The organism is Pseudoalteromonas sp. SCSIO_11900 (assembly GCF_000576475.1).
GTDB classification, from domain to species: Bacteria; Pseudomonadota; Gammaproteobacteria; order Enterobacterales; family Alteromonadaceae; genus Pseudoalteromonas; species Pseudoalteromonas tetraodonis.
In genome coordinates this window covers 572317-625251 of sequence record NZ_KK070025.1, presented here as the reverse complement: position 1 = coordinate 625251, position 52935 = coordinate 572317, and the positions used below count along the sequence as shown (strand labels likewise).

49 protein-coding genes and 2 pseudogenes (1 of these 51 only partly in view) are annotated in these 52935 nt (G+C 38.7%); 13 read left to right on the top strand and 38 right to left on the bottom strand.

The features are described from left to right. Positions 1–111: 111 nt before the first annotated feature. The gene (gene ppsR / locus BG00_RS17030; protein ID WP_036984053.1) at positions 112–921 is read right to left on the bottom strand and encodes a posphoenolpyruvate synthetase regulatory kinase/phosphorylase PpsR; all 810 of its coding nucleotides are present in this window, start codon (positions 919–921) and stop codon (positions 112–114) included. 154 nt (positions 922–1075) lie between these two features. Between ppsR and ppsA the strand changes: the two genes are divergently transcribed. Continuing rightward, positions 1076–3451 (top strand): phosphoenolpyruvate synthase, encoded by a 2376-nt coding sequence (ppsA, locus tag BG00_RS17025; protein WP_036984052.1) that lies wholly within the window; start codon positions 1076–1078, stop codon positions 3449–3451. 49 nt (positions 3452–3500) lie between these two features. Here the strand turns inward: ppsA and BG00_RS18370 are convergent. After that, a pseudogene (locus BG00_RS18370) lies at positions 3501–3720 on the bottom strand (hypothetical protein). Between the two features lie 144 nt (positions 3721–3864). Here BG00_RS18370 and ydiJ point away from each other — a divergent pair. Beyond that, positions 3865–6912 (top strand): D-2-hydroxyglutarate dehydrogenase YdiJ, encoded by a 3048-nt coding sequence (gene ydiJ, locus BG00_RS17015; RefSeq protein WP_036984050.1) that lies wholly within the window; start codon positions 3865–3867, stop codon positions 6910–6912. Between the two features lie 74 nt (positions 6913–6986). Here ydiJ and BG00_RS17010 read toward each other — a convergent pair whose 3' ends face one another. Both BG00_RS17010 and BG00_RS17005 read right to left on the bottom strand, forming a co-directional pair. Continuing rightward, positions 6987–8183, bottom strand: a complete 1197-nt coding sequence (locus tag BG00_RS17010) for a cation:proton antiporter (RefSeq protein WP_036984049.1) — start codon at positions 8181–8183, stop codon at positions 6987–6989. After that, on the bottom strand, positions 8183–9394 hold the full coding sequence (locus tag BG00_RS17005) for a tyrosine-type recombinase/integrase (protein WP_036984048.1): 1212 nt from the start codon (positions 9392–9394) through the stop codon (positions 8183–8185). The genes BG00_RS17010 and BG00_RS17005 overlap by 1 nt, the downstream gene beginning before the upstream one ends. 137 nt (positions 9395–9531) lie before the next feature. Here BG00_RS17005 and BG00_RS17000 point away from each other — a divergent pair, with 137 nt between their 5' ends. Both BG00_RS17000 and BG00_RS16995 read left to right on the top strand, forming a co-directional pair. Beyond that, positions 9532–10095, top strand: a complete 564-nt coding sequence (locus tag BG00_RS17000) for a lipid-binding SYLF domain-containing protein (RefSeq protein WP_036984047.1) — start codon at positions 9532–9534, stop codon at positions 10093–10095. A 300-nt stretch (positions 10096–10395) separates the two neighbouring features. Then, positions 10396–11097, top strand: a complete 702-nt coding sequence (locus BG00_RS16995) for a hypothetical protein (protein WP_036954723.1) — start codon at positions 10396–10398, stop codon at positions 11095–11097. Positions 11098–11157: 60 nt separating this feature from the next. On the opposite strand, the gene BG00_RS16990 is transcribed toward BG00_RS16995, so the two are convergent. The 6 genes and pseudogenes from BG00_RS16990 to BG00_RS16970 form a co-directional block, all read right to left on the bottom strand. Then, positions 11158–12207 (bottom strand): patatin-like phospholipase family protein, encoded by a 1050-nt coding sequence (locus tag BG00_RS16990; RefSeq protein WP_036984046.1) that lies wholly within the window; start codon positions 12205–12207, stop codon positions 11158–11160. 32 nt (positions 12208–12239) lie between these two features. Continuing rightward, complete coding sequence (locus BG00_RS16985) at positions 12240–13622, bottom strand: gluzincin family metallopeptidase (RefSeq protein WP_036984045.1); 1383 nt, start codon at positions 13620–13622, stop codon at positions 12240–12242. A 135-nt stretch (positions 13623–13757) separates the two neighbouring features. Further along, a pseudogene (locus BG00_RS17745) lies at positions 13758–13874 on the bottom strand (patatin-like phospholipase family protein); the annotation flags it as partial. A 94-nt stretch (positions 13875–13968) separates the two neighbouring features. Next, positions 13969–15375, bottom strand: a complete 1407-nt coding sequence (locus BG00_RS16980) for an alanine/glycine:cation symporter family protein (RefSeq protein ID WP_036984044.1) — start codon at positions 15373–15375, stop codon at positions 13969–13971. Between the two features lie 126 nt (positions 15376–15501). Further along, positions 15502–16413, bottom strand: a complete 912-nt coding sequence (ctlX, locus tag BG00_RS16975; protein ID WP_036984043.1) for a citrulline utilization hydrolase CtlX — start codon at positions 16411–16413, stop codon at positions 15502–15504. Beyond that, entirely contained in the window at positions 16410–17492 is a 1083-nt protein-coding gene (locus BG00_RS16970; protein WP_036984042.1) for an ornithine cyclodeaminase, read from the bottom strand. Before BG00_RS16970 ends, ctlX begins: the two co-directional genes overlap by 4 nt. 164 nt (positions 17493–17656) lie before the next feature. Here BG00_RS16970 and BG00_RS16965 point away from each other — a divergent pair, with 164 nt between their 5' ends. From BG00_RS16965 to BG00_RS16955, 3 genes are all read left to right on the top strand, one after another. After that, a complete protein-coding gene (locus tag BG00_RS16965; protein ID WP_036984041.1) occupies positions 17657–18088 on the top strand; it encodes an Lrp/AsnC family transcriptional regulator in 432 nt (143 codons plus the stop codon). Positions 18089–18162: 74 nt separating this feature from the next. Further along, a complete protein-coding gene (locus tag BG00_RS16960; RefSeq protein WP_036984040.1) occupies positions 18163–18873 on the top strand; it encodes an AraC family transcriptional regulator in 711 nt (236 codons plus the stop codon). 150 nt (positions 18874–19023) lie between these two features. Next, entirely contained in the window at positions 19024–19881 is an 858-nt protein-coding gene (locus tag BG00_RS16955) for a DMT family transporter (protein WP_036984039.1), read from the top strand. 74 nt (positions 19882–19955) lie between these two features. On the opposite strand, the gene BG00_RS16950 is transcribed toward BG00_RS16955, so the two are convergent. The 3 genes from BG00_RS16950 to BG00_RS16940 form a co-directional block, all read right to left on the bottom strand. Then, positions 19956–20951, bottom strand: a complete 996-nt coding sequence (locus BG00_RS16950) for a patatin-like phospholipase family protein (RefSeq protein ID WP_036984038.1) — start codon at positions 20949–20951, stop codon at positions 19956–19958. Positions 20952–21175: 224 nt separating this feature from the next. Next, the gene (locus BG00_RS16945) at positions 21176–22168 is read right to left on the bottom strand and encodes an LLM class flavin-dependent oxidoreductase (protein ID WP_036984037.1); all 993 of its coding nucleotides are present in this window, start codon (positions 22166–22168) and stop codon (positions 21176–21178) included. Positions 22169–22314: 146 nt separating this feature from the next. Beyond that, on the bottom strand, positions 22315–23061 hold the full coding sequence (locus BG00_RS16940; RefSeq protein WP_036984036.1) for a siderophore-interacting protein: 747 nt from the start codon (positions 23059–23061) through the stop codon (positions 22315–22317). Positions 23062–23163: 102 nt separating this feature from the next. Here BG00_RS16940 and BG00_RS16935 point away from each other — a divergent pair, with 102 nt between their 5' ends. The 3 genes from BG00_RS16935 to BG00_RS16925 all read left to right on the top strand — a co-directional run bounded on the left by BG00_RS16935 (position 23164) and on the right by BG00_RS16925 (position 25322). Beyond that, positions 23164–23583, top strand: coding sequence for a MarR family winged helix-turn-helix transcriptional regulator (locus BG00_RS16935; protein ID WP_036984035.1), 420 nt, complete (start codon positions 23164–23166; stop codon positions 23581–23583). A gap of 81 nt (positions 23584–23664) precedes the next feature. Next, positions 23665–24078 carry a LexA family protein gene (locus BG00_RS16930; protein WP_013463339.1) on the top strand — a complete coding sequence of 138 codons (414 nt, stop codon included), beginning with the start codon at positions 23665–23667 and terminating at the stop codon, positions 24076–24078. Continuing rightward, positions 24066–25322, top strand: a complete 1257-nt coding sequence (locus BG00_RS16925) for a Y-family DNA polymerase (protein ID WP_036984034.1) — start codon at positions 24066–24068, stop codon at positions 25320–25322. Before BG00_RS16930 ends, BG00_RS16925 begins: the two co-directional genes overlap by 13 nt. On the opposite strand, the gene BG00_RS16920 is transcribed toward BG00_RS16925, so the two are convergent. From BG00_RS16920 to BG00_RS16900, 5 genes are all read right to left on the bottom strand, one after another. After that, positions 25319–25774 carry a hypothetical protein gene (locus BG00_RS16920; RefSeq protein WP_036984033.1) on the bottom strand — a complete coding sequence of 152 codons (456 nt, stop codon included), beginning with the start codon at positions 25772–25774 and terminating at the stop codon, positions 25319–25321. The genes BG00_RS16925 and BG00_RS16920 overlap by 4 nt on opposite strands. 292 nt (positions 25775–26066) lie before the next feature. Further along, positions 26067–26585, bottom strand: a complete 519-nt coding sequence (locus BG00_RS16915; RefSeq protein ID WP_024601008.1) for a DUF4240 domain-containing protein — start codon at positions 26583–26585, stop codon at positions 26067–26069. Next, complete coding sequence (locus BG00_RS16910) at positions 26582–26776, bottom strand: YwbE family protein (RefSeq protein ID WP_008468098.1); 195 nt, start codon at positions 26774–26776, stop codon at positions 26582–26584. The genes BG00_RS16915 and BG00_RS16910 overlap by 4 nt, the downstream gene beginning before the upstream one ends. Before the next feature lie 281 nt (positions 26777–27057). Beyond that, entirely contained in the window at positions 27058–27198 is a 141-nt protein-coding gene (locus tag BG00_RS18575) for a hypothetical protein (protein WP_445322882.1), read from the bottom strand. 3 nt (positions 27199–27201) lie between these two features. Then, complete coding sequence (locus BG00_RS16900; RefSeq protein WP_036984032.1) at positions 27202–27411, bottom strand: hypothetical protein; 210 nt, start codon at positions 27409–27411, stop codon at positions 27202–27204. 100 nt (positions 27412–27511) lie between these two features. Between BG00_RS16900 and BG00_RS16895 the strand changes: the two genes are divergently transcribed. Then, a complete protein-coding gene (locus BG00_RS16895; protein WP_171034682.1) occupies positions 27512–28315 on the top strand; it encodes an ion transporter in 804 nt (267 codons plus the stop codon). A gap of 32 nt (positions 28316–28347) precedes the next feature. Here the strand turns inward: BG00_RS16895 and BG00_RS16890 are convergent, their stop codons facing one another. The 19 genes from BG00_RS16890 to BG00_RS16815 all read right to left on the bottom strand — a co-directional run bounded on the left by BG00_RS16890 (position 28348) and on the right by BG00_RS16815 (position 47829). Next, on the bottom strand, positions 28348–28641 hold the full coding sequence (locus BG00_RS16890; RefSeq protein ID WP_036984030.1) for a hypothetical protein: 294 nt from the start codon (positions 28639–28641) through the stop codon (positions 28348–28350). Positions 28642–28910: 269 nt separating this feature from the next. Then, complete coding sequence (asd, locus tag BG00_RS16885; protein ID WP_036984029.1) at positions 28911–30050, bottom strand: aspartate-semialdehyde dehydrogenase; 1140 nt, start codon at positions 30048–30050, stop codon at positions 28911–28913. A 202-nt stretch (positions 30051–30252) separates the two neighbouring features. Continuing rightward, positions 30253–32976, bottom strand: coding sequence for a TonB-dependent receptor domain-containing protein (locus tag BG00_RS16880; protein ID WP_036984028.1), 2724 nt, complete (start codon positions 32974–32976; stop codon positions 30253–30255). 72 nt (positions 32977–33048) lie between these two features. Beyond that, a complete protein-coding gene (locus BG00_RS16875; RefSeq protein WP_036984027.1) occupies positions 33049–34656 on the bottom strand; it encodes a hypothetical protein in 1608 nt (535 codons plus the stop codon). A 314-nt stretch (positions 34657–34970) separates the two neighbouring features. Beyond that, positions 34971–36299: a tetratricopeptide repeat protein gene (locus tag BG00_RS16870; RefSeq protein ID WP_036984026.1), complete on the bottom strand. Its 1329-nt coding sequence runs from the start codon at positions 36297–36299 to the stop codon at positions 34971–34973. Positions 36300–36336: 37 nt separating this feature from the next. Continuing rightward, on the bottom strand, positions 36337–36942 hold the full coding sequence (locus BG00_RS16865) for an energy transducer TonB (RefSeq protein WP_008111498.1): 606 nt from the start codon (positions 36940–36942) through the stop codon (positions 36337–36339). Positions 36943–36948: 6 nt separating this feature from the next. Beyond that, the gene (locus tag BG00_RS16860; protein WP_036984025.1) at positions 36949–37359 is read right to left on the bottom strand and encodes an ExbD/TolR family protein; all 411 of its coding nucleotides are present in this window, start codon (positions 37357–37359) and stop codon (positions 36949–36951) included. A 53-nt stretch (positions 37360–37412) separates the two neighbouring features. After that, positions 37413–37940, bottom strand: coding sequence for a MotA/TolQ/ExbB proton channel family protein (locus tag BG00_RS16855; protein WP_036984024.1), 528 nt, complete (start codon positions 37938–37940; stop codon positions 37413–37415). A 3-nt stretch (positions 37941–37943) separates the two neighbouring features. Then, complete coding sequence (locus BG00_RS16850) at positions 37944–39311, bottom strand: MotA/TolQ/ExbB proton channel family protein (RefSeq protein ID WP_036984023.1); 1368 nt, start codon at positions 39309–39311, stop codon at positions 37944–37946. 10 nt (positions 39312–39321) lie between these two features. After that, a complete protein-coding gene (locus BG00_RS16845) occupies positions 39322–40074 on the bottom strand; it encodes a DUF3450 domain-containing protein (RefSeq protein ID WP_036984022.1) in 753 nt (250 codons plus the stop codon). A 242-nt stretch (positions 40075–40316) separates the two neighbouring features. Further along, entirely contained in the window at positions 40317–40661 is a 345-nt protein-coding gene (locus BG00_RS18570) for a hypothetical protein (RefSeq protein WP_253861429.1), read from the bottom strand. Continuing rightward, entirely contained in the window at positions 40654–40893 is a 240-nt protein-coding gene (locus tag BG00_RS18565; protein ID WP_253861428.1) for a hypothetical protein, read from the bottom strand. The genes BG00_RS18570 and BG00_RS18565 overlap by 8 nt, the downstream gene beginning before the upstream one ends. Before the next feature lie 101 nt (positions 40894–40994). Continuing rightward, complete coding sequence (locus tag BG00_RS16835) at positions 40995–42884, bottom strand: methyl-accepting chemotaxis protein (RefSeq protein ID WP_036984021.1); 1890 nt, start codon at positions 42882–42884, stop codon at positions 40995–40997. 237 nt (positions 42885–43121) lie between these two features. Beyond that, positions 43122–43388: a hypothetical protein gene (locus BG00_RS18355; RefSeq protein WP_253861427.1), complete on the bottom strand. Its 267-nt coding sequence runs from the start codon at positions 43386–43388 to the stop codon at positions 43122–43124. Beyond that, positions 43379–44185 carry a M1 family aminopeptidase gene (locus BG00_RS18350; RefSeq protein WP_253861426.1) on the bottom strand — a complete coding sequence of 269 codons (807 nt, stop codon included), beginning with the start codon at positions 44183–44185 and terminating at the stop codon, positions 43379–43381. Before BG00_RS18350 ends, BG00_RS18355 begins: the two co-directional genes overlap by 10 nt. A 74-nt stretch (positions 44186–44259) precedes the next feature. Further along, positions 44260–44610 carry a hypothetical protein gene (locus BG00_RS18345; protein WP_249929822.1) on the bottom strand — a complete coding sequence of 117 codons (351 nt, stop codon included), beginning with the start codon at positions 44608–44610 and terminating at the stop codon, positions 44260–44262. A gap of 277 nt (positions 44611–44887) precedes the next feature. Beyond that, positions 44888–45403, bottom strand: a complete 516-nt coding sequence (locus BG00_RS16825) for an RNA methyltransferase (RefSeq protein ID WP_036984020.1) — start codon at positions 45401–45403, stop codon at positions 44888–44890. Beyond that, positions 45403–45915 (bottom strand): YcgN family cysteine cluster protein, encoded by a 513-nt coding sequence (locus BG00_RS16820; RefSeq protein ID WP_016900173.1) that lies wholly within the window; start codon positions 45913–45915, stop codon positions 45403–45405. Before BG00_RS16820 ends, BG00_RS16825 begins: the two co-directional genes overlap by 1 nt. A 96-nt stretch (positions 45916–46011) precedes the next feature. Continuing rightward, positions 46012–47829: a DUF885 domain-containing protein gene (locus BG00_RS16815; protein WP_036984019.1), complete on the bottom strand. Its 1818-nt coding sequence runs from the start codon at positions 47827–47829 to the stop codon at positions 46012–46014. A 167-nt stretch (positions 47830–47996) separates the two neighbouring features. Between BG00_RS16815 and BG00_RS16810 the strand changes: the two genes are divergently transcribed. Together BG00_RS16810 and BG00_RS16805 are read left to right on the top strand one after the other, a co-directional pair. Continuing rightward, positions 47997–49268: a Xaa-Pro dipeptidase gene (locus BG00_RS16810; RefSeq protein WP_190276286.1), complete on the top strand. Its 1272-nt coding sequence runs from the start codon at positions 47997–47999 to the stop codon at positions 49266–49268. A 292-nt stretch (positions 49269–49560) separates the two neighbouring features. After that, positions 49561–51981: a TonB-dependent receptor gene (locus tag BG00_RS16805; RefSeq protein ID WP_036984017.1), complete on the top strand. Its 2421-nt coding sequence runs from the start codon at positions 49561–49563 to the stop codon at positions 51979–51981. A gap of 60 nt (positions 51982–52041) precedes the next feature. On the opposite strand, the gene adhP is transcribed toward BG00_RS16805, so the two are convergent. Next, on the bottom strand, positions 52042–52935 hold the 3' portion of the coding sequence (gene adhP, locus BG00_RS16800; protein WP_036984016.1) for an alcohol dehydrogenase AdhP. 117 nt of this gene lie beyond the right edge of the window; only the last 894 of its 1011 coding nucleotides appear in the window; the start codon falls outside the window, past its right edge — the gene reads right to left on this strand; the stop codon is at positions 52042–52044.

The following is a 52935-nucleotide window of genomic DNA, read 5'->3' as shown; positions in this document are numbered from 1 at the left end:
ATGAAGCCTCTGAAAGATCGTTCAATTAACTTAAACGGTCCGCATTACTATTATTTAGCGGCTTTTTTGTGTGTTGAGTGTAATTACATGCTTAAATCATATGTTAGTTTGTTAGTACTTACGACGCTCAAGACCCGTATCAGAAATAATTTTAGCTGAGATCTCTTCAACCGAATGGTGGGTAGAATTTAAATATGCGATTTTATGCTTTTTATAAAGCATTTCTACTTCGCGTACTTCAATACGACACTGCCTAATTGATGCATATTTTGAATTTGCCATACGCCTATCTCTGATTGCAGCCAACCTCTCAGGGTCTATAGTTAAACCAAACAATTTATGTTTATAAGGCACTAGGCACTTGGGTAACCCTTCGCTTTCTAAATCGTCTTCTGTAATTGGATAGTTAGCTGCTTTAATACCGTATTGTAGGGCTAAATAGAGGCTTGTAGGTGTTTTACCACTTCGACTAACGCCAACCAAAATAATATCAGCCTCAGCAAAATTTTTAATATTGCCGCCGTCATCATTCATTAAAGCATAGTTAACTGCATCAATTCTAAAGTCATAACTTTTTTCGTGTATTGAATGGGTTCTATGTACTTTTGGTACTGGGGCTACTTTTAATTCGCTTTCAATTTTTTCACTATACGTTGTTAAAAAGTCATACGAGACAGCATCTGCAGAGCGAATAATTTCAGATAGTTTATGGTTCACAAAAGTAAAAAACACTAGAGGCTTCTCGCCTTGCTTTGACGATGTGGCGTTAATAAGCGCTTTGATTTCATGCGCTTTTTCTTCGGTTTCTACAAAAGGAATTGTTTTATGATTAAATTCGACAGGAAATAAAGATAAGGTCGCATGACCAAACACTTCAGATGTGATTGCCGTGCCATCTGAAATATAAAACGCAGTTCTCATAAAGCCTCTTTTTTATTACATTTAATTTTAAAATAAGTGTATCACGGTTTACGTGAGGACGTTTGCCAGTGTAGAATGGGGGCGACCTTTATGAAAGGTTTTCTTTCTTAACTCTCACAGTTAGTACTACAATTTGTTTTTTGGAGAAAGATCCGTGCAAGAATACGTTCTCTGGTATCAAGAGCTTGGTATGCAAGATGTTCCTCGAGTTGGTGGTAAAAATGCCTCACTTGGTGAAATGATTTCAAACTTAGCTAACGCAGGCGTGCAAGTCCCAGGTGGTTTTGCTACTACCTCAGACGCTTTTAACGAGTTTTTAGAACAATCAGGACTCAACGCAAAAATTCATGACATCTTAGATACACTCGATGTTGATGATGTAAACACGCTCGCCAAAGTCGGCGCCGATATCCGCCAGTGGATTATCGATACCCCATTCCAACCTAGTCTCGATAAAGCAATCCGCGATGCATACAGCCAGCTACATGGCGACACAACTGCAGATGTTTCATTCGCTGTTCGTTCATCAGCAACCGCTGAAGATATGCCAGATGCCTCTTTTGCAGGCCAACAAGAAACGTTTTTAAACGTTGTTGGTATTGATTCTGTAATGACAGCCATCAAACACGTATTTGCTTCATTATTTAACGACCGTGCAATTTCTTATCGTGTTCACCAAGGCTACGATCACCGTGGTGTTGCCTTATCAGCAGGTATTCAACGCATGGTTCGCTCAGATAAATCAGCATCAGGCGTTATGTTTAGTATTGATACTGAATCTGGTTTTGAAGATGTTGTATTTATTACATCAAGCTATGGTTTGGGTGAAATGGTTGTACAGGGTGCGGTAAACCCTGATGAATTTTATGTTCACAAACCTACGCTGCTTAAAAACAAGCCATCAGTAGTTCGTCGTAATATTGGCTCTAAAGCCATTCAAATGATTTACTCTCAAGACAAAGCTCACGGCAAACAAGTAGAAATTGTTGATGTAGATCCAGCACTTTCAAACAAATTCTCGATTACAGATGAAGAAGTGCAAAACCTTGCCAAACAAGCTGTAATCATTGAAAAACATTACGGCCGTCCAATGGACATTGAATGGGCAAAAGATGGTAACGATGGCAAACTATATATAGTTCAGGCGCGTCCAGAAACAGTTCGTTCAAACGAAGACACTAACGTAATGGAACGCTTCCAACTTAATGGCAGCAGCAATGTTGTTGTTGAAGGCCGTGCAATTGGTCACAAAATAGGTACCGGTGTTGTGCGCGTACTTGATTCAATCAAAGAGATGGACCAAGTACAAGTAGGTGACATTTTAGTTACCGATATGACCGACCCAGATTGGGAACCTATCATGAAACGTGCAGCAGCGATTGTTACAAATCGTGGTGGCCGTACTTGCCATGCTGCAATCATTGCCCGTGAGTTAGGTATTCCAGCCGTTGTTGGTTGTGGTAATGCCACAGATTTAATTAAAGCAGGGCAAGAAGTTACGGTATCATGTGCCGAAGGCGATACAGGTTTCATCTACGAAGGTATTTTAGACTTTGAAGTTTTAACTTCACGTGTAGACGAAATGCCTGAACTTCCAATGAAAGTAATGATGAACGTAGGTAACCCAGATCGCGCATTCGATTTTGCACGTTTACCACATTCAGGTGTTGGCCTTGCCCGCGTTGAGTTTATCATCAACCGTATGATTGGTGTTCACCCTAAAGCATTATTAAATTTTGATGCACAAACTGATGCATTAAAAGCAGAAATCACTGACATGATTGCCGGTTACGAATCACCAGTTGAATTCTATATTGGCAAACTTGTTGAAGGTATTTCTACCCTAGGTTGTGCGTTTGCTCCAGAGCGTGTAATTGTTCGTATGTCTGATTTTAAATCAAACGAATACGCTAACTTGGTGGGCGGCCAGCAATACGAGCCAGAAGAAGAAAACCCAATGATTGGTTTCCGTGGCGCTGCGCGTTATATCTCTGAAGATTTCCGTGATTGTTTTGCCCTTGAGTGTGAAGCAATAAAACGTGTTAGAAATACCATGGATATGACTAACATTGAAATCATGATCCCATTCGTACGTACCCTTGAAGAAGGTAAACGTGTGATTGAATTACTTGAAGAGCAGGGCCTTAAACGTGGTGAAAATGGTCTTAAAGTAATTATGATGTGTGAGCTTCCGTCAAATGCATTAATGGCTGAAGAATTTTTAGAATACTTCGATGGTTTCTCTATTGGCTCTAATGATTTAACTCAGTTAACGCTTGGTCTTGACCGTGATTCAGGTTTAATTGCGCACTTATTTGATGAGCGGGACCCTGCAATCAAAAAGCTTCTTTCGATGGCTATTAAAACAGCAAAAGAAAAAGGTAAGTACGTAGGTATTTGTGGTCAAGGTCCTTCAGATCATGAAGATTTTGCTGCATGGTTAGTAGAGCAGGGCATTGATTCTGTCTCGCTTAACCCAGATACAGTACTAGAAACATGGTTATATTTAGCAGACAAACTTGCTAAATAAATTACCTTGTTAAAAAATGCCAGCATCTGCTGGCATTTTTTATGGCTTATTAAAATGTGTGTTTTACTAATTTTTTATCTAATATAAGCACATGATCGAGTAAGTGCTTTTTGACACCACGCTAAATAACCCCTCGCTTTTGGGTAATACATATAAAAGCACAGTAAACCTGCAATAAAAAATATTAACGAAGGCCCTGGTACTACGGCAAATAGTAGTCCTAATAAAATAAACAGTGTCACGCTGATCTGTATAAGTGGTTTTTTCATATAAACCTCATAGTAGGCGTTTAACTTGATTATAATTACAGCTGCTCAAATTTCGATAAAAAGAGTGTTAAAAACTGTAAAATCTTCAATTTCTATTAGCCATCACCATGATATAATTACACAAATGCATTAAATAGCGCCGCCATGATAGCAACGATCACACAACAAGATGCCGCGACCGAGCTGGTTGCAAATTACTTAAATACCATAAAAAATCAAGGGTTTACTGGAGATACAGACGCCAGTTATGCAACCAGACTGACTGCATCAACCGATAACAGTATTTACCAGCAGCTTCCGCAAGGTGTTATTTTTCCAAAAAGCGAAAAAGACATACAAATTGCCTTACAAACGGCATCTCATGACCCGTTTTTGTCGTTAACTTTTGGTCCTCGCGGTGGCGGCACAGGCACAAACGGACAGTCTTTAACCCCAGGTATTGTGGTTGATTTATCACGTTACATGCGTGAAATCCTCGAAATAAATGTAGAAGAGGGTTGGGTACGAGTTCAAACGGGCGTGATAAAAGATCAACTTAACGACTTTTTAAAACCGTATGGATTTTTCTTTTCACCCGATTTATCTACTAGTAACCGCGCCACTATTGGCGGAATGATCAGTACAGATGCATCTGGCCAAGGGTCATTAGTTTATGGCAAAACCAGCGACCATGTTTTAGGGTTAACCACGTATTTAGTCGACGGCACAGCAATGTCTACCAGCCCAATAGATATAGAAAAAGCAAAAATAATTGCCGATCAAGACACATTAATTGGGCAAATATACAAAACAGTTTTAGATATTTCAATTAATGAACGCGACGCTATATTAGCCAAATTCCCACGATTAAATCGCTTCTTAACTGGGTATGATTTAGAACATGTGCTAAGTGAAGACTTACAAACTTTTGACATGAGTCGACTAATTACAGGCTCTGAAGGCTCATTAGGTATAGTCACTGAAGCAAAATTAAACCTAACACCCATTGCTGAATTTAAAACACTCATCAATATAAAATATGACAGTTTTGATTCTGCACTTCGCCATTCACCATTTCTGGTTGATGCCCGAGCTACCTCAGTTGAAACCGTTGACAGCAAAGTTTTGAATCTTGCGCGCGAAGACATTATTTGGCATTCAGTATCGAACTTAATAACCGATGTACCAAATAAAGATATGCAAGGACTCAACATGGTTGAGTTTAATGCAGTATCACCACAAGACATAAAAGACAAAGTAGACACTTTATGTAAATTATTAGATGAGTGCGTTGAAAACCAAACTAATGGGGTTATTGGCTATCAGTTAACCAGCGATAAAAGCGATATACTAAAAATTTATGCAATGCGTAAAAAATCAGTGGGTTTACTCGGTAATGTAAAAGGAAGCCAAAAACCCCTCGCGTTTGCCGAGGATACTGCCGTACCGCCTGAAAATTTAGCCGATTACATTGTTGAATTTAGAGCGCTACTTGATAGCCATAATTTACAATATGGTATGTTTGGCCATGTTGATGCCGGTGTATTACATGTTAGACCCGCGCTTGATATGTGCGATCCAGAACAAGAAAAATTACTACGCACAATCTCAGATGAGGTAGTAAAACTCACCGCTAAATACGGTGGATTAATGTGGGGCGAGCATGGTAAAGGCTACCGAAGTGAATACGGCCCTGAATTTTTTGGTGAGCATTTATTTACTCAATTACGCAAAATAAAATCTGTGTTTGACCCAAACAACAAAATAAACCCCGGTAAAATATGTACACCTATTGAAAGTAAAGACTCACTTGTGAGTGTAGATGGGCAGAAACGTTCTTACTTCGATAAGCAAATTTCAATCGATGTTAAAACCAGTTTTAATAATGCAATGACCTGTAATGGTAACGGCTTGTGTTTTAATTATGATGAAAACTCGCCAATGTGCCCATCTTATAAAGTGACCGGCGATCGCCGTAATTCACCTAAAGGTCGCGCGGGTTTAATGCGTGAATGGTTACGACTTCAAGAGTCAAAAGATGTTAATTTGCTTGAAGTAGAAAAAGAACTTAACAAAGGCGAAGTTATCACCTGGTGGGAGCGTTTTGTTCATAGCCGTAACAAAAACAAAGGCGTTTACGATTTTTCTCACGAAGTAAAAGCATCAATGGACGAATGTTTAGCATGTAAAGCGTGTACTACCGCTTGCCCAATAAAGGTAGATGTACCAACATTTCGATCTCGTTTTTTAAATTATTACCATAGTTATTATGCGCGCCCACTCAAAGATTATTTAGTGGGTAATATCGAAAATAGCGCACCGTTAATGGCAAAGTTTGCTCGGATTATTAACCCAATTGTAAAAACATCATTGGTTAGTAGCATCATTAAAAAAACGGTCGGTTATGTTGATACCCCGCAGCTAAGTATTCCGGCACTCGGTAAACGTGTAAACAAAGCGCAAAAATTCGATTTAGATATACTTAAAAAGTTAAGCGCCAATGAGCAAAATGAGTATGTACTCATTGTTCAAGACCCATTCACCAGCTTTTACGAAGCTGAATTGGTTGAGAGCTTTATTACACTGATCACACAGCTTGGAAAAAAACCCATGTTGTTACCATTTAAACCCAATGGTAAGCCCCAACATGTAAAAGGTTTTTTACATGAGTTTAAAGTGACAGCTAAAAATGCTGCAGAATTTCTAAATCAACTTAACGAAATCAATGCGCCATTAGTAGGTTTAGATGCTTCTTTAGTGATGTGTTATCGCGATGAATATAATACAATTTTAGAAAATAACCGTGGTGATTTTCATGTGCTACTTGCCCATGAATGGCTAGAAACACAATCGTTTAAACAGTTAACGGCTAAACAAAATTTAAATACTGAATTTACATTATTGAGCCACTGCACTGAAACAACCGCTTTACCAAAAGCGGCAAGTGTTTGGAAAACTATTTTTGATGAACTTGGTTTAACATTAAACACTACAAATACGGGTTGTTGTGGAATGGCAGGTACGTATGGCCACGAAGCACAAAACCAAGATAACTCTCGATCGCTTTACGAAATGAGTTGGAAACCTATTGTTGATAAAAATAAACCTGAGCAACTTTTATCAACTGGCTTTTCATGTCGTAGCCAAGTTAAACGTTTTGAAAAGTTTAAACCCAAGCATCCAATAGAGTTACTGGCAAATGTACTTAGTTAATAATTTAACTAAGTAAACTGAAAAATAAAAAGGCGCAACTTATTATTAAGTTACGCCTTTTTGTTTATATTTATTTAGTTTTTTTTAGAAAAACTGTCTGCAATGGGTTTTGTACTAATACCATGAATAAATACACTAAATAAAATTGTGGTCATAGCAATGGTCGCAATTTGAAATTTATTTTCTATTTTTGTGTCTATTACCATTAAGGTAAAAACAATTGAGGCCAATCCTCTTGGCCCAAACCAAGCAAATGTAAAACGCTCTTTAATTGTTAGTGCTGTAAATTGCAATGACAGCATAACCGGTATTATTCTAATTAAAGTCGTACTTAATAATGCATACGTTATTATCGCTAAATTTAATTTAGGTAAAACTAAATAAGCACATACAAATCCAAACAAACACCAGATCATTAAAGAGGAAAAGTCAGCTATATGCTCTGAGTCTTCAATCAGCTCTTTGTTTATTTTAGTACTCGCGTATTTATCAAATAATAAACCCGCAACAAACACCGCAATAAATCCACTGCCATGAAAATATTGCGTAATCGAAAACACCGACATAGCAAAACCTAATAATAAAAAAGGACTCGTGTTTTGCGCAAAGTAATGTCGCTTCATTGCAAAATTTAAACACGGAATAAAAACAGCAATACTTGTAAAGGCAATTAATAAGGCTAAACCAAGTTCTCTGCCAAACACACTTAACGCTTGCGTTGCTGTAATTGCAGATTCAGGATTTTTTGCCAGTAATATAAATATTAAAAAAATAGGAACACATAAACCATCATTTAAACCACTTTCGGTATTTATTCCTTCACGAATTTTTTCAGGTACTTTTGTATTGCTTAATAATCCCTTACTTAAAGCCGCATCAGTTGGGGTTAATATAATTGCGATAAGTGCTGCTTGAATTAATGAAAGCTCAGCAAATAAAAATAACGCGGTAGCAACCCCGAGTAATAGAGTTAATGGTAAGGCAACAAATAAAAGTAAACTTGGATATTGAAAACTATGCCTTAATACTCCTAATTTTGACTTTGCTGCATCGGTAAATAAAAAGATACTGAGCGTTAATTCTATAAAGGGTAGTAAATACCGTAAGCCATTTTTAAAATTTTCACTTTCGTTCGGAGCTATCAATGCTAGCAGTATCCCCCCTATAACAAAAAACATCGGCCCGGTAATTTCTGCTTTTTCTAATTGGCGTAGTGTTATAGAATAAATTAAAAATAATGCACCAATAAAAGCAATAACTAAGTATTCCATTAAATTTTCCTTTTAATTCCAGATTTAGCCCGCTCTTTTATATTTGTTTGAATATAAATTTGATCGGTTGTAGCAATTTTTGCATGGCCTAAATCTTCAGATAAATGTTTTAAAGGTCGAGTTTGTGCGTCATGCGTTGCCCCCGTATGGCGTAACCAATGCGCAGTGGCCGCTTCTAATTGTTCCGCGTCATCTTTAAATCCATCATCAAGTAAAGATTGTTGCGCAATATCGAAACTTTGTTGTACCAATCTGCGAATTTGTCTTACTGTCATACCACCTTGGCCACGAATTTTATGCACTAACGGGTCGGATTCGTCAACCCGGGGCAGGGCAGGTAAACCACGGTATAACCGATAACGTTTTAAATACTCAAGAAAATCATCACTTAAAGTTACATCTCGTAATTTATTACCCTTACCCATTATCCGTAAAAACCAAAAGCCATCATTATCTTGCCAAAAATGAGACATAACAGGTGACCATTGTGGTCGCTCTGATAATTCTGAAATACGAAGGTAGAGTCCTTTTAAACAGGCGAGGGTAAATAAGTTTCTTTCATACTCTGGTTTTTTTTCGCATATATCTCGGGTAACGCCAAATACATATTCCCATTGAATATCACTTAATGTATCGGGGATTTGTATTTGCGATTGCACAACCAAGTAGGGACTATTTTTTTTAACAACAGGTACAAAGTTAGCAAAGGTTTTTTCTTCTAAAATAGCGAATTTATAAAATACATTGAGGGCAGTAAACATGGCCGATAATGTTTGCTGACTCGCAATAGATTCTTTTAACATGAAAGGGCGCCAATTTTGATTTAACCGACGAATTCCTTGCTCATCTTTATAACGCCATTGAACAGATGTAGATGCCCATTTTTTATCCGGTTCAACCATAAAATCAATATAGGCTTCAATATCTTCACGCTTAAGTTCAAATACAGATTTTTCAGCTATAAGCCATGACCATAAATAAAACCGTTCCAACTCATTACGAAAACGGCTATAGGTTGCCTCAGATTTTCGGCCATAAACATATAAAAACTGGTATAAAAAATTAAGATCAGCCTTTGATTCAGTTACAGTCAAGCTGACTTGCTGTATAAAAGAGGCTAGTTCTGGATATTCTGATGAGAGTGTATTATCTTCAAGATGAGCTATTTGATAACGTAGTTGTTTAAATGTATCGACCAGAGCAACAAGCATAATAGTAAAATATATAAGAAAATAATAGACTTATAGGTTAACCTTAAAGTCCGATACTGTCTAGTATTGGACATAGTAAAAGTGTATTTATATAAACATTGTTGTGTTTTGGTATGAATCTTATCAAGGAAAGTTTTATGAAAAAATTTATAGTGTTAGGCCTACTTACAATAAGTGTATTACTAACAGGTTGTGCTACTACAGGCAGTGCTTCCCCTGGAGAAAAACGTGCTTTAGTACAAAGTATGAAATCGAATACACTAACTGCTCTATACGAAAAAAAACCAGATGTTAAAACCCAAATCGCCAACTCTGCCGGATATGCTGTTTTTGATAATGCCAATGTAAATGTTATTTTAGCCAGTTTTGGTGGTGGGTACGGTGTAGTAAAAAACAACCTAACCGGAAAATCTACCTATATGAATATGGGTGAAGCTGGTTTAGGCTTAGGTTTAGGTGTTAAAGATTTCAATATTGTGATGGTTTTTCACGATCAAGCAGCGTTAAATAGATTTATTAAACATGGTTGGGCGTTTGGTGGTAATGCCGATGCTGCTGCAAAATACCAAGATAAAGGTGGCGCCTTAGTTGCCGAAGCAATTGCTGACCAAGTAACTGTTTACTCTTTAACCGAAAGCGGCCTTGCACTGCAAGCCGTTTTAAAAGGTACTAAATTTTGGGTAGATTCTGAACTAAATTAACACTTAATGACTCTCCTAAAAGCGGGCTGTTTTGTATAATCACGCTCGCTTTCTTATAAACTAAGCTATTTAACATAACGTAATTTATGGGTTATCAATGTAACCTTACCTATTTAGCCGTGATTACCAATAATATTTCATCACTTATTATATTTGATATAATGTGATTGTTTACTTTCGCTAATTCAGTGAACAATTATTCTAAGAACCTTCTAAAGAATATATAGTTTTAAAAATCAGACATTATCAATTGATTATCTTATATATTTTTTTACTGCTTAATAAAGGGAATTAAATTTAATGTTAAAAACAATAAAAAAATATGTCATGTTAGAGAGCAAAACATTTACTTTATTAGTATTAATTTCAATGATGATTATATTAGTAACAACAATGTTTTCGAATAGAATACCTATGTTTTTTTCTTGGGGTAATGAAGCTGAACAACTTTTACTATCAGTTAGTTTATCATTTTTCAGTAGTTATATTTTTTATATTTCCCTTGTTCATAGAAAAGAAATTAAGGATAAAGAAAACATTAATTTCGTTTTAGACAGAAAAATAAGTTTAGCTCTTTCATCCTATAAAAATGAATTAATTCTTTTCAAACAAGCTGCAAATATATCTAAAGAAATTGATCAACTTGATTTAAACGACTTCATGTTATTTTCAAAATTAATTGGAAGTAATTCACACATGAATAGTACAACTTTTTATCTTGCAACACATGATAGCGTCAATGACACAGCTGAAGATATTTTAAAAAGAAATGCTCAAAAATTTGAGCGTTTTGTTACTGAACTCACCCCACTATATCCATTTTTAGATACAGGTCTATTGAAAATATTGCTTTTAATTCAAGATTCAACTTACATAAACAACTCTTTAATTAAAGGTTTACCACTATCAAAAACATTCAGTAATTTTCACGAACATTTTTATAATTTCCACTCTTTGATTCTCGAATTAAAATTTTATTATGAAAATAATTTTAATAAATAAATTGAGAAAAGTATGTCTATACACACTAGTTTAATAGGAGAATATCTCATCTGTCCTCTATTACCATTTATAAATTTTGATATGTGAATTTTTATCGTTTATTTTTTCATCTAAAGATTCAGCCAATGCCTCAGTCTCACTAAAAACAGTATTCCAATATTTAATGCGTGTGTCTGCATCAAGATCAGTAAAGTCGTTTCTGTCTGGGATTTTTCCGTAAGGTAAGTTGGCTACAAATTCTTTTGATGGGGTGATCATCACTACATTGTCGTAATTTTGTGGTGACACTTTTCGTTTTAAATTTTTATCGAACCACCCTGCCTTTGGATCTGAATTAAAATGTGGATATAAAATTAAGCCAGGGTTATTAATTTTTAAATCAAAGTGGTAATCAATAATGCCGCCATCGCGATATATTCCTGGTGGTGAACCGGCAATATTTTTTATACCTTGCATTACTAGTGGTATAGAGCCCGATGCCAATAAGGCATCTTTTAAATTAGTTTGGCTAAGGACTATGTTTTGCGTTTTAAAATTGTAACTGTCGGTAATACTTAAATTACTATTGGGCGCGCCAAAAATAAAACGCTCATATTGCGAGCCTAATAATTTTCGATTAATGCGGTTAAGCATATAACTTTTTGATAAACCTAAAAGCTGTATTAATTTATGCTCACTGGCAATAAACCCGTTAGATTTTGCGACAATAAAATGCGCTTTAAATACCGGATTATTTATAATTTCAGTGACACCGTTATCACCAAACACATCTTCAAGTAATGCGCGGGCTTTAGTGGTAATTTCAGTTGGGGTGGGTTTATTACTAGAATATCGGGTTTGTGAATACGATTTTGCTAAACGCTCAATGGCAGCAACAGGCTCGTTTTGTGCAAAACACGCAGAACGAAAAGCCCCTGCCGATGATCCAATTAAATTAAGCGGTTGAGTACGGTGTTTAAAAAATTCGCCAAATATATATTTATCTAAACCAAACAAGGTAAACCACTTTGGCCCACCACTGGCACCTAAAAATGAGCTGAATAATTCGGGTTTAAACCCCTGCTCGTTAATTACTTTTGCTGCAGTTTTACCTGCATAGATATTGAGCATAAAGTTACTTCTTAGTCATGTATGTTTTTAATTTATTGAAGTACTGCACGAGCATTCTTTATTGAATTATTATTTGATAAATAAGTATTTATTATAAAATCTAATTTATCTTCTTCTATAACACTTGCTAAGGTTGTTATCATAAATTGATAATCGGTTCGTTTTGTTTTAACTGTGAGTAATTTATTCAACCATTGCCACATATGATCTTCACCAATCTCTTTTTCGATAGCTAGCCAGATAATAGGTGCATAGGTATATACATAAAGATTTCTGTTACCATAATCCGAGTTGTTTTTAATTTCTTTTATGGCGGTCAATTTTTTATCTCGAAGTTGAATCAGTTTCTTATTTATATTGTTTATGTATGTTTCATTATTAATGAACTGCTTTGTTACTTTTAAAGATAGGTATTCAGAAAATGACTCTTGAAGCATATCGCCTAACTCAGAATTAAATGTTCGATACGTCAAAAAATAGTAATGCGCTAACTCGTGAGCAAGGTAAGGTTTAAACCATCTGGATTCGCTATCATTTAGTAATTTACTTAACCCTCCCTGATCATGGTTGATAGTGACTATTGAAGGATACGATACAAAAAGCCAAGAATCTTTCTTAGATACAGGAGCTGTGTGTATGAAAACAACATTTTCACCGTATGCTATAGATAGTTTCTCCTGATAATATTGCTCATATGATGAAGTTATTTCTCCTAATAGTGACATTTGAGTTTCTGATAAGCCTGAATTCAAATAATAGCTGCCGTTTTTTACAGCAATATCATAATCACCTGCAAATAGAGAAATAGATACTGGCTTTTCTTTTTTAAATATAGCGTGAGTAGCTGATACGGGCTTACTGCCATTAACATATATGGATTTACAGTCTAAACACGTAACTTCTATATTATAAGTTATTGCGTCATGTCGTTTATCTTTTTCAATATCATATAGAATTGGATACCAGGCTGTTTGAAAGCTATCGGTACGAATTGTTTCTCCGTTAAAAGCAATATTACCTTTCCAGTCTCCAGTTTCACTTGCGTTGCTCATGTTATTAATAACGGGAAATTTTCCAGTATATTTAAACTGCATTATTGAAGGTAAAATCTTACCTTTTCCTGTCTTGTCTGGAAGGTAATAACCAAAACTTTCCTCTGAATAATTAGTGTTATAAGTTTTTTTGAAAACATAGTTACTCGTGTTTTTATGATTTCTAAAGTACTGAATATTAAATCCTGAGTTGAGAAGTATTAGATAGTCTCTTAGTTTTGGCATATTTTTAAGTGTAAAGTTAGCATCAATAGTGCCATTTTTAACTGATATTTCAATTGTTCCTGAAAGATTTATAGGTAATTCAGATGAGTAGATTGACTTTGAAAAAAGCAAGGTAAGTGTGATTAGTATTATTTTCAAGTAATTTCCCTATTGATAAATGTTCTATTTTTATAAACATTATAGGGGGGGGTAAGATAGCTTGTCTACTTTATAGTTTTAATTATATTTTATACAAAAATAGAACTGAATTTAAAATATCGGTGTTTAGCTTTACAAGGTAAACCATTTAGGGCCACCACTTGCCCCTAAAAACGAGGTAAAAAGCTCAGGTTTAAACCCTTGTTCGTTTATTATTTTTGCTGCAGTTTTACCTGCATAAATGTCGATCATCTAAAAATACTACCTGTAGAGTCGCAGCTTAATGTTGTTTAAGCCAAACTTAAAAGTGAATACTTATGCAATATAAAACTTTTAAACTTTAATCTTAATCCCAAATTCCGTCTTCACATTTGCCCTGCACTTTTACGTTTTTTACCTTAAACTCTGGCTCTATGCCTTTGTCTCTTTGTGCGTGGTAGTCGTTAGTAACAGACAAAATAGTTGGCGTGAGCAATATAATAGCGATTACGTTAACCACTGTCATTAACCCTAATGCAATATCGGCTAAGTCCCAGACTTCTTTTAATGATGCCGATGCGCCCCAAAGCATCATTGATAAATAAAGTAATGTATAAATTATGCGCCCTACTTTGTTGTCGAGCTTAAATAAATGCAGGTTACTTTCGGCGTAAGCGTAGTTGGCCACCACCGAGGTAAAAGCAAATAAGGTAATGGCTGCCGCAACAAAATATACGCCGCCTTGTGCTAAGTGTGCGGTCATGGCGCTTTGCGTTAAACGTATGCCTTCCATTTCGCCGCTAATATCTATATCTGCTAATAAAATAACAACGGCTGTACAGCTACAAAGTACAATGGTGTCAAAAAACACGCCAAGCATTTGTATATAGCCTTGTGTTACTGGGTGATTAGGAATCGGGCTTGCGCTTGCTGCAGCATGGGGCACACTCCCCGCGCCGGCTTCGTTAGAGTATAAACCACGTTGAATGCCATTTTTAATGGCTGCGCCCATTGCACCTGCGCCGGCTTCTTGCAGGCCAAACGCTGATAAAAACACATCTTTGAGCATGGCAGGTACTTGCGGTAAATTTATAAGCGTTATAATTACGGCGGCGGCAACAAATAATATGCCCATTAATGGCACTACACGTTCAGCAAAGCGAGCTATTGCTTTAAAGCCGCCAAGTATAATTGAGCCTGCTAATACAGTAATAACTAAACCAGAGTAAAAGGTAGGTACTTCAAATGCATAGTTAAGTGCGTCTGTAATGGTGTTGGTTTGCATGGCGCTAAAGGTAAAACCATAACCTAAAAATAAACACGCGGCAAACACAATGGCAAAGGCACGGCTGCCTAAACCTTGCTGAATATAATATGCGGGGCCGCCTCTAAACTCGCCACTACTATCGCGTACTTTATACACCTGTCCTAATACACTTTCGGCAAAGCCGGTTGCCATGCCAAGTATGGCAATAACCCACATCCAAAATATGGCGCCGCTTCCGCCTAGTGATATGGCAACGGCTACCCCAGCTAAATTACCTGTACCTACTCGTGCACATAGCCCGGTACATAATGCCTGAAATGATGAAATGTCGTTTTTTTTACACTTGCTACTGCCTTTTAAAAGGCTAAACATGTGTTTAAATTTTATTAGTTGAATTGCTTTTAACCGTACCGAAAACCATATACCTGCAAACAGTAGTATGTAAATCAGTATTTGACCGTCTCCCCATAGTAGGCCATTTACACTTTTTACAACGGTATCGAACATGGGCTAATCCTTTTATATTTATTATGTTTTTACTCAAACTTTTTAGAGTGTGAGGCATTTTATTATGCATGTTAGCCATAGATTAAGGCAGCTTAGCTGCCTTAAATATGTAGACTTAGTGGTAGGTTATTTACTTTTCAGGTGTATGCCAGCAATCATGCATCTAACCGAACCTCCCGCCGACTCTATGGTTGGTATAGGTAACGAAACAAGTTTAGCTGTTTGTTGTATTGCTGCTTTTTGTTCGGTTGTAAGTGCATTAAACGCCGTTTGTGAGAGTGCTAAAATACGGCCATTTGTACCTTGTAGCTCTATTGCGTTGCCGCAAAAGCTATTTATTTGCTCATTTGTTAAGTTGATAACTTCTAAATGGCTTTGTAAAAAATGGCTAGTTAATTGTTTATGCTGACTTATTGGCACCATATCTAGGCTGATCATGGCAAACTCTGTTGCTACACACATTAATACATTAGTATGATAAATCGCAGTGCCTTGTTCGTCATAAGCATTAAATACAACAGGTTTGAGCTTAAGTTTTTCACACACTGTATCTACCACAGTTTTTGTAGTGCGCTTAGATTCTACTGCATAAGCAAGCTTATGTGGGTGATCAATAACAAGCGACCCGGTGCCTTCTAAAAATGCATTTTCTTTCACTAAAAATGAATAATCAGTCAGAGATGACACTTTATAGTGATTAGTCAAAAAATCAATAATATCTTTTCGATATTCTAATCTTCTGTTTTCTGCATACATTGGATAAACAACTAGCTCACCACTTTGATGTGTTGAAAACCAGTTATTAGGAAACACTGAGTCCGGCGTGTGTGTATGTTCGTCTTCAAAAAGATGAACCGTTACGCCCTCGTTTTGTAATAATTTAACCGCATTAGTGACTTCGTCAAAGGCAAGCTGGCTCTGATTTTGTGAGTTACAGGTACTTTGAAACGTGTTGTCTAACATGGTTTGTGGATTAGATGTAAAGTGATGCGGGCGCACCATCACCACCGCTGTCGGTGCTTGCTTTATGTGGCTCATGCGACTTGCTCTTGCTTAGGTGTTTTTAATGTTTGTGTACTATTAAGTACCGAAAATAAATTACGTGGATCGGCTTGTTGTGTAATTAAATCAAGTAGTTCAAACTCACCCGCAGCCACCAGCGCATCTTTAATATACACCAGCGCGGTAAAGTCTTCGCTCGCAAAACCTACCCCATCAAAAATAGTAAGCTCGTTGTTACTTGTACGCCCAGCTGCTTGTTTATTAATTACTTTATGAAACTCTGTTACGGCAAAGGTATCGCTCATTTGCTGTATTTCGCCCTCTATTCTGGTTTGCGGTTCGTACTCTACAAACACATTTGCGCGCGCTAATAATTGTGAATCAAGCTCTGTTTTACCAGGGCAATCGCCACCAATGGCATTTAAATGCACGCCCTGGGGGATCATATCGCTGGTTAAAATAGTGGCATTTTTTTTATCGGCTGTGCAGGTGGTAATAATGTGCGCGCCTTGCACGGCTTCTTCTGCGCTATTGCATAGAGTTACATTTAAGCCATAGCCAATTAAATTGTTGTAGGCTTTTTGTGAGGCATTTTTATCAATATCGTATAAGCGAATGTGAGTAATACCTAATACGGCTTTAAAAGCGAGTGCCTGAAACTCAGACTGTGCACCATTACCAATTAATGTCAGCGTTGTTGAATTTTTAGGTGCCAAGTATTTAGCCACCAATGCTGATGTAGCTGCGGTACGTAGTGCAGTCAGTAAACACATTTCACTGATCATAACCGGATAGCCACTATCAACATCCGATAAAATACCAAAGGCCGCGACGGTTTGAAGCTCCTTAAAGGTGTTTTTTGGGTGGCCATTTACATATTTACAGCTAAACATTTTGCCATCGCTTACGGGCATAAGCTCTATTACGCCATCTGGAGAGTGCGCTGCATAACGTGGTGATTTATCAAATTCGTGCCAGCGAGCAAAGTCTTGCTTTAATTTTTGGGTGAGCTCTAATAGCACGTTTTCTATGCCTACTTTATTTATAAGTTTAGCCATTGCCTGTACGCTAACAAATGGAACGCCTTGTTTTGGCTGTACGATAAAGTGACTCATGTATACCTCTGTAATAAAAATATGAACTAATTGAAATAAGTTTATCGACTACAGATGCCAGTTAAAATGCCAATATTTTATACAAATGATATTATTTTTTATCATTTTGCTATGCTTTAATGTGCAAATTTAGTAATTTGTATTGAAAAATAGCGAGACTTTTTATGACCCCTTATATTTACGACTCATTAGATAACGCGTTAATAGCTGAATTAAGAAAAGATGGCCGTGCTTCTATTTCTGCTTTAGCTGATGTTTTAAAAGTGTCGCGCGGGACGGTACAAAACCGCTTAGACCGTTTGTTTTCATCGGGTGCTATATTAGGCTTTACGGTGCGTGTACACGAACACATAGAAACCGAAGCGGTAAGAGCAATAATGATGGTGGAAGTGGTTGGTAAATCTACATCGCAGGTAATTAAAACCATGCGCGGCATACCAGAGCTAACAAAGTTACATACCACCAATGGCGCTTGGGATTTAGTGGCTGAAATACAGGCGGCAAATTTAGGTGAGTTTGATGGCGTACTCAGGCAAGTACGCGAAATAGAAGGCATTTTAAATAGCGAAACCAGTATATTATTGTCATCTACTTAGGTTTATTAACGCTATGTTTTATTTAAAGTATTTTAGGCAATACTCGGTTTATGTATTAGGTATTGGAGTAGGCAATGAATAAGCTTTCTATTCGGTATTATTCGCAAGATATAAAGCACCACCAGCATAATTACCATCAACTCGTGTTACCCCTACACGGTGAAATACACATAACATTAAATAATGACTTTAAAACAACGGTTAGTACGGGTAGTTGTATCATTATAGAGAAAAACGTGGTGCATGCCTTTACGGCCGATGAATCCGCGCGTTTTATTGTGGCAGATTTAGACGCGCTACCTCAAAACCTTATTCATCTTTTATGCCCTAAAATCTCAATAGATAGCCGTTTATTAAGTTACTTACAGTTTATAGAGCAGCAACTGCTTTTTGTTAACGACGACAAGCTTACTAGTTCAACCTTTGATTTATTTTACTTATTACTTTGTGAGCAAAGTAGCCACAGTAATATTGATAAGCGAATAGATAATGTAATAACCATTGTTAAGCAAAATTTAGCGTACCCCTACACGTTAAAAGAGCTGGCTGATATAGCCTGTTTAAGCGTTACGCAATTTAAAACTGTATTTAAAAAAAGTACCACTATGAGTGCACTGCAATATTTAACTATGTTGCGAATGCAGCACGCTCGCGCCCTTTTAACCCATTCAGACTTACCGATTGCTTTAGTAGGCGAGCGCATTGGTTATAACGATGCCTCTGCGTTTAGCCGCCGGTTTAATTTATACTTTGGGCAGCCACCTAAGGCATTTGCAAAGCAGTAATGTAGATAATTTAAACACGAGATAATAAATCAAGCTTAAGCATAACTTAGGTTAAATTGCGTCATAACAAACAATAGCACCGTCTTTTTAGCACATTTTTAAAAGCCTCAACTGATACACTTAGTAAATAGTATTTACGGAGGGTAATTAATGGCAACATACATAGGTTTTTTAGCAATATTTTCGTGGGGGCTTTTAGCTTTACTGGGTAATTTAACCAAAGCACTCCCGGCTTTTCAGTTACTTTTTATGTGCTTTGCACTCTCTTTTATTATTTTATTAGTAAAACGTTTTGCTTCAAAACAGCCATTATTAACCCCTCCTAAGCTTTCTAAAAAACAACTTATAATAGGTGTTACTGGCTTATTTGGTTTTCACTTTTGTTATTTTATGGCTTTAAAATACGGCCCTTTAATTGAGGTAAGCTTAATAGTGTATCTTTGGCCATTATTACTGGGTGTATTTGTGGCTACCCCAGGGTCTAAATTTAAAGCAATATTGGGCGGATTATTGGGGTTTTTAGGTACGCTTAGTTTAATTACCGATGGCAGTATATTATCTATCAATAGTGAGTATTACTTAGGGTATTTTTTTGCAGGTTGCTGCGCGCTACTGTGGTCTAGTTATTCTTATTTAATGTCACAATTTGATAGCCATGTAGATGACATAGGCTGGCTTTCACTTATTGTGGCAGTGCTTGCCCTTTTTGCACATTTTTATTTTGAAACAACCGTTATTAGATTGTCTGTCTCACAATGGCTAGGTGCTATTTTATTGGGATTAGGCCCAGTGGGTGGTGCATTTTATTTATGGGATCATGGTTTAAAATTTGGTAACCGATCGCTATTAGCCTCATTGAGTTTTTTAACGCCGGTGCTCTCTACCTTTATTTTAATACTCGCCTCGCAGGCTCCCTTTAGTTGGTCAGTATTTATAGCTTTAGTACTTATTTTATTAGGGGCGACGATTAGCAATAAAAAGCCATCGATAAGTTTAAAAAAAGCATAGTTTTAATTTTCCGAGGTATTTTACCAGCGCTTAAACTTAAATTACCACTTAAGTTTAAGCGCTGGTATACACAGCTACATGGCGTAGCTGTGTGCGTAATCTACTATACGTGCATTTTGACTTTTTAAATAAGCGCGGCCTGCTTTTACACCTAGTTTATGATCAAAGCGTAAATCATCGTTTGAACTGCCTAATAATTTACTATAAAGCTTTTGATTTGCAAAAATTTGGATTATTTCTACATCTTTTGGTGGGTTAGCAATAAATGCTAACTCATCTTCGTAGGCTTGCTCATGTTGTAATAAGTAATCTATTGTTTTTGGGCAATAGCCAGATACTTCAACAAATGATTTTAATTTACTTATCCATGCTGATTGAGCCTGAAAAGCTTCATCAACGGTGCGTATAACCACAATTTTGCGTGCGCCACGATTATAGGCTTCGCGTACAGGAAGCGGTGCGGCAAGGCCACCGTCTAAGTAAAAATCAGACTCTGACTGTATCTCGGTTTTACCTAATTCATTTGCGGCTAATGCATTTAACCACGGCGTCAATTTTACACCTTGCTTATATAAAAATGGCAGTGCACTTGACGCTTTTAATAGTTCTCGCCATTGTTGGCCTTCCCCTGTTGGGGATAAAAAATAAGGTTTGCGATCACGGGCATTAGTTGCGGTAATTAATAGCTCACGGTCACCTAAACTGGCTTTTGCGGTTTTAAAATCAAGCGCTCTGTTCACTTCGGTAGTTTTATCAAAGTACCAATCTAGGTCAACAATATGTTTGCCCATTAGGCCGCGACCTAATTGAAAAAAACGTTTATGACGCGAAAGGCCTCTGATCAGGCGTTTAGCATAGCCTTTTTGACGTGCCAAATAGCTCGTTAAGTTTTGAGAGCCTGCAGATGTGCCAATAAACAAGTCAAATGGATCATACTCTTGCTCCAACCAAGCATCGAGTACACCCGCGGTAAATATCCCTCGTTGTCCGCCACCTTCTGCTATCAGCGCTACTTTTGGCTGCACTGAATCGTTGCATGAATGGGGTGTCGTACTGTTTTGAGATTTCACGCTTTACCTTCCTATTTATTTAGCTGAATTGTGTTGCATACCCTTATAATAATCGCTCAATATTCATAATTAAAATTGATTGTTTAAATCAGTTCTATTGAAAAAACAGAACAAGCTTTTTCATTGCCACTTTTTAAAATAATGTAAAATGGCCCCGACGTAATCAACTTTAATCTGTTTAATAGCATAACAAGCGTTGAGTGTACGCTTGCTTAACCAATTGCTTATCCGTGTTTTATTTGCATTAAAATTTCAAGCGCCTTATGGCGTTTTTCATTATCAAATAAGTCATTGGTGAATATAAGCTCATCGACCCCTAATTGATTTACGATCATTTCTAACTTGTGTTTAATACTGGCTGGCCCACCGGTAACACTTAACCCTAAAAAGCTCTCAACATGAGCGCGCTCTTGTTCGCTCCACAAACCTTCCATTGTTTCTACTGGGGGTTTTAACCACAACTCGTCACCTCTAATTAACGATAACACTCGCTGCTTAGATGTAGTTGATAAGTACTGTGCTTCTTCATCTGTATCGGCAGCCACTAAAGGTAATGCCAACATGACATAAGGCTTAGCTAATACACTTGATGGTTTAAATTCTCGTTTATACAAGGCTACTGCATCATGCACAAAACGCGGTGCAAAGTGCCCCGCAAATACATAGGGTAATCCTTTTTGTGCAGCTAACTGCGCACTAAATAAACTTGAACCTAAAAGCCAAATGGGAACATTGGTGTTTTCACCAGGTATTGCTCGCACGCGCTTAGTTCCCTCATAAGGGCCCAATAATGTTTGTAACTCGCTCACTTCATTAGGAAAGTTTTCAGCACGGCTGATATCGTTATTTAATGCACGACTTGTCACAGGATCGCTACCTGGGGCGCGCCCTAACCCTAAATCAATTCGACCTGGGTATAAACTTTCTAAGGTGCCAAATTGCTCAGCAACAACTAAAGGAGCATGATTAGGTAACATAATTCCACCCGACCCTACGCGTATTTTTTTAGTGTGACCGGCTATGTGCCCCACCAAAATTGAAGTAGCCGCACAAACAATCCCAGGCATATTATGATGCTCGGCTAACCAAAAACGATTAAAACCGAGTTCCTCAGCTTTTTGTGCATAGGCTGTACTTTTATTTAAGGTGTCACTCACAGTGGCACCTTTAGGCATAGGCGCCAGTTCTAATAACGAAAAAGGAATGGTTGATAACAAAGTAGCACCTCCAAATTAAATAGCGATTTATGGCGCGTTAACCATAAATAATGAGTCTACGGTAAGAGATTGGGGTACATTACAGTCAATTCAAGGCGCCTTGCCTTTTAAAAGCTAAATAGCAATGTGACTGAACAACAATTAAGTTAGCTATTTTTAGCAGCAGCGTGTTGACGCTTTAGTTTATACGCCTCTGAATCAAGCCCTTTTTTCCAATAGCCCGATGCAACAATTTGACTGCGCGGTATATCTAATTCATCAGTTAATATGGTTTTTGCTTTACGGACTAATCCGGCTTCAAGTGCCATAAATACAATAGGTTGTTGCTCACTAAGTGGTAGCGATTTTAATGCGTTTATCATATCTGTATCGGGGTTATTTGTTATTAACCAAGTTATATCACGCGAGGAGTCTAAGCTAATCACATCATCTTTTGTTGGTGCATGAATAATCGCGTCAATTTTTGCGTTTATAGGCAATTGTTGCACGTAGCCTTTAATTGCATTAACCGAAGTTAAATCGCCAAGTAATAGGTAATATGAATGATCATAGTTATCCAACTTTTTAGGGCCTGGCCCTGCTATACCCACTTCATCGCCTACTTTTGCTTCTTTAGCCCAATTAGTGGCTGGGCCTTGGTGCATATTTATCACAAAGTCGAGGGTAAGTGCACCAGTGTGCTCATCAACATGCCTTATAGTGTATGAACGCATACACGTAGTTTTAATATTAAAGTCAACGCGGCCATTTTGTGGAATAAGCACCTTAACGTAGTTACCAATGTATTGCTCACTCAGGTCGTTAAACTCATATGAGCCGACAATAATGCGTTGTAAATGTGGGGTTATTTGCTTTGTGCTTAATACGGTTGCTTTGCGTACTTTTTTACCCATGTAAATTTACCTCACTAAAATGATGAATTGCACAACGCCCCATTGGTTGATAAAATCAACTATAGTGACTTAATTGACTTTGTCAACTATTATGGATTTATTATGAACTCTTCATTGGCCAATACATTATTTGCTTTAATGCAAAGTTATCGCGTTACCATACGCGAAGCCATTAATGCAGGTGAGCTTGGATTAAACGCGATGCATGTGCGTTGTCTGCATATTATTGCAGCGACACCTCAGTGCACTGCTAACGATATTGTGAATCAAACCCAACGCGACAAAGCCCAAATAGCACGATTAGTGAAAGAACTGCTCGCGCTAAACTTAATTCATAAAAATGCCAGTGAGCATGACAAGCGTTGTTTTATTCTGTCGTTTACCGCACAAGGGTGTACGCTTTACAACAAATTATTAAACGCTGAGCAGTATGTAAATGCGCAAATGTGTAAAAACTTAAACCCACAGCAAATCAATGACTTCTTAGATACAGCTCAGCAAATGATCAAAAATATGGATTGATCGCAGATCCATTACTTGGCATAACTTATATAAAACGAATATACTGTACACTTATACAGTATATTCGTTTTAGGTTGTGTTATGTTTGTTATTCCCATTTATATAGAGGCCGGTGTATGCGGATTTGAGTCACCTGCAGCACAATATACAGAGCTTGGCGTTTCACTTGATGAGTTATTAATAAAGCACCCTGATGCCACGTTTATTGGGATAGCGTCTGGGTGCTCTATGCAAGAAATTGGTATTTTTGAGGGCGACTTACTGTTGGTTGACCGGGCTGAAATACCAAAAGATGGCGATGTTATTGTGGCTAACTTAAATGGTTTATTTGTGTGTAAGCTGCTTGATAAGACCAATGCACGCTTGCTATCAGCCTCTTCTGCTTATAAGCCGGTGCAATTAACTGAGTCAGATGAGTTTCAGCTTGAAGGTGTGGTAACTCGCTCTATTAGGCTGCATCGCCAAAGCCCTGAGTTACTTTCATGTATGCCTTAGTTGATGCCGTTGCTTTTTACGCCAGTGCTGAAAAGGTATTTGATCCCGCCATTCGCTCAAAGCCGGTAGTGGTGCTTACCAATAACGACGGCTGTGTGTGTGCGGTCTGCCCAATTGCGCGTAAGCTTAATATTCCTAAATTTGGCCCTTACTTTAAAGTTAAGCAGTTACTAGAACAAAACAATGTGGTTGTACGCTCTAGTAACTATGAACTATACGCTAATTTAAGCGAGCGGATGATGAGTGTAATTGGCCGCTTTTGTGACACCCAGCATGTTTACAGTATCGATGAATCGTTTTTACACTTTAATGGTTATCAACCTTTAATTAACGATTGGCAAGCATACGGGCAACTAATTAGGCGTACTGTATGGCGCGAAACCAAACTCCCTGTTGGGGTTGGCTTTGGCCCAACACCGACCTTAGCCAAAGCCGCTAACCATGCAGCTAAAAAACTAACTGGCTTTAATGGTGTTGCAGTGATTGACGATGAAGTAAGTCGCCGCACTATTTTACAACGAATGCAATGCCAAGATGTTTGGGGGGTGGGCAAACGTTTAGCTAAAAAGCTGGCTCTCATGGACATTCATACCGCGTGGCAACTGGCTGAGCAAAGCCCAAAAACTATTCGTCGCCAATTTAGTGTGGTGCTTGAGCGCACAATTAACGAGCTCAACGGCATTACCTGTTTAAACTGGGATGATGTACGCCAAGATAAACAAGCTATTTTTTCAACACGTAGTTTTGGTCAGCGACTTTGCGACCCCGATGCAGTTAAAACCGCCCTAATAAATCATGCTAGTGTAGTTGCACAAAAATTAAGAGCTCAACAGTCGCTAACTCATCGTATTTATATTTTTGCTGCCAGCTCATCACATGAACACGCCTTTTATAAAAAGTCAGTTATGTATCAATTTGATCCGCCCACTAACGATACCCGCGTTATGGCCAATGCGGTATCAAAGAGTTTTGAGCAAATATATCAACCGGGAATTCGATTTTATAAATGTGGTGTGGGCGCATTAGAGCTCAGCCCACAGCAGTTTCAACAACATCATTTATTTGATAAGCAAACCGATAACCCGCAGTTAATGAACTGTTTAGATGCTATTAATCATAGATACGGTAAAGGAATGCTTAGCGTGGCGAGCAGCCAATTAAATGATCATTGGCATATGAACAGGGCTTTTTTATCGCCGCAATACACGACTCGTTGGCGTGATATTCCAAAAATACAGTGTTAGTCGGCAACTTTAATAAATTCACATTCTACACTCGGATTGTCCAATGTGTATTTAAGCGTATTGCTGGTTAAAAAAGTAATGCTTTGTTTGATCGTTCCTTCATGGATAGGGTTATCACAGCGGCTCATGCGTAAGCTATTTTCTAGGCCATCTGTTTTATATTTTAGCGAGCTGGTAATAAAACAATAATTTGGTTTTTCAATGGTACGAGTACCATTGTGTAAGGAGTTAAACAAAATCTCTTTGCCTAAGCTAAAACCTTGCCCAGGATCTTCAGGGTTATTAAATTGTAATCGGCTATTAGTACATAACCCAGAATTACTGGAGGTCACTTCGTAATTACCCAGCTTAGTTTGTAACAGCGGAATAAAGCGAGTTTTATTACTTGGGCCTGCCACTGCATAACAGCTAAAAAGGCTTATGATAAGTAAAACCAGGGTGAAAAATTTCATTATAGGCTCTATCCTCGTGTATCAAATATGATCAAGCACTGTGACTATGCTTAGCTATTTCTAACTATAACAGAGATTTACTATAAAAGATGTGAAGTCGTTATACCATAAACACGTCTTTAAACTGTATTTAAAAATACGTAGCTCACAGCAAATACGATTACATTTTAAAACAGTTCAGTTAGTGAAATAAGAGGATGTGAATAATAGCGCAAGCTGGATCAAAATCTAAGCAACGTAAAATGCATTACCCCTAACCCAAAGTAATGCATTCATAGTCAAAAGTGGGCGATTACTGCCAATACTTAGCAAATAATTGTGGGTAATTTTGTTTTAAAAACTTAGGTTTGTCTTTAAAGCGCTTACCTTTAGGTTGCTCAAGCCCTGATGGGATAAACGGTAACTCATCGTCATTACGTTCTTCATATAACAAACCTGCAATTAGGTCATACTCATCTAAGTACGGGTAAGGTTGCTCGTTTAAAAAATAAAGTGGTGTGCACTGAGCTAGACTATCTGGGTTTTCTAGTGCGGCTTTAAATACCGCTTCCCCCCGAGAAATGAGCCAACAACGAAATTCAGAAAAACCATATTCATCATTACAACCAGCCATTACAAACGCCGCACCAAATAAATCCCAAGTATAACTTTGGCGCATACAAATACTAAACTGTTTATCAAATTCAATTAGCTGCTCGTCGGATAAATCACTCAATGCAGCCTTAAGGGATTGGCATACAGACTCAGGCTCTGCGGTTCTGTCATTTACCGTTACCAATCGCCAAAAATCAGTTAAGGTTAAATCGCTCATGCAATGATCTCTTTTACCCGACCTACTTGACCATCTTCTAACTGTACTTTAATACCGTGCGGATGATTAGGTGACTTAGTTAATAAACGCGACACTATACCATTGGTTAAAGTACCACTGCGTTGATCTTGTTTAAGCACAATATTAACCTCAGTGCCGGGTGTTATTTGTGAACGTGTTGGAACAGCCATATATAATCTCTTTTGCTATTTTTGGGGATTATAGCCTGCTTAATAAAATCACTCCATATTAAAGCTTTTAAAGGCTCTATAAATGCCTAATTCAAGCTAATGTGAAGAATAAACAAAACCCATCGTACACATTATGGCTGCTTAGAAAATGAAATGGCATTGGCTTTAATGTGTATGTTCAAGCTGGCTAACGCATTACAAATAAGCTGCTCAATGTAATCAAACTGATTTTTTTGTTTAGCCTGCTCTAGTGCAATATCATCAATAAAATAACAACTTACTTAAAACTTAGAAGGTAAATTGTTTAAGTCTGCTGAATGGGTAAGAAAGCTAAAGTCCTCCACAGTATCTTTTATTTGCTCACAAGCGAGCGTTAATTGCTGACGAATACGTTTATCTAGCTGCTTTTGGGCTTTGGTCATCGTTTATTGCTGCTCGCGAGCTTGTTGTTCTTTAAATTCTTTGTAACTGTCTTGCTGCTGTTTAACACACTCATGGTATTCCTTATCTGCCATGTAGCTGCATTCCCCCAACCGCGCTGATTGAATTTCATGGTAGCGGCTATCGCTGCTACATCCCGCTAACACTAATAATGCGGATAACGAAAATATATATTTTAACTTATTATTTAACATTCAAAATTCCTACTATTTTAACGGGAAAACTACTGATTTTCGTTATTTTTGCTGTATATTGCACTGGTTTTGTATTTATAACCGTTAAGGGCACGTTATGATGTTGTCGCAGTTACAAGAGCTGTTCCAGCGTATCGATAAAAGTAAACTATTTCAATCATTTGTTATTGCAGTTATTGTTGTTTCTGCATTGACCGTGGGCGCACATACTTATTCATTGCACCCAACCGCCGAACTCGTTCTACATTGGATGGATATAGGCATAACGGTGTTTTTCTTAATTGAACTGATTATTCGCTATATTGCCAGCAAAGGTATCAAGAACTTTTTTTCCAAAGGTTGGAACATTTTTGACTTCATTATCGTGATCGGAAGTTTATACCCCGCGGCAGGCTCTACTATTTTTATTGCTCGACTGCTGCGTATTTTCCGCGTGTTACGATTAGTCTCAATGATCCCAGAACTGCGCTTATTGGTAAATTCGCTAATAAAAGCAATACCTCAAATGGGCTACATAGCACTACTCATGTTCGTTATATTTTATATTTATGCCGCCACTGGCAGTATGTTGTTTGCTGATATAAATCCGGTACTTTGGGGCGATGTGTCTATTTCTATGCTCACCCTGTTTAGAATAGCCACCTTTGAAGATTGGACTGACGTCATGTACGAAACCATGGCCGTGTACAAATTAAGTTGGATTTTTTACCTAACCTTTATCTTTTTAACTGCATTTGTGTTTTTAAATATGATGGTTGGCGCTATTTTAGAAGTGATGAGTGAAGAGCATCGCAATGCACGAGAAGAGCAAGCCGATATAGACTCACTCCCTGCCACCCAAGGCCAAGTAAACGAATTAAAAGCACAACTAGCAGAATTAAAAGAGCTACTTAAAAATAGGTAGCAGGGATAAAAAGGGCATGCATTTGCTTGCCCTTACACTTTAAATTTACCCACCAACCCCGTTAAAATTGACGAAAGGCGATTCATTTCGATGCCGTTTTCACTGGTGCTCACGGCAATATCACTCACCTCATCAGCCGCATTTTTAATTTCAGTAACATTGCGGTTTATATCTTCAGCTACATGTTGTTGCTCTTCAGCAGCGGTGGCTATTTGCGTATTTAAATCGCTAATATGAACGATAGATGCCGTGATCTCACTAAATTGTTGCTGCGCCGAATGCGCAAGCTCGACAGTTTTATTAGTGGTTTCTATACTGCGTTCCATGTCTTAAATACCATAGATGACATAGTGCGCAATTTATCAAGCTGTGTTTGGGAAATAACTAAAGCAGCTATAATTAATAACCGCAAGGCAATTGCAGATGCAAAGGAGAGCTTTAATTTTTTGATATATTCATGAAGTTAACCTCTAAAAACACTCTTAAGAATATAGTGTGGCTAAAGGGGTTGAGCAAGAAATAATATGAGAATGTTTCGAAGAGGCAATAAAAAGGTTAGCAATTAGCTAACCCTTTAACTTGATGGGCTAGAAAATTACTCACCGTCTACAATAATTCGTAACATCCGGCGAAGTGGCTCCGCTGCACCCCATAAAAGCTGATCGCCCACGGTAAAGGCGCTAATGTATTTTGGCCCCATAGCGAGTTTACGAATACGGCCAACAGGAATACTCAGCGTGCCGGTTACTTTAACTGGAGTTAAGTCGGTACTGGTAATATCACGCTGATTAGGAATAACTTTAACCCACTCATTGTGCGAGGCTAAAATTTCTTCTATTTTTTCTACACTAATATCTTCACGTAGTTTAATGGTCATCGCTTGGCTATGACAGCGCATTGCACCAATACGTACACATAAACCATCTATAGGCACAGGCTGTTTAGATGAGCCTAAAATTTTGTTGGCTTCAACTTGCGCTTTCCACTCTTCTTTTGATTGACCGCTTGGCATAGGAACATCAATCCATGGGATTAAGCTACCCGCCAGTGGCACACCAAACTGGTCTTGTGGCAAATCGCTTGATGCCATTTTTTCGCTGACTATTTTATCAATTTCTAAAATAGCTGAACTTGGGTTATCTAGTTGCTGTGAAACACTTGCATGAATAGCCCCCATTTGAGCTATGAGTTCTTTCATATTGCGTGCACCGGCGCCCGATGCTGCTTGGTAGGTCATTGGGCTTACCCATTCGATTAGGTCTTGCTCAAATAAACCACCCAGCGCTAGTAGCATAAGTGAAACTGTGCAGTTACCACCTACAAAGGTTTTAACGCCTTGCTCTAGCCCTTGTTCAATGACATCTTTGTTAACGGGGTCAAGTACGATAATACTGTCGTCGCTCATACGCAGGGCAGAGGCCGCATCTATCCAATAGCCATCCCAACCCGATTCACGTAATTTTGGGTACACCGCATTGGTATAATCGCCACCCTGACAGGTAACAATAATGTCCATTTTTGCAAGTTCAGAAATATCACTAGCATCTAAAAGCGGTTTAGCTGCACCCGCTAACTCAGGGCCAAGCTGACCTGCTTGTGAGGTGGTGAAAAAGGTGGTGTCGATATGTGCAAAATCATGTTGTTGTTCCATTCGCTCGAGTAACACTGAGCCTACCATGCCGCGCCATCCGACTAATCCTACTTTTTTCATTGTTTGTTCCACTGTTTGATTCATAAAAGGAGCCTATACATTAAAAATTAAAAATTCATTGCGTGAGATTTAATTTTTACAGCCCTAAGCTAACACCACCAGCACGCTAAAACTAGTCAATAAACTGTAACTTAAATATTTTTCATACACATAAAAAAGCCCTGTATAAAATACAGGGCTAATGAGTAGTTAGGCGTTGTTATAAATCCTATCCTTGGACTTTTACTTAAAACTCGTAACTAAAGCTCACGCTTAATTCTCTAGGCGTTTCTTGAGAACGAATTAGCACATCATTTTGTTCTACTTTAAAGTTTTGTCCCAACATATTTTTCACTTTAAGTGTTAACGTGGTATTAAACGTTGGGTAGTAACTATAAACCATGTCTAACGAGTTTAAAGGTTGTTCGTAAGCATCATCAAAATTATTAACACCTGCAGCTAAAATACGGTCACCAAATACATTATAAATAACTGAAGCTTGGTGCATGCCATCATGCGAATCGTAATTCAATTGTAAGTTGGCAACATACTTTGAGTGGCCAGTCATACGTCGCTTTAGATTCGTAAGGTCGGCGCGCTGTTCTTCTGCAATTTCAACTTCTGAATCACTAACCGTTAAATTACCAGAAGTAAAAAAAGCACCTCCGAATAAATCACTGTGCAACTCCGTTAACCATTCAGCCTCAATACCGTAAACATAGGCTGTATCTGCATTGTCAAACTGAAGAGTAAAACGGCCGTCACTTTCTGTTAATAGTGCTTCGATTGGGTTATCAATATCTTTATAGAATGCGCCAACTGAGTAGTTATCACCATTGTCCATATAAAACTCGATACGTGCATCAAAGTTATCTAAGTAGCTAGATTCTAAGAATGGATTACCAAGCGTTCGATAACCGGTTAGCGGATCTTGGAATTGAACAGGGCTTAGCTCTCGCAAATCAGGGCGTACAACCGTGCTGCCATAACCAAAACGAACTTGGTACGACTGCTGACTATAAGTCATAGATAATGAAGTAAAATACTCATCTTCCATCACACTTGCTTGTTTTATCGCATCTGCACTTAATTTATCTGCCAATAAAGCAGGATCAAATGCTGAGCGAGAAAAAGCAAGGGCAACTTGGCGGAAGTCCTCGTAACGCACACCACCACTTAAACGCCAATCTTGAGCAAAAGTGATATCAAAAGAGCCATAATAAGCATCAATCATTTGCGCTGCTAAGTAATCATCGGCTGTCGGTTCTTGAAACAATAACTCGACATCCGTTGAATCGATCACTGCATCATTTGCAAAGAAACTACCAATTGACAGCGCCTCTTCTTCACTTTGTGCTAAATCTAAAGACTGTGTTTGGCTAAAGCGATAGTTGAAAAAGTCTGTGCGGTAATCACGCGTTTTTTCAACAAAATAGCCGCCGCCCGCGATTTCAACTTCGGCGTTATCAAAGTAAAAAACTTTGTTAACATTAACGCCCCAGTTTTCTACATCGTCTTCTAGCTCAACAAATCGGTACAAATAAGGATTGCCACCTAAACTGCCATTATAAAAAGTACGTTGATATTCGCCATCGGCGTACTCATCACGCACCGTTACTTCAAGCTCGCCAGGTATACTCGTCGTCGCTGTTGAATCAGTGTATTGCCAATCTACACCCACACCTTCAAGAAAACTCCACTCTAAATTGTGCATTCCACGAAGTTGAAGTATTTCAAGTTCCCGTTCCTCAAAAGAGGTTAAGTGGCTTCGCTGTAATTGCCCAGCATCTATGCTTAATGACTTTGAAGGCTCTTGGTAAAGCGCAACAGCAGCTTCATCTTCAGTATCTCGTAGCATCATATAGGTGGCTGTTAAATCATGGCCGCCAATTTTATAACCTAAATTTAGAGAGCTATTTAATTTTATATTATGCTTTGTTGATACTTCTTTCTCTGTGGCAGAGTAACAAGTAAAGTCATCTTTTGAACATTCAGATTCAGATGCGTCAACAGAAGAAAGTACTGCGCTAAACTTCTCTGCATTAGACCATTCATTTTCATAAGCAACTGATGCTAAGAAACCAAAAGATCCGTCTAGGCCAAATAAGTTATCAAATCGGTCGCCATAAACAGCCTTAATGCCTGCATCAGGGTTTAAGCTTTCTTTTTCTAAGCCAAAATCTCTTGGTAGTGCTTTTGATAAACTTTTATTTAAGTCTATTGCAGCTGCTTGACCAATATCCGCCCCCTGACGTCTTGACTCGACGTCTCTTATATTTCTATATGAGATATCAGACAAGCCATTGATATAGGTATTTAGCGCCGTTTTAACGGCTCCAGGTAATGCGCGTGTACCATCATCTTTACCTAACCAGTCATCACTGCCGCCATTGTATGTATAGCCTTCATCGTTTGTATCTTTATAGCTAGCACCAATCTCAACTTTAAATAAAGTATCACTTGGAATGCTTTTCGTCCTGATATTAACGTCACCACCACCAAAAGCCGCAGGCATATTAGGTGAATAGGCTTTTTGAACAGCTAAAGACTCAATAATACTTGATGGGAAAATATCAAGTGGTATTACATTTCTGGTCAGATCTGGGCTTGGAACAACTGCGCCATTTAAACGCACGCTTGAGTAACGCTCACCTAAACCGCGTACATAAATAAACTTATCGTTAACTAAAGATAAGCCTGTAACACGGCGAAGTGCTGAAGCGGCATCGCTATCACCCGTTCTAGATATTTGCTCTGAACCCATTATATCAGCAACAAATGCCTGATTTTTACGTTCATCAATTACGGCACTAGCACTGCCTTTAAGGCGTGTACCTGTTGCAACAACTTCTTCTATCGCTTCTTCATTGATTATTTCTTGTGCCTGTTCAGCGAAAGAATTAAATGAAGAAAAAAGGGAGAGCAGAGATAACGTTATTAGATTAGTTTTAAACTGCTTTTGATGTTTCATATTTATATCCTCTAAACCTAAAATTCCCTTAAAAAAGGCGCCATAGCGCCTTATAATTAGAGCCGGTCTAGATTAATTACTAGCGCGTTGTAAAGATGCGGCTACAAAATCAGCCCATTCACTTGATTCACCTTCTTTAAGTGCACCAATATAACCTGCGTTAGTAAAGAAAGAGTCAACTTCACTCATGTCTTTCGCCGTTGTAGCTACCGCAGTACCTTGTGAATCTGTAATAGTTGCTGCAGTTGAAACACCATCAGCACCAAGCACATTTGCAAAATCAGCAAAACCAATCAGCTGATTATTTTCGCCACCAGTAAACCAGGTATTGATATCAAAGCTTGCTAACCCACCTGTTAAAGGAGTGTTTACGTCTTCAAAATTCTTACCACACGCAAATATTGAACTCACAAATGCGATATCACCGTTGTTTGCATTGGCATGCACACCGGCATCTCCTGATTTATCTTTTTCATTATATAAATCAAAACAGCCAGCACCATCTACAGATGATGAGTTTACAAACAACATATTAGCTAATTGCGCTTTACCCCATTCTTTCATTTCCATACCGGCACCAGTACGACGCCCTTCAGCACCTTGATCACCAGTAGTAACAACGGTTGCATTAGCAATAGTTGGGTTAGAAACAGTCGTTACTAAATCTTGTGCGTCTGCAGATAATGGATCTACTTTTGCGCCATCTGTTTCGAATCCATGATTTCCATATTCATTTGAACGTACAAGAATGTACTGTCCGTAACCTTTCCAACCCTCATCCCAGTCAATACCGTCATCACCAGTATCAGTAACAACAATATGTTTAAGATTAACGCTACCACCAAAGAGCTCTATACCATCATCAAAACCATTATGTACATGAACATAATCAATTGTTGTGCCTGATCCAACAGCATTTAGTGTTAAACCATTTAGCTCATCACCTTCAACGCCAAATCCTGCATACTTAATAACAATATGCTTTAATATACCGCTACTATCTTGCGGGTCATTACCACCATAATACGAAACAATACCTTCAGCTGAGTGGTTACACATGTCTTGTGCCGCAGCAGTCGCTGTACAACGAATAGAGTGGCCACGTCCATTTACCTGAACACCACCCCAATCCCCAATTTGAGCGGTTGTTGAATCATCACCATCAACTTCTTTAATACTTGTGAAAATAATTGGCTTATCTACTTCACCAATTGCTTCAATATTTGCACCGCGTGCAATACGAATAAAACTCTCAGGCTTGGTAAACGCAATGGTAGCGCCTGCTTCAATAGACAGTGTTGGGCCATTAACATCAATAGTAGCGCCTGTAGATGTGTCTACATCGTCACCTATAAATAAAGCACCTTCAAATACATGGGCACCGCCATCGTCTAGCGCAGGGATAACAAAAGAGCTAGTAATTTCTTTTGCATTACTTGCAAATGCTTGGCTGTATAAACAGTTTACGCCTTCTGCTTCACCTGTAAATGTAGCTCCATCTAATGTGTATGTGGCGCAACTTATTGTATCGCCACCATTATCACCACCAGGGTTAGTCACTGAATTGTCTACACTATTATCAACTGTTGTAGGTGTAACGTTAATATCTCCACCACCACAACCAGCCAGTGTTATTGCTGTAGCCACTAAGCTGATTTTGAATAAGCCAGATAATTTCATTGTTCACTCCGTAAAAGTATTTAATTATTGTGTTAGCGCTTTAAGTAATAACTTAAGTCACTTTAAGGCACGATACTCATGCATTAAGGTCACTTGAGTTATCGAATACGAAGTACAATACGGGAGTGATATGACAATGAAGTTACACTTTAATAAACATAAAATGACAATGTTAATTAATTAAAAATCAATTGGTTGTTTTTAAAAGGCAATTAAAAAAACCACACTAACCGAATGTTAGTGTGGTTTGAGTAGTGCAATTATGAAATGGTTTTTAGTGCGTCAATTAAGAGCTAATAATCACACTATAAAAATTAAAGCAGTGCTGTTTTTAATGTTTGCGCATGCACTTTTTCGCGTTTTACATATTTGATCCATTGCTGGGCTAAACGTTGCGATTTTTTGTGCTTTTCAGCTTGTTCAAACGCAAGAATAGACGCATCAAAATTTTGTAAATTGTATTGTGCCATTCCCAAAGCAACAAACGCATTTGATTCAAAATCAAGGCCGCCTTTATCCAGTGCCATTCGCGCTGCATCGGCAGCTTCGTCATACTGCTCTGTATTTACATACACTTCAGCCAAGCGCTGATCGTATTTACCATGCTCTGAGCGCTCTGCAGCTTTGGTAAAGTAACTAATCGACTTAGCATCTTCTTTAGCTTGTATCATGGCCTCGGCTACAAAGGCATAATTTTTAGCTGTTGGTTCAGCAATGCCCTGCTCTATTGCCTTACTCATTACTCTGGCGGCTTTGTAAGCAAGCTGATTATATAAATATACTTGTGCAAGCTGTCTTAGGTCAGATTTAGAGGTTAAAAATCCTTGCTGGTAAGCCGCTTCTAAAACACTAAGCTGCTGTTTTTCTTGCCCAGTTTCACCGTACATACCGGCTAATTGCACCCAATACTCAGGTTTGTTGTATAGCTTTACCATACGCTCAAGTACGCTGACTACTTTATCCGTTTGGTTAAGTGAGTAATACATAGCACGTTGCAGTACCAGCCAGTTTTCTTTTGGTACTTTGCCTTCGCTATCACTTAAGTTAATGGCTTGGGTAATGTAACTCAGGCCTTGCTCATAGTCTTTTAATTGATAGTAGGTTTGCGCTCTTAATAAATAATAGGCGTCGGTTTTAGGCTTAGTATTAATGGCATCCCATTTATCTAAAAATGCAATCGCCTTTTTATAGTCACTGTTAGCCATAGCAAGCTGAGCAAGGCTAAATGTCGTGCTCAAACGAAGCGTTTCTGGAATGCCATCTTCGCCAATCACTTTTTCAAATGAAGCAATCGCTTTTACAAGGTCGTTTTCATTGTAATAAATAAACCCGTAAAAGTTATGCATCATCGCAATTTCATAAGAGTTCATACTTGATGAGCGCGCTTGTATGCTGTCAAGCGCAGCCAAGCCCGCTTTACTGTCGCCATCATCCGCAAGTTTTTGGGCGCGAGCTAATTGGCTGTATACTTTTTCACGCAGTGCGGGTACTCGTGTTGTTTTTTGCTGTTCAGCGGCCTGTACTGTCGCCAAATTTACACCCGGAAGTACACTTAATGCACTTGGTGTAACAACACTGGCACTGATTGCAACAGTGCACAATATACTCAGCTTTAATAGCTTGGTTGTTAGTTTTAATTTCATAATTGCCTCACGTTCGCTCTTTGCTTACTTAACAGAATTAACCATTAATTTGGAAAGAAATTTTATTTTGCACACCGGCTACTTCAACGGCTTCACCATTAACCACGCGCGGTTTATATTTAAATTTAAGGGCTGCATCCATCGCTGCTCTGTCAAACAATGACTCTGGCTCGGCTTTAATAACTTGTGGCTCTTTAACCGTGCCTTGCTTGGTCACTGTAAATTCAACAATGACATAGCCTTCAATACCACGCGATAACGCACGTCTTGGGTATACCGGTGCCACTTTTACTATGGGTAAATACTCACCGTCACTGGTTTCTAACGCTAATCCACCCGCTAGATTTACATCAGCATCAACATTGGCAGCAAAATCAAAGTTGTTGCTAGCAGCGTTGTTATCGCTACTTTGCATTTGTGGCGATTCCATTGGCGGTGGTGGCTCTTTAGGTGTCGGTGGCTTTTGTGGTTTACGCTCCTTTTTTTGTACCGTTTCTTCTTTTTTCAAACGGACAAAATCCAACACATTCCCTTTTGCAGGCTCCGTCATGGCGCCCTCGCCACCGGTGATCAATGCCTGCATACCTAAAAACAGCATAAAGGTCACCACACCCGCTATAATTAACGCAAGTACATAACGCATCACTCGTTACCCTTCTTGAGCCGCTATTGAAACATCAAATACACCCGCTGCACGCGAGGCATCCATCACTTTTATCAAGGTTTCTGTGGTAGCTTTTTTATCGGCTTGAATAACCACACTGCCTTGTGGATTTTCCGCCTTTAAGCGCTCAATGTTGGCTTGTACAGCGCGTACATCAACTTGACGTTTATTGATCCAAATTTCGCCTTGATCTGAAATGGCCACTAGTATATTGGCGCGCTCTTTTTTAACTGCAGTTGCCGCTTCTGGGCGGTTTACATCAATACCGGCTTCTTTTACAAACGAGGCTGTAACAATGAAGAAAATAAGCATAATAAATACAACATCCAGCATAGGAGTCATGTTTATTTCTTCTGCTTCATCTTCTTGGAATAAATTACCTAATGGGGCTCTCATTTTACTTCTCCTAGAACAAGCGGTGATTATGTTCACCGCTTTTCAATAATTATTTAGTGGTCCAACACCATAGTGTCTTGCAACAATTCAACTTCACGCTTTGCTTTACGCTGTAAATAGGTTGAGGCAAACACCCCAGATAACGCACCGACCATTCCTGCCATTGTCGGTATGGTTGCTTTTGACACTCCCGATGCCATAGAGCGTGCGCTGCCTGTACCTGTAATAGCCATTACATCGAAGACTTCAATCATGCCTGTAACTGTGCCAAGCAATCCTAATAGTGGACACAGCGCTACCATTACATTAATCAGCGGTAAGTTTGCGTTTAATCGCATACTGGCGCGTGACACCATGGCCTGGCGTATTTGCTCTGCGTTCCAGCTGTTGCGTTCACTGCGCGTTTTCCACGTATTTTTAACGTCTTTTTTGTAGTAACGATAGCCATTAAAAAAGTACATAAATCGCTCGAGTATCAATAACCACATCGCGAAAATTAACACGGCAATGACCAAAAGCACTTGGCCACCCGTGTCGAGAAAATCACGGATAGCATTGATTGAATCAATCAATAGCACCATGGTTTAGGCTCCTTTCTCGCTTCGCTCGGCAATAATACCTGCACTTTGTTCTTGTAAAATAAGTAGTAAACCTTTCGAGCGGGTATTCAATAAGGTGTATAAAAACACCGTAGGGATAGCAACCACAAGGCCTAGCACGGTAGTCACTAGTGCTTGAGAAATACCGCCCGCCATTAGTTTAGGGTCGCCAGTACCGAATAAAGTGATAGCTTGGAATGTGTTGATCATCCCGGTTACCGTACCGAGTAAGCCCAGCAGTGGCGCTACCACAGAGATAATTTTAATAAGCGTTAAATTACGGGTGATTTTTGGCATTTCGCGTAAAATGGCTTCGCTTAACTTAAGTTCAAGCGTGTCGTACGCCACATTTGGGTATTGATCTTTCACTTTCATGACGCGCCCTAGCGGGTTGTCATCACGAGCTGTATCGTCTTTTAATTGACGACGGATTTTTCCACCCATCAGCAGGAGCGATACAAAACGCTCTAACGCAATTAATAACGCTAATAAGCCAACGCCTAAAATAACGTAACCGACCGCACCACCTTGATGAACTTGCTCACTGGTATCAGGGGCTTGTACTAACAAACCTAAAATTGAACCACCAGTTGGGTCAAGCGCAAACGGCACAACACCGGTGTTTGCTTGCTGCAAATCAGCCGCAGTGGCAGTAAAGCGGCCACTTGGTTGGCGAGTAAGCTGGCTAATTGTATTGGTAGAAGGCGTATACTCTAGGTACTGACCGTCACTAATAAGGTTAAATGCACCCACACGTACCACTTCTTTTTGTATTTTATTGCCACCGTCAACAATTACATCAGTATTGAAGCGGCTTACTTTTCCTTGCTCGGTCATTTCGCGTTGTAGCTCAAACCAAACCTTTTCGATATCTTCAATAGACGCAAGCTTTGAGGTAGAACCCATTTTTTGCGCCAATTCGTCCATAAAAGTACTACGCCCAGGTAACTGAGCCGATACCACCGAGGTTGCAAACTTATTGCTAGAATCGCCAGCAACTTGTTGTAGCACACCAAATAGCTCTTTTAATGAACCCATACGCTTTGATAAGGTATCGGTCAGGTTAGCCAATTTAATTTCGTTTTCTTCAAACTGCGTTTCTAAACGCTCTGACTCGCTAAGCATTCGATTTCGTTTAGCTTGGGTGTTTTTAAGCATTTGCACTTGTTCATTTTGACGTGCTGCAAATTCTTGTTCGCGTTGTTTATTTTGTTCTGATTGCGCTGATTTACCCTGCTCTAACGTTTTTAATAAGGCATCTAAGTTCATTGGTTCAGCGGCACACATCGCACCTGAAAAACCTAAGCTGGCTGCAAACACGGCCATTTTTGTCATTTTCGTTAATAATTTCATGGTAAACCTCTTATTCTGCAGCATGAATTGGCAGTGTTAACATATCTGGGGCTAGTTGTTTGCGAGCAATGTGAAGCCCTTTATTAATTTGGCTAATGGTTGAATCAGGCAGTGCAACAAAAGACTGTGATTTTTGATCCCAACTACCTGCTTGTTTACCGTCGCGGGTAAGGTAAATTAGCTCTAAACGTCCAATGCGCAGAAAGTCGACTTCGCGTTCTTTATTATCCACATCAAGCAATGCGGTATACGCTTCAATAGTGCGTCCGTAGTCAACCTCAACTTGATAAGCTTCTAAGACACGACGAAATTTTTCACTTGATGAAATATCAGCGCGTTCCATCATTGCATTTAATGATTCAAGACGCTGCTTACGTTCTTGCTTTAAAAACGGCACATCTAAGGCTACAAACTGTTCAAGCCCAGTGATCATACGAAGCATTAAAGGGGTTATTTGGCGTTCAATTATCGATACTTGATCCATCGATAAATTAAGCGATTCCATCTCTTCTATTTGATTATTTAATTGTTTGGTAAGCTGTGCGTTATAAACGGCTAGGCCATCTATTTCTTTATTTAGGGTTTTAAATTGCTGTAAACGCCCTTGCATTGAATCTGCAATCTTGTCTATTTTTGTTTGTGATTGTGCAGCTAAATTATTAATTTCGCTGCTTTTATCAATTACCATGTTTAAATCATTGGCGTGGACTGCTGCACTTGCGGCTACAATACCAGCTAAAATTAATGGTTTAACGCCTTTCATCGTATACACCTTTGCTCGTTAATTAGCGGATTTGCTAGTGTTTATTAATCGCTTTAGCTCGTTTATAAAAAACAATTTAAAACGAGATAGTTTCAATGAGCGAAAGTGTATAGATTAAAAATGACAAGCGTGTTGCGTAAAAAAGTCGCTTTTATGACAATGGTAATAAATTAGCCTTATTGGCCTATTTTACAATTCAGGGATGAAAATAGTGGGATTAAGTTTACAGGTAGGATTGTATTTCAATCAGGCCTTGAAGCAGCGAGCTTTAAAAAATGTGAGGTAATAAAGCGACGATTAGGCGCTCCGGTAAGCTGAACGGTATGAGCATGCTGTTTTTGCTCTAAGGTGATATCAGCAATTGCTAGATGACTGCGGTGACGAAAATATTCACCTATAAACGAAAACACTAACACCAGCGAAAATGCAGCAACAAAACGGGTCTTTTCTACCTGACCATAAATAACTTGCCCCATATCAGGGCCATACAACATAACAATACGCTCAATAACATGGCACTGCTTAACTATGCGCCAAACTTCACACCCAGTATGGCAAATACAGCAACGGGATAAAACATTAGCCAATATAAAGCAGTGTTTTCTTTACCGCCGGTGTATACCAAACTAAGCACATCACAAATACAATCACTAATGTGATGAGGGCGATTGCATCAATCTGCTTTGTTTTCATAAAATAAATAATACACCCTACAATCCTTACGTTAACCACAATTAACGCATTAGTAAGGATTGGTGCATACACGTGATGATTGGCAATTACTAAATAGGTAATTAACACCAAGGCAATCGCTATCATGGTAAATAACGAAAATACTTGGCGTTGCTTATCTAAGCTATAAATGCTGTCAATAGTGATTAAATCGAGCTAGCTTGGCTTATTTATTTTTGTTTTACTGATCATACTTTGAATTTTTTAACCATGCGCTCTAAGTCACTAAATTGATGCTTAAGTTTGGTACACTCTTCCAAAGTAAGATTTAGGTTTGATTGGCCTTGAGTCGATAAGTCGCTGATAACGTGAATATCGCTATGTAATGACTTAACCACTTGATTTTGCTCATCCGTAGCATTAGCGACACTATGATTGGCGTCGGTTATTTGCTTTATCGCGCTGATTATTTGTTTCATTACTTCGCCAACCGCATCCGCTTGCTGAACACTTTTTTCACTTTCTTCTAAACTGGTTTTCATAAGCTCAACGGCAGAGCTTGAACCTTTTTGTAATTCAATGACGGTGTTCTCTATTTCTTGGGTTGATTGCTGAGTACGCTTTGCTAGTTGCCTTACTTCATCGGCAACAACCGCAAATCCTCTTCCCGCTTCACCAGCACGAGCCGCTTCTATCGCCGCATTTAAAGCCAGCAAATTGGTTTGCTCACTCACCCCTTTTATTACTGCCAGTACATTTCCTATATTAGCGGTATGCGAGTCTAAACTATTTATGGTTTCTTGCGCTTGCTCTATATTTTGTGACAGTTGATGAATACTTGAAACGTTGTTTATGAGGGTCTGTTGATTCTTAGCACAGTATTGATCTGCATCTTTGGCAAGCGTCGAGGCATTGTTGGCACTGGTTGAAATTTCTGTTGAGGTAGCTGAAAACTGATTAATTGCCGACGCCACACTGTTGGTGCGCTCACTTTGGTCGTCATACTTAGTTAATGTTGAGTCTGTCTGCGTAACCAAATTAGCAACTGCCGTTTCCAGTAACTGCGTTGAAGATTTAACCTGAATTATTGAATTTTGGATTTTTTCTATAAAAATATTAAACGAATTGCTCAATTGACCAAATTCGTCATCGTTTTCAACGCTTAACCGACAGGTTAAATCGCCCTCACCCTGCGCTATGTCTCTAATGGCATCATTGAGACGATACATAGGGCGCATCAAATAACGCAGTAAAAATTCCAGTGACGCAACAATTACTAAAATACCAATAATTAAAAATACAATTGCCTTTTGCCCAAACGAAGAAACACTTGAATACGCTTTATCTTTATTGACCACTACACCTAGATACCAATCAACGTTTTCAATACCACGAATTTTAGTAAAGGATACCAGCGAGGTTTCACCTGCTACTTGATACTCGGTGAATTCTCTTGCTAACGGTGCATTTTTACCAATTAAGTCAGCGACTGTTTTTGAATTTAATTTACTATCAGGATGACTTAATATTTGCCCTTTATTATCAAGTAAAAAACCATAACCGAGTCCTAAAAAATCAATATCTCCAATAATGTCAGCGATGGTTTGCATATCAATATCTGCCCCCGCAACCCCTTTAAATTGGCCATTACTATTAATAGGGGCAACGGCAGAAATTGTCAGTTCGTTGGTCGTTACATCAATATAAGGCGTTGTAAAAGCCGTTGTTGTTTTATTTTCTACTAATTTATACCAAGGGCGACTTGTCGCATCAAAATCGCTGGGGAGTACAACACTTTGATCATTTAAAATAAATGTACCCGATGATTTACCTATATAGGTATTTTTAAAATCTCCCGCAAGCTCAGCGGTATTTAATTGCGAAAGCGTTAAAGACTTGGCATCGTCATCTTGGTATGTTTTTGCGATAGAGATCACAATCGCTAATTTATTATTTAGCCAGCTTGCAATATTTTTAGAGACAGACTCAGAGTTTTGCTCTAGTACCAGCGATAACTGCTCTTGAGTTTGATGCCGCATTGAAAAATAATTATTTATGGTGAAAACACCTAACACTAAAACTAACACTAATGATGCAGCAATGGTGATTTTGGAGGTGAATTTAAGCGAGCTAAACATAAGTACCTTTAGTATTAATCATTATTATCAGTGTCTTTTTAACAAATTTTTAACTGAATGTCTTAGCAAATATGATTTCAATGAAATTAAAGAACAAAAACAATAATAAATAACTAGTTCTTTCAAGGATGACTTTGCCACAGTGCGTTTAATTTTTAGACTAGCAGAGCTAGATAAATAAGTGTTTAAAAGCACTATGGGGATAAATTTTATCCCCATAGTAACGCTTTATCTAAATTATTCATCTTGTTGGCACTGGCTTGTGATCGGTAATTGCCTAAGCACTTTCATCTGTGGATCTACAGTAATATGATCAACAGGTTTAGCTTTGGTAGTAATGACTCCTTCAATCGGTGTGTAAACTTGAAGCTGGCCATTGATTGAAATGGGTATTGGCATTTTAAAAGGTGTCGCATCTTTTTCACTTTTGCTCCAATATAAATTGGCCACGTTATTTTGACGTTCTATGGTTAGTGTGGGCAATGCAGCTTGTTTTAAATACACATCAAATAGCCAGTTATAGTCTTTTTTTGTAATGTGATTAACAATATCAATAAACTGCTGCGTGTTGCTTGCCAAAATAACTCATCACCAATTAACCAACGCAAAGTGTGTAATGTCCAGCCTCCTTTACCATAAATATCTGAGTTAAAAGCTTCCTTTGAGCTTAATTCACCTTTTTTAACAATAGGTTGGCAGTTTTTTATCCCTAAATAGGCTTTATACATTGCATGGTTATAAGCGGCCTCACCAAAGGTATATAAACTGTAAGTCGGTTGCATGTAAAAGCCAAAACCTTCATGTAACCACGCATCATTCAATTGCTCATAAGTCATTAAATTACCAAACCACTCATGCGCTAATTCATGCTGAATAAGCCAATCATAACTACTAGGGTCGCGAGTATACCCTTTGCCATAAGCATTTATCGTTTGATGCTCCATGCCTAAATGAGGCGTTTCTAAAAAGCCAAGTTTTTGTTGCCCCCATGGAAATGGACCTAACACAGATTCAAAAAATGCCATTTGTTGATAAACATCGTTGCTGAGCAAATTACTGGCTTTTTGCCTATTTTCAGGTAACACCCAAAATTCCACAAGAATGTCAGTACCATTTATACTGGTATATTGCTGTTGAATGCGCTCAAATGGGCCAATATTCAGCGCAATGTTGTAATCACTCGCAGGCTCAGATAAAAACCAATCAAACTCGGTAGTCTTGTTTTGTAATACAGTTACATTTTTTAGTACCCCGTTACTGGCAACATGCAATCCAGTGGGTACCGTTACCCGTATACGCATACTATCGGCTTTGTCACTAAAGTGATCTTTACAAGGCCAAAATAAATCACAGCCCTCACCTTGTACTGCTGTCGCTATCCAAGGTTTACCATCGTTTGTTTCACTAAATACAAAACCACCACTCCATGGAGGATTAAGCGCAATATGTGGCTTGCCTGAAAGTTAATAGCAACTTCAACCACTTCTCCCGGGTACTTTTTCTCATATAAGTTAATCGTAACCACACCACGAGAATGGATAAATTCAGCTTTCTTATCAGCCACTGTTACTGTGTTTATACTAAAGCGACTGTCGAGTTTTAGTTCAATTTGCTGAGTTTCTTTAATGACCCGAAATACTGTTTTCCCTGTGTCGGCTATCTGCTTTTCTTCTAGAAAAACGGCTAACTTAAGATCATAGAAAATAACATCGGTTGATTGAGCCACGCTAGATAATGGTTGACCAGTATTAGCAACGAGGGGATCTAATTTTGCAGGTTTGCTGGTGCAGACACTGAGTATATATCAATGTAACAACCAAGTAACACCTAATCACATGGTGCAAGAACAACATAAATAATAAGCTCTTATAATTATAATTTTTTAATATAATTACATAGTTTTACGTTTATAGTGTTTAAAAATACGAATTGCTTATTTTTCAAGTTAACTAGTTACTTTATTTTACATTTAGCAAGGGATAAACCTTAAACAGCAAATATGTTTAAGGTTGTTTTTGCCATTTCATTTTATTATTGGTATCGCGTGAAGTGATAATGGTTTCATCACTACTTTGAATACCGCCAAGCTTGGCGAGCCGGTCATAAAGAACAACATTACAGGTTGCTGCTAAATTCATACAGCCTATGGTTGGAATATAAACCACATCATCACACCATTTTAAAACGTCTTTTGGCACTGAACCATCCTCTGGGCCGAAAACATAAAATGCGTTCTCAGGGTGGGTAAACTCAGGCAAGGGAGTCGCCCCTTCTATTAGCTCTATCACCACCACTTTAGCACCTTCAGGTTTACATGATGCTAAGTTATCAGTGGCGGTTAATGGAATACGTTGCACTACATTTTTAGTATCGGTATGAAATTTTTGTGCGTTTAGATAACGGTTACCAGTAAAAAAAACCTGCTGTGCGTCATAACAGCCTGCGGCGCGTAATACGCCCCCCACGTTGGTCGGGCTTTTAGGATTAATTAAACCAATACTTGCTTGTAATTTACTCATTAATTGCAATCCTTGGTTGGCCACTCGGCTATATACAAATCAAAATCTTCTAGCTTTACGTCACAGTCTTTTACGGTTTTATCTTTAACAGAAATGTTTAGCTCGTGCATTTTAGTTTTATCGCCGTTATTAAGTAACGGATGCCACGTTGCTAATCCACGTCCTTCGTGAAGTCGGCGATAGCTGCAGCTTTGCGGCATAAAGAAAATGTCTTTGAGGTTTTCTTTGGTAAGCTTAACGCAAGAAGGCACTAAGGTTTGGCGGTTTTCGTATTCACTACAACCACAGGTTGCGTTATCAAGGTATTGGCAAACAATATTGGTAAATATAAGTTGCTCACCTTCTCTTAGCTGATCAGTGGCGGTAAAGTCATCTTCGTCTTCACTGTCAATAAAGGTGTTTAAACAACACTTTCCGCATCCGTCACAAATGGCTTCCCATTCTTGCTGGTTCATTTCATTGAGACTTTTGCTAAGCCAAAATTGGGTTTTTGCTAATTGTTGATCAAACATGGTGTTCTCGCGCCTTTTAAGAGCGCGCATTCTAACGTATTGCAGCAAAGCGCGCAAAGCCAATCCCTATTCAAATAATGACTTTGCGCGATTATGTTACTGCTGAGATTTAACCCAACGTTTAATTTTTTGCTCTAAGATAGGCATAGGCAATGCGCCATCTATTAATATTTGCGTATGAAAGGCTTTAATATCAAATTGCTCGCCTAACTGCTGGTGGGCGTAATCTCTAAGCTCTTTAATTTTAAACTCACCCAATTTGTACGATAATGCTTGCCCAGGCCATGCAATATAACGTTCCACTTCAGCAATTACATCGCTTTTTGCCATTGAAGAGTTAGCTAACATGTAGTCAATGCCTTGTTGACGTGTCCACCCTTTGGCATGAAAGCCTGTATCAAGCACTAAACGCATAGCTCTTAGCTGCTCATCGTTAAGACGCCCGTACCACATATACGGGTCGGTAAATAAACCAAGCTCTTTGCCAAGACTCTCTGCGTATAATGCCCAGCCCTCAGCAAACACAGTGTAGCCGCCAAATTTACGAAAATCGGGCAGGCTTTCTACTTCTTGTTGCAGTGCAATTTGAAAGTGATGACCAGGTGCTGCTTCATGAATAGATAGCGTTTCAAGTAAAAATTTAGGCTGCGCTTTTAAGTTGTAAGCATTAATGTAAAAGATACCCGGACGAGAACCATCTGGTGCAGGCCCTGCATAAGATGCCCCCGCTGCCGATTGGGCACGATACGCTTCTACTGCTTTAACAATGTAAGGGGCTTTAGGCTCAATATTAAATAATCGCGGTAAGCGCGCATCTATTTTTAGTTTAATATCTTCATAGGCGGCAATTAACTCATCGGCTGTTTTATAATAAAACTCATCTGAGTCACGTAAATGATCAAAAAACGATGCTAAATCACCTTTAAATCCCACGGTGTTTTTAACCGTTTTCATTTCACTTAAAATTCGAGCCACTTCACTTAAGCCAATGTCATGAATTTCATCTGCTGATAAACTCAACGTGGTGTTTTTCTTGATTTGATATTCGTACCACGCTTTACCATTAGGTAAATCAGCATAACCAACAGAATCGCGAGCATGAGGAATATAGTCGTTGAGTAAAAACTCACTCATACGCTGATAAGCGGGCACTAATTTATCTAAAATAAGCGTTTTATACTGCTCAGTGAGTTGCTGTTTGTGTGCACTAGAAAATGAGTCGGGCATGGCCTTTATTGGTGAATAAAATAATGAATCTTCTGCGTTAGTTACTACGTGCACTTTAAACTGAGGCAATAATTTTTTAGCCAATGGCATAGGCAATACTACACCTTGTTTAACACCTTGCGCCATTGATTGTTCAACACTGGCTAACCATTTCACAAAACCATCAGCACGTTTAATAAATTGCTCATAGTCGGCAACAGTATTAAAGGGCTGTGCACTTTGCCCTGAACCAAATCCAGCAAAGGTATTATGTGCTCCCGACATTTGGTTAATCGGTAACAAATAATCTTTATATTGCATGCCCTCAAGCTTTAGGGCTAAATCTCGCGATAATACTTCAAAGTTAAGTAGCGCCTGCCCTGTTAATTGTGATTCATCGATTAGCGTTAAACGTTGTTGATATTTTTTATAAAAAGCAGTTTTTTTATCACGATTAGCCTGCGATATCACCGGCAAGAATTGATCATCGAATTCATGGCGACCGTTATAAGTGGCGCTTAAGGGATTAAAGGTTAATGACTCATCGTAGTACTGGGCAACGAGCACATCCAACTGTTGCTCGGCTGATAACTCGCTTATTACAGGCGCGACCGGCTGATTTGTGTTTAATTGTGAGCTGGTGCTCATACAACCACTTAAGGCAAACATAACGCTACTGGCAACCAGTGCTATTTTAATAACTTTCATAAAGATCCTTGTTAGTTTTTACCCGCTAATTATGCGGTTTTAAATGGCTTAAATAAAGTAATTACGGTGAGTGGGATTCGTCGCTAGATAATTTACTCAATAGCTAATGATTGCTACATTCAGGTAAATTTAAATAATTAAATAATTAAATAATTAAAATGATCAAAATAAAAAAACATTTACTAACTACATCAATCGCATTACTGAGCTTAACAAGCGCAAGTACACTGGCAACCACCTATATATCGGCCAAAGCTTTGCTTGATGTAAAAACTGGAGAGCTAAAAGCTAATCCGTTAATCGCGATTGACGAGGGTGTAATAAGCCAAATTCAATTTAATAAAAAGCCAACGCTTACCAGTAATGATGAACTGATTAACCTACCTGAACTCACCTTAATGCCGGGGTTGATGGATATGCATGTGCATTTAACCAGCGATCCAACCGTTTCGCGCAGTGAACGTATAGGCCAATCAGTACCGCGTATGGCTATTAAAGCCAGTTACTATGCTAAAAAAACATTAGAAGCCGGCTTTACCACAGTGCGTAACTTAGGTGCAGAAGGCTTTAGTGTTATTGCGGTTCGCGACGGCATTAATGCAGGTGATATTATTGGCCCTCGCATCTGGGCTGCAGGCCCTTCTTTGGGGATTACTGGCGGACACTGTGACAATAATCGTTTGCCTCCAGAAATGAAGTATACCGCCTCGGGGGTTGCTGATGGCCCATGGGCTGTTCGCATTAAAGTACGTGAAAATATTAAATATGGCGCTAATGCAATTAAATTATGTGCAACTGGTGGGGTATTTTCTAAAGGCACAAAGGTGGGCATACAACAATACGCATTTGAAGAAATGAAAGCCATTGTGGATGAAGCGCACATGCGAGAATTGCCTGTTGCGGCTCACGCACACGGCACTAACGGCATTAAAACAGCCATTAAAGCCGGTGTAGACAGCGTAGAGCATGCTAGCTTTTTAGACGATGAAGCGATTGAGCTTGCTATAAAGCACGGTACTTGGCTCTCTATGGATATTTACAATACCGAGTATACACTGAGCTTTGGTGAGCAAAATGGGGTAGATGAAGAGAACCTAAATAAAGAACGTCTTGTTTCTAAAAAGCAAAGAGACAGCTTTAAACGCGCCGTTGAAGCTGGGGTTAACATGGTATTTGGTACAGATGCGGCTATTTATCCACATGGTGATAATGCGAAACAGTTCTCGCGAATGGTTGAATTTGGTATGAGTGAATTACAAGCTATTCAAGCCGCGACAATTAATAGTGCTAAATTACTAAAGGCAGATTCACAACTGGGGCAAATTAAAACTGGTTTTGCTGCTGATATTATAGCGGTGAGTGCTAACCCACTTAAAAATATTTCTACACTTGAGCGTATTCCTTTTGTAATGAAAGCCGGTGTCGTTTACAAGCAGTAAACCCAAAAATCTTTATAAGGTTGAGCTTAGCTCAACCTTAACAATTTTTTAGCTAATGTAGTTAAACTGCCCATTTAATCATCAATACTTTTTTAGATTCTCTCTTGGTAAAGCCAACTAGCGACTGCAATACCCCGTTAATATTTTTAAATGTGATTGTTTTTAAATCATATTGTATAACTATCAAGCAAACACACCCATTAAAGTAAAAAAGTTTGAACTTTTTATTTTATTTTAAAATGATAACCATTACCATTCACGCAAATTAACAAATGCGAATGGTTATCACTCTATGAAAAGGTTTCAATACTCACTACTCACACTCGCTTGCTTAAACGCGCACTTGGCATTGGCAAACGAGTCACAAGTTAATTCCGATATTGAACGTATCAGTGTTTACGAGCAACAAAACCGAGTGGTAATGAGCTCAGGTTTGGCTACTAAATCTGATATGTCACTAATGGAAACCCCTGCACCCGTGGTCATTGTTGATAAAGCGCTTATTGCATCGCAAGGTATTGATAGTTTACAAGATGTGATCCGTAATGTAAGTGGTTTAACGCAAGCCGGTAACAACTATGGCATTGGTGATAATTTAGTAATTCGTGGTTTAGGTGCTAATTATACGTATGATGGCATGTACGGTGGCGCAGGATTAGGCAATACATTTAACCCAACGCGCTCTTTAACTAATGTTGAATCAATTGAAGTATTAAAAGGCCCAGCAACTGGTTTATACGGCATGGGCAGTGCTGGTGGGGTGATCAATCTTATTGAAAAAAAGCCGCAGTTTAACGAGCAACATACCTTAGAAATGGATATTGGTCAGTGGGATAGTTATTCACTGGCGCTCGATAGCACCAATGCAATAACAGACGACTTAGCTTATCGAGTCATGGCAAAAACCGCCTCTAGCGATGGCTTTCGTGATTTAAAAGAACAACGTGATGAAATTTATTCGTCTTTAAAATATGTTCTAAATGATCAACATGCGTTTGTGTTATCCGGAGCCTATATCAAGGACGCCATTGCTGTGGATTCTATCGGCCACCCTATTCGTATTTTTAACAGTGAATCGGTCAATGGTTTAACTGCAGGTGAAGTATCAGGCGCCGAATTAGTGAATGACCCTACAGCAAGTGGCTTACAATTGAGTGAAGCACAACGAAATGAACTAGCTAACTCTTTGGCAAGCAATGATGGTTTAACGCCCTTTAACTTTGGCACCAATGGCATAATATCACCGATGGCAAAGGATAACGAAGGTGAAGAGCTGCGTTTTAAATTAGCCCATAATTATTACATTAGTGATGATTTATTTGTTAATCAACAACTACAGTACCGTAATTACACCTCAAGTTTTGCCCGCCAAACAGGTGCTTACAACTACGTTTACTGGAAACGTAACGGCGTGATCAACCAAGACCCACGCGCACCGCTAGTTGTTGATGACGTGTTATACCCTTTTGCAGCCAGACGCCAAGAGTACCGCCAAGTAGAAGCGGATGAAAAATCATGGCAGTACTTTTTAGATTTACGTTATGACTTTATGCTCGGTAACATAGAAAACGAATTACTGGTTAACGCTAACTATGAAGATCGTGATATTCGTTTTAAACAATATTCTATTTACGATGCCGATAAGGTAATTAAAAACAAAGCCGGTGAGGTAATTTATCAAGGCGCACTGCCGTATATTTTTGATATGCGTCAGCCAAATTGGCCTACAGGTAAATTTAATGATTACGATCCGCTTAAAACCAGCGATTATAATAAAAAAGTACAAGCATGGGGTTTAGGCCTTCAGCATGTTGCCTACATTAACGATAAAATCACCACCCGTATTGGGATTGCTCATAACCGTATAAAACAAAGTTACGAGCATTTTGGTGTTGACCCACGTTATAGTCAAAGCCGCGCAAACCCAACGCCAGAGGCAAACACTTCAGATAGCGGTTTAACGTACAATTTAGGAGCTACTTATCAATTAAGCACTGACATGGCTTTATTTTTAAATCACTCAAAAGGTCGTACTGCCTACAGTGTACTTGGATCTGTTGCTGGTAATGAAGCCGATAGAGAAGACTCAGAATCTGTTAGTAACGATTTAGGATTTCGTTTTAAAGCGTTTGATGACCAATTACTGGCTTCAATTGTAGTATTTGAAAGTGCACGTACTAATTTAGAATATGCCAACCCACTTTATGAAGCAGGCGTGTCTGCACCAAACGTAGTAGAGAGTTTTTTTGATGGTGAAGAACAAACCAAAGGCGTAGAAATTGACTTAAATGCGTATTTGAACGATCAATGGAAAGTTAACATCAACGGGGTTTATCAAGATGCTCGCGATAAGACTAACCCAAACAGCACAAGCTTTGATACTCGCCAAAAAGGCGTGCCTTATGTAACTGCTAGCTCATGGGTAACTTACTCAGCTGCATTATTTGAATTACCTCACGCAATAGATTTAAGCGCAGGCTTAACGTTTGTTGATAAGCGCAGTACTAACTCAAGTTCGTTCGGTATTGATAACGGCTACGTCCCTGCTTATACCGTGTATGATGCTGCAGTTAGCTATAAAGCAGACAACTGGCAAATGCAATTAAACATTAATAACCTGTTTAATAAAAAATACTATTCTAAAGCCATGTTTTTAGGCGGTATGCCAGGTGAGGAAAGAAATGCAAAGTTAAGCTTTAGTTATACGCTTTAACACAATGCGCACAAGCCAGGTTGGTTTGTGCGCACTATATTTTGGTATAGTTAGGTATAGTTAGATTGTAACAACTATACGGCCGTTAATTTCGCCTTTGAGCATATCATCGAAAATTTCATTAATATCTTCGAGTTTTTTCTCTTCAATGATAGCTTTTACTTTACCTTGTGCGGCAAATTCAAGGCATTCTTGCAGGTCTTTACGCGTACCTACAATAGAACCTACTACTGAAACACCATTTAGCACAGTATCAAAAATTGGCAGTGGCATATCTTCTGGCGGTAAGCCAACTAATACGCATTTGCCCCCACGGCGAACACTTTTATACGCTTGTTCAAACCCAGGTTTTGATACTGCGGTACAAACAACAGCATGCGCGCCACCTACTTGCTCAAAAATAGCCTCACTAGGCACCACTTCTTTAAAATCAAGCGTAATATCGGCGCCTAACTCTTTAGCTAAGGCCATTTTTTCTTCACCTGTATCTACAGCAATAACATTAAAGCCCATTGCTTTTGCATATTGCACCGCTAAGTGGCCTAAACCGCCCACACCAACAATAGCAACCCATTGACCCGGTTTTGCATCTGATACTTTTAATGCTTTATACGTTGTTACGCCGGCACAGAATAACGGTGCAGCTTCAGCAAAGCCTAATCCTTCCGGTATTTTAATGATGTAATCACCATGTGCTAAACAATATTCTGCATAACCACCATCAATTGAGTAACCGGTATTATGTTGCGATAAACACAGGGTTTCACGTCCATCTAAACAAAATTCACAATGGCCACAGGCGCTATACAACCAAGGTACACCCACTCGGTCGCCCACTTCTAAATGTTTAATATTACTGCCTAGTTTTTCTATTACACCCACGCCTTCGTGACCTGGTACCAATGGCATTTTTGGTTTTACCGGCCAATCACCATGACACGCATGTAAATCGGT

What these genes read in the sequence shown, in the direction of transcription:
- ppsR (WP_036984053.1), bottom strand. Translation starts at nt 921, where the DNA reads ATGAGAACTGCGTTTTATATTTCAGATGGCACGGCAATCACATCTGAA.
- ydiJ (WP_036984050.1), top strand. Translation starts at nt 3,865, where the DNA reads ATGATAGCAACGATCACACAACAAGATGCCGCGACCGAGCTGGTTGCA.
- BG00_RS17010 (WP_036984049.1), bottom strand. Translation starts at nt 8,183, where the DNA reads ATGGAATACTTAGTTATTGCTTTTATTGGTGCATTATTTTTAATTTAT.
- BG00_RS17005 (WP_036984048.1), bottom strand. Translation starts at nt 9,394, where the DNA reads ATGCTTGTTGCTCTGGTCGATACATTTAAACAACTACGTTATCAAATA.
- BG00_RS17000 (WP_036984047.1), top strand. Translation starts at nt 9,532, where the DNA reads ATGAAAAAATTTATAGTGTTAGGCCTACTTACAATAAGTGTATTACTA.
- BG00_RS16995 (WP_036954723.1), top strand. Translation starts at nt 10,396, where the DNA reads ATGTTAAAAACAATAAAAAAATATGTCATGTTAGAGAGCAAAACATTT.
- BG00_RS16990 (WP_036984046.1), bottom strand. Translation starts at nt 12,207, where the DNA reads ATGCTCAATATCTATGCAGGTAAAACTGCAGCAAAAGTAATTAACGAG.
- BG00_RS16980 (WP_036984044.1), bottom strand. Translation starts at nt 15,375, where the DNA reads ATGTTCGATACCGTTGTAAAAAGTGTAAATGGCCTACTATGGGGAGAC.
- ctlX (WP_036984043.1), bottom strand. Translation starts at nt 16,413, where the DNA reads ATGAGCCACATAAAGCAAGCACCGACAGCGGTGGTGATGGTGCGCCCG.
- BG00_RS16970 (WP_036984042.1), bottom strand. Translation starts at nt 17,492, where the DNA reads ATGAGTCACTTTATCGTACAGCCAAAACAAGGCGTTCCATTTGTTAGC.
- BG00_RS16965 (WP_036984041.1), top strand. Translation starts at nt 17,657, where the DNA reads ATGACCCCTTATATTTACGACTCATTAGATAACGCGTTAATAGCTGAA.
- BG00_RS16960 (WP_036984040.1), top strand. Translation starts at nt 18,163, where the DNA reads ATGAATAAGCTTTCTATTCGGTATTATTCGCAAGATATAAAGCACCAC.
- BG00_RS16955 (WP_036984039.1), top strand. Translation starts at nt 19,024, where the DNA reads ATGGCAACATACATAGGTTTTTTAGCAATATTTTCGTGGGGGCTTTTA.
- BG00_RS16940 (WP_036984036.1), bottom strand. Translation starts at nt 23,061, where the DNA reads ATGGGTAAAAAAGTACGCAAAGCAACCGTATTAAGCACAAAGCAAATA.
- BG00_RS16935 (WP_036984035.1), top strand. Translation starts at nt 23,164, where the DNA reads ATGAACTCTTCATTGGCCAATACATTATTTGCTTTAATGCAAAGTTAT.
- BG00_RS16930 (WP_013463339.1), top strand. Translation starts at nt 23,665, where the DNA reads ATGTTTGTTATTCCCATTTATATAGAGGCCGGTGTATGCGGATTTGAG.
- BG00_RS16925 (WP_036984034.1), top strand. Translation starts at nt 24,066, where the DNA reads ATGTATGCCTTAGTTGATGCCGTTGCTTTTTACGCCAGTGCTGAAAAG.
- BG00_RS16920 (WP_036984033.1), bottom strand. Translation starts at nt 25,774, where the DNA reads ATGAAATTTTTCACCCTGGTTTTACTTATCATAAGCCTTTTTAGCTGT.
- BG00_RS16915 (WP_024601008.1), bottom strand. Translation starts at nt 26,585, where the DNA reads ATGAGCGATTTAACCTTAACTGATTTTTGGCGATTGGTAACGGTAAAT.
- BG00_RS16910 (WP_008468098.1), bottom strand. Translation starts at nt 26,776, where the DNA reads ATGGCTGTTCCAACACGTTCACAAATAACACCCGGCACTGAGGTTAAT.
- BG00_RS18575 (WP_445322882.1), bottom strand. Translation starts at nt 27,198, where the DNA reads ATGACCAAAGCCCAAAAGCAGCTAGATAAACGTATTCGTCAGCAATTA.
- BG00_RS16900 (WP_036984032.1), bottom strand. Translation starts at nt 27,411, where the DNA reads ATGTTAAATAATAAGTTAAAATATATATTTTCGTTATCCGCATTATTA.
- BG00_RS16895 (WP_171034682.1), top strand. Translation starts at nt 27,512, where the DNA reads ATGTTGTCGCAGTTACAAGAGCTGTTCCAGCGTATCGATAAAAGTAAA.
- BG00_RS16890 (WP_036984030.1), bottom strand. Translation starts at nt 28,641, where the DNA reads ATGGAACGCAGTATAGAAACCACTAATAAAACTGTCGAGCTTGCGCAT.
- asd (WP_036984029.1), bottom strand. Translation starts at nt 30,050, where the DNA reads ATGAATCAAACAGTGGAACAAACAATGAAAAAAGTAGGATTAGTCGGA.
- BG00_RS16880 (WP_036984028.1), bottom strand. Translation starts at nt 32,976, where the DNA reads ATGAAACATCAAAAGCAGTTTAAAACTAATCTAATAACGTTATCTCTG.
- BG00_RS16875 (WP_036984027.1), bottom strand. Translation starts at nt 34,656, where the DNA reads ATGAAATTATCTGGCTTATTCAAAATCAGCTTAGTGGCTACAGCAATA.
- BG00_RS16870 (WP_036984026.1), bottom strand. Translation starts at nt 36,299, where the DNA reads ATGAAATTAAAACTAACAACCAAGCTATTAAAGCTGAGTATATTGTGC.
- BG00_RS16865 (WP_008111498.1), bottom strand. Translation starts at nt 36,942, where the DNA reads ATGCGTTATGTACTTGCGTTAATTATAGCGGGTGTGGTGACCTTTATG.
- BG00_RS16860 (WP_036984025.1), bottom strand. Translation starts at nt 37,359, where the DNA reads ATGAGAGCCCCATTAGGTAATTTATTCCAAGAAGATGAAGCAGAAGAA.
- BG00_RS16855 (WP_036984024.1), bottom strand. Translation starts at nt 37,940, where the DNA reads ATGGTGCTATTGATTGATTCAATCAATGCTATCCGTGATTTTCTCGAC.
- BG00_RS16850 (WP_036984023.1), bottom strand. Translation starts at nt 39,311, where the DNA reads ATGAAATTATTAACGAAAATGACAAAAATGGCCGTGTTTGCAGCCAGC.
- BG00_RS16845 (WP_036984022.1), bottom strand. Translation starts at nt 40,074, where the DNA reads ATGAAAGGCGTTAAACCATTAATTTTAGCTGGTATTGTAGCCGCAAGT.
- BG00_RS18565 (WP_253861428.1), bottom strand. Translation starts at nt 40,893, where the DNA reads ATGATAGCGATTGCCTTGGTGTTAATTACCTATTTAGTAATTGCCAAT.
- BG00_RS16835 (WP_036984021.1), bottom strand. Translation starts at nt 42,884, where the DNA reads ATGTTTAGCTCGCTTAAATTCACCTCCAAAATCACCATTGCTGCATCA.
- BG00_RS18350 (WP_253861426.1), bottom strand. Translation starts at nt 44,185, where the DNA reads ATGCGTATACGGGTAACGGTACCCACTGGATTGCATGTTGCCAGTAAC.
- BG00_RS16825 (WP_036984020.1), bottom strand. Translation starts at nt 45,403, where the DNA reads ATGAGTAAATTACAAGCAAGTATTGGTTTAATTAATCCTAAAAGCCCG.
- BG00_RS16820 (WP_016900173.1), bottom strand. Translation starts at nt 45,915, where the DNA reads ATGTTTGATCAACAATTAGCAAAAACCCAATTTTGGCTTAGCAAAAGT.
- BG00_RS16815 (WP_036984019.1), bottom strand. Translation starts at nt 47,829, where the DNA reads ATGAAAGTTATTAAAATAGCACTGGTTGCCAGTAGCGTTATGTTTGCC.
- BG00_RS16805 (WP_036984017.1), top strand. Translation starts at nt 49,561, where the DNA reads ATGAAAAGGTTTCAATACTCACTACTCACACTCGCTTGCTTAAACGCG.